This is a genomic window from Mesorhizobium tianshanense, assembly GCF_007830515.1.
Taxonomy (GTDB): Bacteria; Pseudomonadota; Alphaproteobacteria; order Rhizobiales; family Rhizobiaceae; genus Mesorhizobium; species Mesorhizobium tianshanense.
The window spans coordinates 1-55691 of sequence record NZ_VLKT01000042.1 but is presented as its reverse complement, the minus strand read 5'-3'; the positions used below and the strand labels follow the sequence as shown (position 1 = coordinate 55691).

The following is a 55691-nucleotide window of genomic DNA, read 5'->3' as shown; positions in this document are numbered from 1 at the left end:
ATCTCGTCCGGCGCGCCATTATTTCAACGACTTAGCCGGACGCCGCAGACTAAAACCACTGATTAGTCTGCGATTTAGTCTGCGGGTGCCCCAAGGCACCGCGAACGACCGGCGTGGTTGACATGAGCGTTTGACCTGGGCTGTCCCTGATCGAGGATGGCAGCGGACGGTTGCGTACGTGGAACTCAGATCTCGCCCTTTGACCAGGCTTCGCGCATCGGCGAGCTTGACACCGCACGCGTGAGTCTATACTAACGCGTTAGCCATGACTAACACGAACGATAGCTGGACAGCCCTTGGCGATACGATGAGGCGCGCGATCTTCGAACTCCTAGTCGAGGATCCGCGCTCGGTTACCGAGTTGGCGCGCGCGCTGCCGGTCACCCGGTCGGCAGTCTCGCAGCACCTGAAGGTGCTGAAGGGTGCCGGGCTGGTGGTCGATACGCCGGCCGGCAAACACCGCATCTACCGGGTAGACCCCAACGGTCTCGCACCCCTTCGGGCGGATCTGGATCGGTACTGGATGAAAGCACTCGCGGCCTACAAGGCAGCCGTCGAGCAACCACAGGAGGAGTAACGATGAATACGCAAGCAGCAGAGACGTCCGTGAGACATTCGATCGTGGTCGAGGCTTCGGTCGAGCGTGCCTTCAAGGTTTTCACCGAGGATTTCGGCAAGTTCAAACCCAGGGAGCACAATCTGCTCGCCGTGCCGATCGCCGAGACGGTGTTCGAGGCGCGGGTCGGCGGCCACATCTATGACCGCGGCGGTGACGGCAGCGAATGCCGGTGGGCCCGCGTGCTGGCATATGAACCGCCACACCGCGTTCTGCTCAGCTGGGATATCTCCCCGCAATGGCGGCTCGAGACCGATCCGAATAAGGCCAGCGAGTGGGAAGTGCGCTTCACCGCCGAGACGGCGAACCGGACCCGTGTCGAGATCGAGCACCGCAAGCTGGACCGCCACGGCGCCGGCTGGGAAAGTGTGCGCGACGGTGTCGCCGCCGATCAGGGCTGGCCGCTCTACCTGCAGCGGTATGCCGATCTGTTTGGTCGCTGAGCCTGATGGTCACGTACCCGATGAAGGAGAAGGTCCGCACATAGCGGTGCGGACCATGAGCAGATCGCTGGGACAACGGTTGCGTTTCGAGCAGTTGTATCGGTCTGGTTCTACGGCACGGCTCGGCCTTCATACATGAACACCATCGGCCGCGGCCCCTTCGCATAGCCAGTTTCGATCCGCGCGATGTTGAAACCGGCGGCCTCGATCAGTGTGCGGATCGGCCGGTTGAGATGGCAGCCGCCGCCGAGGCACCTCCAGATCGGCGTCAGGCGATCCTGCCAGCGTTGAACCGGTTCCTCCGACGAGAGACCGTGCTCGACGAACAGGAGTTGCCCGCCTGGCTTGAGTACGCGCCGCATTTCCCTCAATGCCTGACCGGCGCCGTGGATCGAGCAAAGCGTCCAGGTCGTGACGACGGTATCGACCGAATGGCTGTCCAATGGAATCGCCTCGGCAGACCCCTCGATGAGGCTTGCCTGGCAGGCACAACGCCCGACGGCATGCCGGGCCATCGTCAAGAGTTGCGGCGATGGATCAAGTCCGATCACCTCGCGCACGGCTGCGGAATAGAGCGGCAGGTTGAGGCCGGAGCCAATCCCGACCTCAAGCACGCGCCCTTCCGCGGCGGAGAGTGCGCGCAGCCTGTAAGGCAGAAGCTCGCGGTTGGTCATCGAGTGATGCACAAGGCGTGGCAGCACGACATTCCGATAGAAGCCCATGGTGCTTTCTCCTCATCAGTGTGCGGAGCGCGAGGTGCGCAGAGCGCAGCGAGTGACTGCCCGCCGGAACTCGTCGTAGTAGGTCGGATCTTCGGTCCCCATGATCTTGTCCCACCAAGTGAAATAGAGCCCGAAATTGGTGCGGGGCCGCGCGTGGTGCAGGTCGTGGTGCGTGACCGCAGCGATCCAGTCGAATAGAGGGCGACCGTCCCGATTGGCCGGGAATACCTCATAACCGCAGTGTCCGATCGCGTTGCGCGCCATCATGTGGGCCGTGAAGATGAACGCCGCGAGCACGCTGGTCGGCATGACCACCATGAAAAGCAGAAGGAAGACGGCATTCACGAAGGCTTCGCTCACGTTGAAGGCGTAGGCTGTCCACGGCGTCGGATTGTGCGACCGATGATGCAGGAGGTGGAACCGCCGGAAGAGTTTTGGGCGATGCATGATCCAGTGGGTCCAGTAGAACCACGCGTCGTGCGCGACGATTAGCGCGACGACATTGATGGCGAAATAGGTCCACCCATACTGCGCCGGGTCTTCATGGACAGGCAGCATGCCAAGATTGGCCAGAATGGCGATCGTCAGCCCGACCAGTGAGAAAATGAAGACTGTTCTCAGGGACGCAAGAATCTCACGGGCGATTTGCCCCGCGTCCGGCGTCTCATCCCGAATCTTGCGCGAGGCAAGGCGCGCCGAAAGGAGGACGTTGATCACGAGAAAAGTCCCACCGGCGCCGAGCAGGTAGCGATAAAGATCGTTCTGTAAGATCAGCGGATAGATGTCGGCCGCGAAGCGGACAAGCGGCGCGGCAACCAAGGTGTCGAGCATGTTCATGGTCTCCCGTGTTGGATGGTCGGGACTACCGAGGCGTGCTCGCGGCTGCTCCGCGCCAGGAGAAATCGATGGCCAAATTTCGATTTCGATCAGAGATTTTCGGAATCGACGAGCCTGCCGAGCACATCCTTGCGAAATTGCGACGGTGTCGTTCCGGTGCGGTCGCGAAATGCCCGGTTGAATGGCGCGAGCGATGCGTAGCCGACGCCAAACGCGATCGACACGATCTGTTCTCGCACGCGATTCGGGTCGGCAAGACGTCGCCGCGCTTCATCGACGCGATGTTCGTTGACGAAAGCGGAAAAGCTCCGAAAACCGAGGCCGACATTGATCAGCCTGCGCAGGCGGTGTTCCGGCACGCCGAGGCGGCCAGCCAGCCGGCCAAGCGAAAGATCAGGCTCGAGCAAGACGCCTTCCACAACGACGCGCTTCAGGCGCTCGAGCTCGACGCGCTCGGCGGTGGAAAGATCAGCCGCTTCGATGACGCCACGCTGAGCGGGCGCCTCGAACATGTCCACGCGTAGCGGTGCCAGCCATGCGGTGAAGACAAACGAGATCGCGAACAGCATCGCGGCCTGCGCGGGTGGCGTCCACCCGGGAAGTGGCGCAAACATCGCGTAAATCTCGCCTGCCGCGACGAGAGCGCCCGCTATTGGCAGCACGATGGCAAGTGCTATGCGGAAGCGACGCCGCGAATCGACAAGGTCGTTGCGCAGGTCCTGGATGGCCATCCAGACAACGTGCGCGAGCAGTGTCAAGAGTATCGTTTGATGCAGAACGGTCCGGGCACCCTCAAGCTTAGGGCTGCCCAAGACACCGAGTAGCAGCGCCCCGAGAAGAAACGCCGCGGGCAGCGCATGAACAGGCTTCCAGACGAAATCGTCGCGAAAGAGCGCCATCGCGAACCACCAGAGGAACACCGGATTTAGGACGGCCAGCAGCAACGGTATGATGTGGGCAGCGCCCAACGCTTCGGGCATGGCGGGCGCTGAGAGCAGCACGTAGCTGGCGACGCCCAGCGTCAGCAGGCAGCCGCTGAGCGTGCCGACGCCAATCGGCCTTGCGCGAAGAAACTGAAACGCCAAAAGCAGGTTAAGGGCGATCGCGCCGCCCCGCAACACCAAGTCAACCATGGCCATCCCAGTCATGTCGGCTAGTAAGCGCAGTTTCGGGCCGCAAGGCAACGAAGTCGGAATGGGAAAGTGCGAGGAGTCCGCGAGCCCTTTGAAGGTGGATACCGGGGCGCTCGTCAACCAATCCTTCCGACGTGACCTCCGCGCGTCATCAAAGCCACCACGGTACCAGACAGGAAAGTGAGGGCGGCGATCCGACGCGGGCCTTGTGCCGGACGCGTCACCGTCGCGACTTCCCGCGCGTGGCGCCGCGATCGGGTGTCATTGCCGCATTCGCCTTATCGTTGCCAAAAGCGCTTGGCGATTTCTGCCTCGGCCTGCCGTTTCGTCAGACCGATATCGTCGATCAAATGAGGATTGGCCTTCAACATTTGCTCAAGTTCCCAGCGAAAGCGTATCCGCTCGCGCCAGGTCGCGATAATGCTTCGCAGGGTCGTCAGGTGCCGACGCGACGCCCGCCCCACGGGCGTTCCCGGCCGCGCTGCCTGATGCGGGGCCGACGCAAGGGTATTGTTCATAGCAACCTCCATATGGTTTGAAGGTCCGTGGACCCTCGACCTGAAAGAGGTTGAATTCTGCAGGATACGAACAGCGTCGTAATTAAGCTCTCCCAAATAGTTCTCAAAACTTCCAAACGGGCTATAGATGCGCCGTATGCAGGGATCGCGCTTTGCCTTTGGTCCGTTCGTGCTTGATCCGGGTGCGGGAACACTCCTTCGGAACGATGTCCCCGTTGCCGTTAGCTACCGCGCGCTAAAGCTGCTTGCGGCGCTCGTCGGACGGCCCGGTGAAATCCTTGAGAAGGCCGAGTTGATGGACGCGGCGTGGCCGGGCACGGCCGTCGAGGAAGGCAACCTCACCGTCCAGATCGCGCAGCTGCGGAAGCTGCTCGGTCCGGTCGCCGACGGTGGTCAATGGATCGCCACGGTCCCACGCGTCGGCTACCGCTTCACGGGGGCTATCGAACAGCTCGGTGGCACGAAGCGAAAACCTTTGCCGCTGCCCGACAAACCATCGATAGCCGTGCTGCCCTTCGTCAATGTCAGCAACGATCCCGAGCAGGAATCCTTCGCGGATGGGTTGACCGAAGACCTGATCACCGACCTGTCCAGGATCTCCGGCCTGTTCGTCATCGCGCGCAACTCGGCCTTTGCCTACAAAGGAAAAGCGACGGACGTGCGCGAGATCGCGCTGGACCTTGGCGTGCGCTACCTGCTGGAGGGGAGCGCAAGGCGCGCCGCGGGGCGCGTGCGCGTCAACGCCCAGCTGGTCGACGCGGTGAGTGGCGATCATCTGTGGGCGGAACGCTTCGATCGCGGCCTGGAAGATATCTTTGCCGTTCAGGACGAGGTCACCGGCAAGATCGTGGAGGCGTTGCTCGGCCGGCTCAGCGCACCGCTGCCGCGCAATCGGCCCAAAAATCTCGAGGCTTACGATCTCTGCGTGCGGGCGCGCAAGCTGATGGATGATCAGCCGCAGACGGCGCGGGAAGCGCATCTGATGCTCACGCGCGCGGTTTCGCTCGATCCGGGGTACGCCGAGCCCTATCGCTGGCTTGCCATGAACCACTGGATGGGATGGGTGCATTCCGGCGGACCGACTGAATCTTCCCGTAGCCTTGCCTTGGAACTGGCGCGCAAGGCTGTGGCGATCGATCCCAACGATGCGGGCTGCCGCTGGGTCCTGGCTTACCTGCTTGCATATGACCGCAGCTTCGCCGAGGCGGATGCCGAATTCGCCAAGGCGATCGAGCTCGACCCGAACGAGGCTGATGCCTGGGCGGCATTATCCGACATCGCGGTCCTGGCCGGGCGGGTCGAGGAGGGCCTTGAGCACATTCGCAAGGCGTTCCGGCTGAACCCGTTCCCGGCAAGTTGGTACTATCTGACGCTCGGCCAGGCGCAATATGCGGCCGGCGAATACGAAGCCGCTGTCGAGACGCTGCGCAGGGACGAGACTTATCGGACAAGCTCACGCCGTTTCCTGGCGGCAAGCCTTGCCCAACTGGGCCGGCTCGACGAGGCGCGCGCGGAGGTCGAACTGTTCCTCGTCGGCAACCCGCATTTCACAACCCGCCACTGGGCCACGACGGAGCCATTCCGAGACGCTGGGACGCTTGAGCATTTCGTTGATGGCTTCCGCAAGGCCGGTCTTCCGGAGTGACGCGCGGGCGTGATCGAAGGCGCCGTCCTCGAGCATCTGGTTCGAGATGTCGATCAAGGCAGGCGTCGCTGTCACCTCGTAACGGCGCCTTCGCACCGTTTGTGCGACCTACTCCTCAAAGCGACCCGTAGCGTCACGATCGCGCTCGTATCGTCTCTTGAGCGGAAACGGCGGCAACCAGGATTCGCGACGGACGATCCAGCTTTCGTAGGTAGGCATCAGTTGGTCAGGGGCATCCAGGGACCCCAGGTGCACTTCGATTTCGTCTGCGTTGCGTGCGAAAACGGACGAGCCGCAGCGGGGGCAGAAAAACCGCCCGGCGTAGTCGCGTGTTTCGCCGTCGATCGTCACCGCATCCTGAGGGAACACCGCGGCAGCGTAAAACAGGGCCCCATGATGCTTGCGGCAGTCGAGGCAATGACAAAGGCCGACCCGGTATGGGAGTCCCGACGCCACAATTCGCACGTTGCCGCACAGGCAACCGCCGGTGAATCGGTCCATGCTGCGTCTCCTCCAAAACCAAGCGGTCGGAATGGCTACGACGAATGGCGCTGTCATTGCAATTGCCCGCTGCGGGCGGGGACGCGTCGTTCTTCCGTGGCGGGTAAGACCGGAGGTGGCAGATATCCCGCGCTTTATGTCATTTCAGATACGTCACCACGCCGATAGGCTGCCTTGGACAGACGAAGAAGAGAGGCGGCATCATGAAGGCGCTGATCGCCGGTGGCGGGATCGGCGGGCTGACCGCGGCCCTGTTCCTGCACAGGATCGGCATCGATGCCGAGATATTCGAGCGGGCCGGCGATATTCGCGAGCTCGGCGTGGGCATCAACATCTTGCCGCATGCCGTGAAGGAACTGGCGGCTCTCGGACTTCAGGCGGACCTGGACGCTCAGGGTATCCGCACGCACGAGCTCATCTACGCAAACCGATTCGGCCAAGCCGTTTGGCAGGAACTGCGTGGCATCGATGCAGGCCACCTTCATCCGCAATACAGCATACATCGCGGCAAGTTGCTGGGGCTGATCCACAAGGCGGTAATTGAACGGTTGGGCCGCGAAATTATCCGCACCGGCTGGCAAGTCGACGGCTTTCGCCAATCGGGAGGCGGCGTTGTGGTCGATCTCTCCAGCCGCGACGGCGAGCGCACCCACTCATCCGGCGACCTCCTGATCGGCGCGGACGGCATACACTCCACCGTACGCGCCCATCTCTTTCCCCAAGAGGGGCCACCCATCTGGAACGGCGTCATGCTGTGGCGCGGCTGCACAAGCTGGCCGACCTGGTGCGACGGCCGGGCGATGGCGATCGCCGGCGGCAACTTCGCGAAATTCGTGTTCTATCCGATCGCCGCCGATACCTCGCAGCCGGGCGTCCGCCTGACGAATTGGGCGGTGATGGCGCGGACAGGAATTCCCGGCACCGCGCCGCTCCGCAAGGAGGACTGGAGCCGGCCGGGCGTTCTGGCGGACGTTCTGCCTTTCGTGCGCGAGCGCTTCCGGTTGGATTTCGTCGATCCGGCCGAGATCATCCGGGCGACGCCGACGTTCTACGAATACCCCAATTGCGACCGCAACCCACTTGACCGATGGGCGTTCGGACGCGTGACGCTGCTGGGCGACGCCGCCCATCCCATGTACCCGGTCGGTTCCAACGGAGCGAGCCAAGCGGTTCTCGATGCGCGCAGCCTCGCCGAGAATCTGGTCGCCGAGACGTCGGTCGAGGCCGCACTTGCGGCTTATGACGCGGAACGCAGGCCGGCGACATCGGCCATCGTACTTGCCAATCGCGGGGGCGGTCCCGAGGGCGTCATCGACATGGTGGAATCTCGCGCGCCGGACGGGTTTGACGACATCGAAGCAATCGCGTCTCGTGACGAGCGGGAAGCTGTGGTACGCGGCTATGCGCGCCTTGCCGGCTTCGAGAGCCGTTCCCGCGTGTGACGGCGGCAGGAACCAGTTCTCACAGCTCGGCGTGCATGTCGCGGAAAAGCCTCGGCGCGACGCCGAAACGGCGCTCGAAGGCGTCCGCAAGGCGAGCAGGCGGGAACAGGCCGACCTGTACCGCAATCGACTTCAGCGAAAGCCCGCGCGACAACAGCATGCGCGCGGCATCGAGCCTGGCGATCTCGACGAAGCGGGCCGGCGTTTCCTCCGTCGCCGCCACAAACTTGCGATGGAAGGTGCGCTCGGTCAGGCCGGCGCGCGCAGCCAGCGAGGGCACGTCAAGCTGCGCGTCGAGGTTCGCCTGAATCCAGCCGATCAGGTCGGCGAACGGGCTGTCGCCCTTCACCTGAGCCTGCAGGAGTGGGCTGAACTGGGACTGGTAGCCGGGGCGACGAGCGTAGAGGATCAGCCGTTTCGCGACCTCGCCAGCGATCGCCGCGTCGAGGTCATGCGCGACCATCGCCAGCGCCATGTCGATGCCGGTGGTAACCCCGGCGGACGTCCAGAGACGTCCGTCGACCACGTAAAGCGCGTCCGGATCGACCGTGACCAACGGGAAGTTTTCAGTAAATGGCTTGCATGAGTCCCAGTGGGTCGCGATGCGATGACCGTCGAGCAGCCGGAACGCGGCGAGCACGAATCCTCCTGTGCAGACTGAACCGAAACGCTCGGCCTTCGCCGCTAATCCTGGAATTGCTGCCCGCAGGATCGGATCCGCCACTGCCGGCAGGAGTTGCTCCCGTTCCGCCCCCACGACCAGCACTGTGTGGGCGTCCCCCGGCCGAATCTCGGTGATCGGGCGGGTTTCCACCGCGACGCCGCTGCTGCTCTCGATAGCGCCGCCTTGTGTCGATACGAGCAGGACCTTGTAGAGGGCTGGCTTTCCCTGCTGGCTCAAGGCGCGATTGGCACCGTTGAAAACCGATGCGGGTCCCGACATGTCGAGCAACTCGAACCCGGGATAGACGATGAGGGCGACGTGGTGCATTGGCAGAAATTACCGCATCTTTGTCCTTTCTGCCAAGGGCCTCCACTGCTAGGTTAGACCGGTCGATGGAAGCGCCGGAACGCGGCCGGTCGCCTGGAGCCGCTTCCGTTCGTTCTTCTGGAGAACGCAGTGATGTCGAAATCCATCTTCGTCCGGGTTGGCTTGGCTCTCATCGTCCTTTCCTTGGCGGGTTTTGGCGGCTGGATGTTCAGCCTGCCATCGGCGACGGCGGCCAAAGAGGCGCCGCCCGTGCCGCAGGAAGAGACTGCCGCCATGCTGACCGCGCTCAAGCCTGCGGTGCGGGAGCGTCCGCTCGTCGCGATCATTGGTATCAACGACGCCACGGAGACCACCGATTATCTCATGCCGACCGGCATCCTGCGGCGAGCCGACGTCGCCGACGTGGTGATGCTGGCGACCGGACCGGGACCGGTGCAGCTTTATCCCGCGCTCAACGTCGAGCCGGACGCGACCATCGCACAGTTCGACGCCGCGCTTCCTGATGGAGCCGACTACGTCATCGTCCCCGCCATGAGCCGCGACGACGATCCGGCGGCGCTCGCCTGGCTCAAAAGCCAGGCGGAGAAGGGCGCGAGGATCATCGGTATCTGCGCCGGCGCCAAGGTCGTCGGAGCGGCCGGCCTGCTAGACGACAAGCGTGCGACGACGCATTGGTACTATCTCGTCGAGATGCTCAAGCGCAGCCCGACGATCGAATACGTGCCCGACCGGCGCATGGTATCTGACGGCAGCGTCACGACCACGACCGGCATCACGGCGTCCATGCCGATGATGCTGACGCTGATCGAGGCAATCGCCGGTCGAGCCAAGGCGGAAGCAGTCGCGAACGATCTCGGCCTTGCGAAATGGAATGCACGGCATGCAAGCGGTGCGTTCAAGCTGACGCGTCCGTTCGCGACGACGGTACTTGCCAACAGGATGGCCTTCTGGAACCGCGAAGAGTTCGGCATCCGCCTCGAGCCGGGCATGGACGAGGTGTCGCTTGCACTGGTGGCCGATGCCTGGTCGCGAACCTACCGGTCGAGCGCCGCGACCTTTGCTGTCGCGCCGGATGCCGTCGAGACCCGCAACGGCATTCGCGTCATCCCCGACCAGTCAGGCCGGAATTGGCCAGAAGACCGGCAAGTGCCGACGTTTTCCGATCGGAAGCCGGCGGAGGCGCTCGACCGGGCGCTCGAGGCGATCACAGCGCGTTACGGAAAAAGCACCACAAGCGTGGTCGCCATGCAGCTAGAATATCCGCGGCAAGAAACGGTCCGCTGACGGATCGCGGCCCCGCCAACAGCTCAAGTTGAGAAAAGTCTCCATTCGGCTGTCGTGAGAAGCGCCGGTCTTTCGTCCTTCCGGATACGCCACCGACCCACGCATAGGAATTCCAAGGAGAATCCGCCATGCAAGAACTTGAACCTGCCAGCAATGGATACGCCGAAGCTGCCGAAGGCCTGCGCCTCTACTACGAAATCTACGGCGAGGGCGAGCCGATCGTCGTTCTTGCCGGCGGGCTTATGCCGATCAGGACCACTGCGCAGATCACCGGACCCCTGGCGGAGCGGCGCCAGGTCATCGCCATCGACCTCGAAGGCCACGGCCGTACCGGTCTGCGTGATACACCCATGAGCCACGAAAGAAACGGCGACGATGTCGCTGCGGTCTTGCGCCACCTCGGCATCAGCCAAGCCGACGTCGCCGGTTATTCCCATGGCGCTGATGCTGCAATCTGGATGGCCATCCAGCACCCGGCGATGGTGCGCAACCTGATCGTGATCGCCACGGGCTTTGCGCGTGACGGCTGGTACCCGGAGGCGCAGGAAGGCATGAGCGCCGTCAACAGCTCCCTCGCCGAGCAGATGAAGGCCACACCGATCTTCGAGGGTTACGGCCACCCCGACCAGTTTCCGCTGTTCGTCGACCGGATGGGCGAGCTTATGCGACAGGACTGGAACTGGCGTGAGGAAGTGCGTGCCCTGCCCATGCCCGTGCTGCTGATCTTTGCCGATCACGATTCCGTCTCGATGCAGCACATCGCCGAGTTTTTCGCCCTGTTCGGCGGTGGCATCCGGGAACCGGGCTGGATCGATCCGCAGTTTTCGCGCGCGCGGTTGGCGATCATTCCGGGCTATTCGCACTACAATCTCGGCCAAGGACCGGAGGTGGCGCAAGTGATCGAGAGCTTCCTCACGCGACCGACGTCGCCAGCGACGCAATTCGCACCGTAGCAACCGGGCCAGTCTTATGGTTCCGGTCAAACCCGGATCAGTTCACGCCGCCATCCGCCAGGATCGTGCGGCCGGTGATCCAGCCGGCATCGTCCGAGGCAAGGAAGGCCACGATCCCTGCGATATCCTCCGGCTGACCGATGCGACCGAGCGGCGTCATGGCGCGTATCTGCTCGCCCCGTTCAGCGATGATCGTCGTCGTCATGTCCGTTTCGATCACGCCCGGAGCCACTGCGTTGACGGTGATGCCCTTTGGGCCCAACTCACGCGCGAAACCGTGGACGAGCGTGATGACAGCCGCTTTGGACGCAGAATAGACGGAACTGGTCGGGATCGGGTTGCAGGCGAGGCGCGACGCAAAATGGACGATGCGTCCGCCCGGCGAAGGCAGGAGAGGTGCGGCTGCCTGTGTAAGCAGGATCGTTCCCAGCACGTTGGTGTCGAAGATCGAACGGTAATGGGCCTCGTCGATTCTGGCCAGCGGCAGGTATGGCCCGATGCCGGCCGTGTTGACCAGGACGTCCAGCCGTCCGAAAGCCTCGTAGGCTCCGCGCACGATGGTCTCGGCCTCGCCGGGCTTCGAGGTGTCTCCGGCGAAGCTTTTCGCTTGACCGCCGCTCGCGGCGATTTCGGCGATGATCGCGTCGGCCGCACCGGCCGTGCGATGGCCGATCGCGACGGCTGCGCCCAGCCCCGCGAAGCGGCGCGACACCGCGGCGCCGATGCCGCGCGATCCGCCGACCACCAGAACGACCTTGCCTTCGAAAGCCTTGGAGTTGGTCATGCTGTCCTCCTCGCGCTGCCTCAACGCGTCTGCGCCCAGGCGTCGGCCGGTACGCTTTCGCGCAGAGCCTCGTCTGTCCTGCGGTCCACCGGTTTCGCCGCCGCTTCGACGACACGACGGGCGAACTCGTCCAGATATGCGGCGCGACCCTCGTCGCCGACCCGCGGCGCGCCATAGGCGACGAAGGGCTCCTCGACCGAATAGCCCATATATTGCAGGGTGAGGCGCTGCGTCTGCCACAGCACCTTTTCGATCTCGCCATAGACGCCATGGGGACCGAAACGGGCCGTCGTGCCGCCGGTCGTCACGGAGAGCAGAGCCCGGCGTCCCTTGAATACGCCGGTATCGAAGCGCCGGCCGTCGACATAGGCGAAGCCGTAGGCCAGCACGCGCTCGAACCACCCTTTCAGGATTGCGGGCGGGCCGCCCCACCACAGCGGGAACTGCAGAACCAGAAGATCGGCTGCGGCGACCCGCGCCTGTTCGCGCGCGATCTCCGGAACGAAGGCCTCTTGCCTTGCAGCCAAAACCTGCTCGCTCTGGTAATGGAACCGATCCGGATCTGCGATAGTCGAGAAGTCGTGCCGTCCGGCCTCCGGATCGAATCTATCGGCGTAGAGGTCCGACACCGTCACCGTGTGCCCGGCGGCCCGGAGGGCGGCTTTCGCACGCGCCACCAGCGCCGCGTTGAACGAGGTTGGTTCGGGATGCGCGTAGACGATCAGAACGTTCATGAACGCACTCCGGTCAGAAGTTCACGCGATCGGCGCCCTTGAGATCGAGGATCGCACGCGCCTCGGTCGGCGTGGCAACCTCGAGGCCGAGGCCTTCGATGATCTCACGGATATTGAGGACCTGTTCGGCGTTCGAGCGGGCGAACCTGCCCGGACCGATCCATAGCGAATCCTCCAGCCCGACACGAACGTTGCCGCCGTTCGCCGCGGCGATCGCGGCGATCGGCATCTGATTGCGGCCCGCGCCCAAGACCGACCACCGGTAATCGTTGCCGAACAGCCTGTCGGCGGTACGCTTCATATGCATGACGTCTTCCGGATGCGGGCCGATGCCGCCAAGGATGCCGAAGACGCTCTGGACGAAGAACGGCGGCTTCACCAGGCCGCGCTCGACGAAATGGGCGAGTGTGTAGAGATGACCGATATCGTAGCACTCGATCTCGAAGCGGGTGCCATTCTCCGCGCAGGTCGTCAGGATGTTCTCGATGTCGGTGAAGGTGTTCTTGAAGATGCGGTCGCGCGATCCTTCGAGATACGGCCGCTCCCAGTCGTGCGAGAATTCCCTGAAGCGCTCCAGCATCGGAAACAGGCCGAAATTCATCGAGCCCATGTTGAGGGAAGCGACTTCCGGTTTGAATGTGGCGACCGGCTTGAGCCGTTCCTCGATCGTCATCGTCGGAGCGCCGCCGGTGGTGATGTTCACCACGCAGTCGGAACGCTGCTTGATGATCTTCAGGAACGGTTCGAATCGTTGCGGAGACTGGTCGGGCAGACCTGTCTCCGGATCGCGGGCATGCAAGTGCACGATGGCCGCGCCGGCTTCCGCCGCCCCAACGGCGGCATCGGCGATCTCTTCGGCGGTGACCGGCAGGTGAGGCGACATCGACGGCGTATGGATCGACCCGGTGACCGCGCATGTGATGATGACTTTTCGTGGCGCCATGACGTGACTTTTCCTCTCGATCGTCCAGGTTCAGGCGGCGAGGTTGAGTAGCCCGGCCGCATTGGCCGAGATCATCCTGGTGATATCCTGGCGCGGCACCTGGAGGTCGAGCATCATCGAGACGATCATGCGATAGCCGTCTACCGGCTTCGGCGCCTGGGTCAGGCCGAGGTCGGATCCGAAGATGGTGCGCTCGACGCCCGCCACTTCGATCAGATGAAGCAGGTCCTGGCCGTCATGCTGTTTGGCGCGGCTGGGTACGAACATGCAGATCGAGTGCTCGATATAGGCGCCGAGCGAGACCAGGCCGCGAATGTCCTCGTCGGAGCATCCGATGATGTAGGACGGGTGGTTGACGAGCATCTTCTTCACGCCGCGCTTCTTCGCCTCCTCGAACAGCACGAAGAGTTCGCTGACGTGGAGATGGCCGCCGGCCAGGATGATGTCGCCCTCCGCGATCAGGTCGCATATCTGCTTGGCCTCGTCGATGAGCTTGCCGTTCGCATCGAGCACCGTGAGCGGGGACGGCGGCAGCATCGGCTTGGCGGTTTTCGGGAAGCTCTTCGCCGCATAGGCCGCGATGTGGTTTTTCGCCGCGAATGTAGGAAACCAGACGATCTTGCCGCCGAGCTTGATCGCATGGTCGACCGCGTGGGGGTTGACGCCGCCGGAGGCATTGTTGAGCGCTACGCCCGAGAAAAGCTCGATATTGGCGTCGGGATAGATGTCCTTCAGCACAGCGCAGTGCGGCATGCCGATGTAATAGTGGTCCTTGTAGAGCAGCGCCTTGAACCCGGCGTCGAGGGCCATCTTGAAGGCCTCGTGATGGCCCAGGATGCGCGGCATGGCGGCCGGACCGGAGTGGCAGTGCAGATCGACCGCTCCGACGAGCAGGTCGGCGACCTCGGCCGCGCGCGAAGGTTCCATCGGCGGCAGCGGCACGATGGTCGGATAGTTGGTGGTTGTGTCAGCCATCTTTCTGTTCCTCGTTCTTGAGATTTCTCCGGCTTCAGCCGTTGGCGACCGAGGCGATGTCGCCATAGGCCTTCATCGCGGCCTGGCGCATGAAGCCCTGGTCGGAGGCGACGATGAAAGCGCTTGCGCCCATGCCTCGGAACCGCGCCGCCTCTTCGGCGCTCGCGACCATGACAGCGACAGGTTTGCCGGCTCGCTTCGCCGCGGCGAAAATCCTGTCGCAGGCGTCCCGCACCTGTGGCCCGTCCATCCCGGTTGCTCCGAAGGCCACGGTCAGGTCGCCGCGACCGATGAAGACTCCATCCAGGCCCTCGGCCCCCAGAATGCCGTCGAGGTCCTCGAGCGCTTCCGGGTCCTCGATCATCGCGATGAACGTGACGGCCTCGTCGCCTGCCTGGACGTGATCCCAAATCCCGACCGCGCCGAAACTGCCGGCGCGCGTCGTATTCGAAAAGCCGCGCCTACCCCCGCGGTAGCGGCAGGCGGCGGCTATGTCTCTCGCCTTTGCGGGAGAACTGACATGCGGCACCAGAACGCCTGTCGCGCCGTCGTCCAGCACCGAGAGAATTTTTGCCGCCGTCGGTTCGGCCACGCGCACCAGTCCGGCGGTGCCCGAAGCGCGCGCGGCGAGCAGCCCGCCATCGATCGCGACGCGATCCCAGGGCGCATGTTCCTCGTCGATCACCACGAAGTCGAAGCCGACCGCGCCTAGAATTTCGATCGGATGGGTCGCGGGAGTCTTGACGAAAGTGCCGACGAGGTGCTCGCGGTCGAGGAAGCGCTGACGAAAATTGCGGCGTTCGGTGGTCATGCTGTGAATTCTCCCTGGCTATGGATCTCACCGCATCGGCAGCATGGCGTGCGGAAGGAACAGTGAAACGGCCGGTACGGCGGCGACGAGAAAAAGCACGAGCAGACAGATGCCGATCAGCGGCACGGACTCTTTCGCGACATCAGTCAAGGGTTGGCCCGACGCGGCGCAGACGATGAACAGCAGGATGCCGACCGGCGGCGTCGCCATGCCGATCACCACGTTAAGCACCACCATCATGCCGAACTGCACCGGATCCATGGCGATGATCTTGTTGAACTGCAGCAGGATCGGCATGGTCAGGATGAGGATCGAGATCGGCTCGAGGAACATCCCGAGCACGAGCAGCGCAAGGTTCAGCATGATCAGGACGACGATCGGGTTCTCGCTGACCGACAGCACCGCGGAGGCGATCGTCGTCGGCACCTGCTCCAGCGTGAAGACGAAGGCAACGATGCTCGCCATGGCGGTAATGAAGAGTATCGAGGAACTGACCAGCGTCGCCGCGACCAGCGACTCCCAGACGCGCCTCAGCGTCAGGTCGCGGTAGGCGAAGCCGACGACGAGGGCATAAGCGACCGCAACCGCCGCTGCTTCCGTCGGCGTGAACACGCCCGCCTTGATCCCGACGACGATGATCAGGGGCAGGACCAGTGCGGGCAGGGTTCGGATGGTTGCCTGGCGTCGCTCCGCCCAGCGCATCTTCGGCGTGACGGGAAAGCCGTCCCGGCGCGCGCGCCAGCCGGCATAGATCAGAAGTCCTGCGGCCAGGAGGAGTCCGGGACCGACGCCGGCGATGAAGAGCTGGCCGATCGAGGTGCCCGAAAGAACGCCGTAGATGATCATGGTGATCGAGGGCGGGATAATCGGACCCATGATCGAGCTGACGCCGACCAGCGCTGCCGCATAGGCCGGTGGCATACCCTGTTTGCGCATGGCGGGAATGAGGATCGAACCCAGCGCCGAGGCTTCGGCCGTGGCGCTTCCCGATATGCCTGCGAAGAAGCCGCTGGAGAGCACCGTCACCGAGGACATGCCGCCCTTGCGATGGCCGACCATGGCGCGCGCGAAGACCACGATGCGGTCGGTGATGCCGCCGACGTTCATGAGCATGCCGGCGAGCAGGAACAGCGGAATGGTCAGCAGAATAAACTGGTCGACGCCGGCCATCATGCGCTGCGGGAACGCCAGGACGATCGCGCCGTTGCCGCTCATATAGAGGTGGATCATGCCGCCCACCCCGAGCGCGAGCGCGATCGGCACGCCCGTGGCGAGCAGCAGGAAGAAGGCGCCGAAGAACGCTCCCATCCATCAGGCTCCCGGGATGCGGTCGAGGCCGGAATCGGCACGACCGGCCCTGAGGTCGCGGGCCTCGATGACGATCGCGGCGATCATGTGCAGCGCAAGAAGCGCCGAGCCCATCGCGACCGAGACATAGACCCAGAAGATCGACAGGCCGACGCCATGGCCGATGAGCGACATGGCGATGAAATCGACGGCCGGCACGATCTGGCCGCCGAAGCGTGTTGCGTAGTCATAGCCGTTGATCGCCATCAGACAGAGGAAGACGAGGATCGGAATCGTGACGATCGCCTTGAGCACGAGGCGTGCATGGGGCCTCAGCATGAGCGGCACCACGTCGACAGCGACGAGCTCACCGCGGTGATAGGCCATGCCGATGAAAAGGAACGTTTGCCAGATCAGCAGGTAACGGCAAATCTCCTCGGCCCAGATGAAGGAGGCGTTGAAGATGTAGCGCGCGACGACCTGCGCGATCATGATCGACACGATCGCCAGCATGGAAATCCCTGCCAGGAAGCGGATGATCTTGACGTACCAGCCCAAGAGCCCGCTCGGCCATGCCGCTCTTTCCTCGTTGACATCCATTCGGAATCCCCAGAGGCGAATAGAGGGTATCCGCGGGCAGCCGGACGCTGCCCGCGGCGTTGTCGCATCGCGGCAGCGCGCTCAGATCAGCGCGCGCGCCTGCCCGACGAAATCCTTGATGAGCGGCGACGTCGAACTCCACTGCTCAATGATCGGCTCGACCTTCGCCTGCATCCCGGCGAGATCTTCGAGTTCGAAGATCTGAACGCCCTTGGCACGCAATTCGTCACGGCCCTCATTGTCCTGCTTCTTGGTGTATTCGAGCGTCGGCGCGATGGAATCGCGGCCTGCCTGCTTGATCGCCTGCTGGATTTCCGTCGGCAGGCCGTCGAAGAAGGTCTTGTTGATCGCGATCACGTGGTGCCACGGATAGTGACCGGTGAGCGTGAAGTTCTTGCCGACCTCCCAGAGGTTCTCACCCAGCATGGAAGAGACGTTGATCTCGACGGCGTCGATGACCTTGGTCTCGAGCGCGCCGTAGACCTCGCCGTAGGGCAGGCCTATGGGCGCCGTGCCGACGCCCTCCCAGATCGCCTTGTGTAGCGGTACGGGCAGGATGCGCGTCTTCAGCCCGGCAAAATCCGGCACCGACTTCACTTCCCGGGTGGCGCACAGGAAATGGCGCTGTCCAATGTCGGTGGTCTGCAACCCGACGAGGCCGGCCGGCTCCAGATCGTCGAGCAGCTTCTGGCCGATGTCTGCCGTCGCGATCCGCGAAAAATGATCGTAATCCTTGATCAGGAAGGGAAGCTGGTACGCGTCGAGCGCGTTGCGCCCGGTCACAAGGGGAAACAGGACACCGCTGCAGCCGCACAGCTCGTTGGTGCCGGCGATAGCGGATTCGAGATTCTGCCGGTCTTCGCCGAGCTGCCGGTTGGGAAAGATCGTTAGATTGGTCGCGCCGGGAACCAGTGCTTCGAGGGCCTTCTTGAACTCGACGGTCGCGATATGACCGGGATGAATTTCATTCGCGGCGTGCGCCAGGCGCATGTTGATGGCAGCGGCACGAGAGATGTTGGGCATTGCAAGCGTCGCGGTGGCGGCGCCCGCAAGGGTTATCACCCTGCGGCGAGTCAGCATAACGTCTCCTCCTGTTTCGTTGTGCAGAACGTTGTTTCGTTTATAATTCATGCGCCCCGCATTGCTGTCAAGCATGTGTCGGAAAGAAGTTAGCTGCACTGCAACAAGCACTGCCCACTTGACACAGGGCCGATGAGAGTGCGTTCTTATGTGCATATTTTTGTTCCGTACAGCGGAACGAATAACGACCTTGTGTCACGCTGCCCTGGAGTGAATGCAGATGTATGATTCAAGCGACCCGAGATCGCGTATGGCTGCCGCTGCAAAGGCGCCCTCCATCTCCGGCCACTACACGCCGGCCGAGTATGGCCTGTACTACGAGGAAGACCCGCAGGAGACCGCGGCCGATACCAGGACCTGGATGTCGCGCGGGCAGAACTTCCTCGTGGCCTATTCGGAGGCCGAACCCGGCGCCGTGCTCGAGCGCAAGGGCCAGATCGACGAATATGTGCTGCTCCTGCCCGACAAGGGAAAAGGCGCAGTGATCGATGCGCCGGAAGGGCGGACGGTAGCCGAAGGCTTTTCACTGGTCATTCTACCCCCGGGCGATACGCGGATTGCGCTGCCGGACGGCGGGCGCATAGCCCGTATCTTTTCAACCCGGTCGCCGGACCTGGTGGCCCGCTGCTCCAACGCCGCCTCATTCGCCGCCGAGCATCCGCGCATTCCGCCCTTCGAGCCGTGGCCGGAGCCGCCGGCGGGCTACAGGGTGCGCGCCTACAGCCTCGACATCCCGAAGGAGCCAGGCCGCTTCGGCCGCATCTTCCGCTGCACCACGCTGATGGTGAACTACCTCGACCCTCAACAGGGACCGCGCGACGTCACCAAACTGTCGCCGCACCATCACGACGATTTCGAACAGGGGTCGCTGGCGCTCGACGGAGCGTTCACGCATCACCTGCGCTGGCCTTGGACCACCGACATGACCGCCTGGCGCGAGGATGAGCATGCGTATTGCAAGTCGCCCTCGCTCGCCGTCATCCCGCCGCCTGCCATCCACACCTCACGCGGTATGGAAGAGGGTCTCAATCAGCTCGTCGACATATTCTCGCCGCCGCGCGCCGACTTCTCGAAACAGCCAGGTTGGGTGCTCAACGCCGATGCGTATCCCATGCCGCCGGAGGCCTGACATGGCTTGGCTTTCACCGGACAGCGGCAACAGTGCCGGAAACCCCGGGCCGTCGAAGGCTTCTTGTCTCCCGGCCGTCCGAACTGCATATCTCGCGCCAGCCCGTAATGGACGGGCGGCGTGATTGAAGCCATCCGGTTCGGAGACGACGATGCTGGACGACAAAGACACCAGGCGCGAAGGCAGCGGGGTACAAGCCGTCGTATTTGCGCTCAACATCCTTGAATATGTCGCCCAGTGCCAGACCTCCGTCGGTGTATCCGAGCTTGCGCGCGCCTTCGATACCACGAAGAGCCGCATACACCGCCATCTCCAGACGCTGGTCACGGCCGGCTACCTGATCCGCAACGAAGAGAGCGAGCGCTACATGATCAGTGCCCGCCTCATGGCGCTGGGTCAGGCCGTCTCCGAAAGCTTCGAACTGGCTTCCGCGGCGCGGCAGACCGCGCGGGAATTGCGCGACCGGTTAGGCCACGCGGTCGCCATCAGCCAGCCCGAAAAGGAAGGCAACCGCATTCTGCTGCTCATGCCCAGCCGCTCCAACATCGATATCAGCGTGAAGCCGGGCTCGATCCTGCAATTCCATACCAGTGCGCAGGGAAAGCTTACTCTCGCCTTCGGAGACGCGATGCTTCTGCCGCAGGTGATGAGCGCCAGGCTCGATATGCATACACCCTACACGATCTCCGATCCCGAAAAGCTCAAGACGGAAATCGATGCGGTGCGAAGGCGTGGTTGGGCGGTTGCGCCCAATGAAGAGATGGTGGGACTCAATGCCCTGGCCGCCCCAATTTTCGATGCATTGGGCCACTACGTCGGCGCCGTTGCAATAACCGACTCCGTTCAGTTCATCGGTGAAGCTCCAACGACAGAGCAGGTCAGGCAGATCCTCGATGCAGCGAATCAAATCTCAAAGAATCTAGGTCATCGGCCGAAGGCCGGTGAAGCGCGACAGGTATCTCATGCAGATGAAAACCTCTCCGGGCCGTAGGCCGACAGAAAGCCGTCCAAGTGATGCTCCAAAAGCTCGGAGTGAGGCCAAGCGGCGGCTCCTTGAGACACTGTTCGCGGACTATCCCGTTTCGATCACCGCAGCACTAGGGGTCTTGATAATCTTCCTCCTGGCATTGTGCTCCTGAGATCCGGTGCCGCGAGCTCGCTGGGAAGCTGGACCTTTCAGCCAGGATCGGCACTATTCCACGCCAGACCGGCGTTGCAAGCTGCCAACGCGCTCAAAACCACGGCCACCACTCTCAGTCGTCTCACCGCACAATCGGCTCGCTATGTCCCGCCTGCTCCCGCATGCCGTTCGGCTTTGATGGAGGACAACCAAACTCGTGCAACTGCGGCGATGACCGCGAGCGTCGCTTTTGTTCCGTTCGCCTCGCCCTTCTCAAAATCCCCCTCGGTTTGCGCCATGGCATTCGTCACATGCGCAAAGCACACGACAGGGCGGTGTGTAGCCGCGGCAAACGCGTACAAAGCCGCGGCTTCCATCTCGACGGCGAGGGCGCCCAGATCCCGCGCGGACGCGATCGCGGTCTCGGTTTCGCGGTAAGGAGCGTCGGTCGTCCAGGTCGAGCCGCGGTGGACGACAATGCCGGAAAGCCCCGACAGAGCGTCTTCGATGCGAGCGATAAGGCTTGCGTCTGGCGCCTCGGCGAAGATTGCCGGCGGCAGATAATGATAGCTCGTCCCCTCGTCCCGGAGAGCGCGGTCGATCAGGACAAAGTAGGGCGTGGGTCCGTTGTCGGTGATCTGGCCGGCGGATGTGACGCTGACGAGCAGCCGGCAGCCGGCCGCAAAAAGCTGCTCGGCCACGAGCACCGCAAAGGAGGCGCCCACCGCGCAGCCGACGATGCCGATCTCTCCGACGCCATCGAGATCGAAGACAAGAAGCTCGGTATGATAACAAGCCCACCCCTGGTGTGCGCGGCCCTGTCCTGCAAGTTTGAGGTGCCGCACCACGTCGCCGTCGGGATCGAGGACGCACACCAGAGGGACCGCGACAAGCGGCAGTCCCTTCTGCCGGCGCGCCTCGCGCAACAGCGCCTCCGGCCGGAACACGGAAGGAGAAGCATGGTCCTTGTCGTTCACGATCGGCCATGCGGTCTTCTGATCCATGGGACTCGCTCCGCGTGTTCTGTTTCAGGCGGCCGTTTCGACCGGCAGGCCGGCGGCTTTCCATTCGGGATAGCCGTCCTCGAGCCGACGGACGAGATAGCCCCGCTCTCGCAAGGCGGCGACCGCTTCGAACGAGAGAACGCAATAGGGGCCGCGGCAATAGGCGATCACTTCCCGATCCGCCTGTAGCTCGCCTAAGCGACGCTCCAGCTCGGCCAGCGGGATGTTGAGGGCGCCCGGGAGATGTCCGACCGCAAACTCATCCTCTGGCCGCACGTCGAGAACCGTGACCATGCCGTCATGCAGCCTCGAGACGAGGTCGTCTCGCGACACGGGCTCCATCGCATCGCGAGCGCGGAAGTAGTCGGCCATGACGCGGTCGACTTCGGCCACGTTTCGCTCGCCGACGCGGCCGAGCGCCTTGATCAGCGCCACCACCTCGGCGTCGCCGGCGAGGCTGTAGAGCACGTGCTTGCCGCGGCGCTCCGTCTCGACGAGGCGCGCCCGCCGCAGGATCTGCAGGTGGCGCGACGTGTTGGCGAAACTCAGATGGGCTCGCGCGGAGAGGTCCTCGACGCTGCGCACCCCCTGCGCGAGGTGCTCCAGAAGCTCGAGCCGATGCGGATGGCCGAGCGCCTGAGCCACTTCGGCAAGGCTCGCGTAGATCGCCTGTTTTGGTCCGGTGCTTGACACGGCTTCTCCTCAGTGAAACATTCAGCGGAATGATTGAATGTTTTAGCCTTTCGTAGCGAGGAGCGCAAGACCATGATCCTTCGCCAATTCCTTCACACCGATCCAGTCGGCATCTCGTACCTGTTCGGTTGCGGCGGCAAGGCAGCCGCAGCCGTCGTCGATCCGGCCGGCGACATCGATTTCTACCTGCGCGCCGCCGAAGCCGCCGGCATGCGCATCCACTTCGTCGTCGACACGCATGTTCATGCCGACCATCTCTCCGCCGGCCGCGCGCTCGCCGAAGCGGCGGGCGCCGCATACGTGCTCTGGGCGGAGGCGGATGTTGCGTTCCCGTTCAAAGGCATGCGCGACGGAGAGGTCCTCTCGCTCGGCAACGTCACCGCAACCGTCCTGCACACGCCCGGTCACACGCCGGAGCACATCTGCCTTCTCGTCAGCGACCGCACGCGTGCCGACGAGCCGTGGTTCGTGCTGACCGGCCACACGCTGATGGTCGGCGATCTCGGCCGCACCGAACTCGCCGTCAGCGCCGAGCAAGGCGCAAGGGATCTCTTTCGCAGCGCCGGTCGGCTCAAGGCTCTTCCCGATCATGTCGAGGTGCTCCCCGGCGCCTATGCCGGCTCGGTCTGCGGCCGGCGCCTGAGCGGCAAGCCCTGGTCGACCATCGGTTTCGAGAAACGCCACAACGAGGCCCTCCGGATCGAGGACGAAGCCGCCTTCATCCGCTTCATGCTCGCCGAGATTCCGCCGGCTCCGCCCGAGGCCGCTGCGCTCCGGGCCGCCAATTCCGCCCTGGCTGCGGCGGCGGCCTGACCCATGGACGAAGCGGCATCAGTTCCAGGCAGGGCGGGTTCACCCGTCAGGCTCGGCCTTAGGGAGAACTGGCCGCAATTCGCGCTGCTCGTCGTGATCAACGCCTTTGTCGGCGGCATGGTCGGGATAGAACGAACGGTGGTGCCGCTGATCGGATCGGAGGAGTTCCACGTCACGTCGACGACGCTCATCGTCTCCTTCATCGTCAGCTTCGGCGTCGTCAAGGCCCTCGCCAATCTGGTCTCGGGCCAGCTTGCCGACGCGTGGGGCCGCAAGCGCGTGCTCGTTTTGGGATGGCTGGTCGGCCTGCCGGTGCCGTTCATGATCATCTGGGCGCCGACCTGGGAATGGGTGATCGCGGCCAACGCGTTGCTCGGCATCAACCAGGGGCTCGCCTGGTCGATGACCGTGATCATGAAAGTCGATCTCGTCGGACCGAAGTCGCGCGGCCTTGCCGTCGGTCTCAACGAGTTCGCCGGCTATCTCGCCGTCGGGGTGACGGCGTTCCTGACCGGCTATCTCGCCGCGCAATACGGACTTCGGCCAGTGCCGATCTATCTCGGCATCGGCTATGCGCTCCTCGGTGCCGGACTGTCGATCCTGCTCGTGCGCGACACGCGGGACCACGTTCGGCTGGAGGCTTCGTCCCACGCGCAGCAGTCCGCGCCGATCAGCTTTCGGCAAGTCTTCGCGCTCACCTCGTTCAAGGATCGCAACCTGTTCGCCGCTTCGCAAGCCGGTCTCGTCAACAATCTCAACGACGGCATGAGCTGGGGCATTTTCCCATTGTTCTTCGCTTCCTTCGGCCTCGGTGTCGAGCGCATCGGCATCCTCAAGGCGATCTATCCCGCGACATGGGGTGTCTTGCAGGTCGTCACAGGCCCCTTGAGCGATCGCTGGGGGCGCAAGGGCCTGATCGTCGCCGGCATGTGGGTTCAGGCCGCCGGTCTGTTTCTCACCGCGGCGACGCGCCAGTTCGAGGGGTGGATCGTCGGCAGCCTCCTTCTCGGCCTCGGCACGGCGATGGTCTACCCGAGCTTGATCGCGGCCGTCTCCGATGCCTCGCATCCGACCTGGCGCGCCCGCTCGCTCAGCGTCTACCGGTTCTGGCGGGATCTCGGCTACGCGATCGGTGCGCTCTCCGCCGGCCTCATCGCCGACAGTTTTGGGCTGTCATGGGCGATCACATCGATCGCCGCGCTGACGTTTCTCTCGGGTGCGGTCGTGGCTGTCGTGATGAACGAATCGGATGCCTCGCGCGCGTCCCATCCGTCCTCGAGGAGGACAACATGACAGCGGCGGCGGATCGTCTGCCCGAGCAATTGATCCGGCGCAAACTCGCCGTGCTGCCTTTGTGGCTTATATTGGAATTGGCCGCGACAGGCGGTTTGCCGGCGCACGGAAAGAGCCGAAGGCATTCCGTGTAGAAGCCGCAGAGCCGCCAGCAGCTTAGAACGGGCTCTGCCGAGCCCCATGAGACGAAGGAGGATACCATGACGTTGATTTCACTGACGCGCGTGGCCGCGCTCGCCGCCACTGTCGCCGCCGGCGCGACGGCTACAGCCGCCGCGCAAACGGCCGCAGCCGATCCGCACCATCCCGATACAGCGGTCGCACAGGCGGCGCCGTCTCCCGAGCCTGGAGATACGGCGGGACAAGACCAAGGTACACAGCCTGCTCAACCCGGCATGATGCCTCCCGGAATGATGGGCCAGGGCATGATGGGCCAGGGCATGATGGGCAAGGGCATGGGTCAGGACATGATGGGCGGGATGATGCAGCCCGGCATGATGGGCGCAATGCCGATGATGCGCATGCGCGGGCACATGATGAAGATAATGTTCGCCATTGCCGACACGGACGGCGACGGCGGGCTCTCCTTCGAAGAGATCTCGGCCATCCATAAGCGAATCTTCGACAAGGTGGACGCCGACAAGGACGGCAAGGTAACGCCCGAGGAGGTTCAGGCATTCATGCGGGAGTAGCTACGCGCAAGCCGGTCGCCGGGCGCGACGGCCTCCGCGGCACTACCGACCATGCTGACCGTGATGGAGTTCGTCAATGCAAAAGGTTCTGATTCCGATTTTCGCGGCGGCGAGCGCCGCACTCGCGCCTGGCGCGGTGTTGGCGCAGGCACCGTCAGATGCTGACCGGTACGCTTACGGGCAACATATGATGTGGGGTGGAGGCTGGTTTTTCGGACCGCTGTTCATGATCCTCTTCCTCGCCGTGCTGATCGCAGCCGTGGTTATTCTGGCCCGCTGGGCCGGCGGGCCATGGCAGATAACCGTTCCACCGCATCACGCGCCGCCGGGCCGCACACCGCTCGACATTCTCAAGGAGCGCTTTGCGCGTGGCGAAATCGACAAGGACGAGTTCGAGGAACGGCGCCGCGTGCTCGGCGAATAGGACGTCCTTGTCGAACGATCTATGCTTGCCGGAGTCGCCTTCCGACTGGAGCCCGGTCGAAGGGCCGAAGAAAGGACGCCTGTGCAGATCCTGCTCATTCTGAATGACCCGCCCTATGGTACCGAGCGGTGCTACAACGGCCTGCGCCTTGCTCTTGCTCTCCTCAAGAACGAGCCCGGAACCGCCGTCACCGTGTTCCTGATGGCCGACGCCGTCGTGGCCGCGAAGGCGGGCCAAAAGACTCCGACGGCTATTACAATGTCGAGCGCATGCTGAAGGGGGTGATTGCCGGCAAGGGACAGGTGTTCCTCTGCGGCACCTGCATGGATGCGCGCGGCCTGGCTGACACCGAGATGATGGCTGGCGCGCGACGCAGCAGCATGGCGGAACTCGCTGCCGTGACGCTCGCTGCCGACAAGGTACTGGTATTCTGACCAACCGCTGAGGAAGCTCCCGGACATGACGCCGATCTATCTCGATTACAACGCGAGCACGCCGATCGATCCTTCGGTCACGGCCGCCATGCGGCCATATTTGGATGAAGCTTTCGGCAATCCGTCGAGCGGCCATTGGGCGAGCACGCCGGCAAAGGCTGCGCTGGAGAAGGCCCGCAGCCAGGTTGCCGGACTGCTCGGCTGTGTACCCGACGAGATCGTGTTCACGAGCGGCGGCAGCGAGGCCAACAACCTGGCGATCAAGGGCACGTTCTTCGCGCTGAGGCACAAGGGCGAGCACATCGTCACCACCACGGTCGAGCATCCGGCCGTTCTCGCTCCTTGCCGTTTCCTCAAGCAGCTCGGCGCGGCAGTGACCTATCTGCCGGTCGACAGCACGGGCCGCGTCGATCCCGAGGATGTGCGTCGTGCCATCACGCCGCGCACCATCCTGATCAGTGTCATGCACGCCAACAATGAGGTTGGCACGATCCAGCCGATCGAGGAGATCGGTGCGATGGCGCGGGAGCATGGGGTTCGATTTCACACCGACGCAGCGCAGTCGGTCGGCAAGATTGCAACCAAGGTCGACACGCTTGGGGTCGATCTGCTGACCATCGCCGGCCACAAGCTCTACGCGCCGAAGGGTGTCGGTGCGCTCTATGTCCGCGGTGGCGTCACGCTTGAGCCGCTGATCCATGGCGCGGGTCACGAACAGGGCCGGCGCGCCGGCACTGAGAGCGCCTTGCTCGCGGTCGGCCTTGGCGCCGCCTGTGCGCTCGCCAGCGACCTGGAGCCGATGGCCCGCGTCCGCGCGTTGCGGGATCGCTTTTGGGACGCGCTGCAGGAAGGCTTCGGCGACCGGGTCGCGCTCAACGGGCACCCTCATCATCGCCTTCCCAACACGCTCAGTGTTTCATTCGTCGGCATGATCGGCGCCGAGCTGCTTTCACGTCTCGACGGCGTTGCGGCGTCGATCGGTTCGGCGTGTCACGCCGGCCGGGTCGAGCTCTCCCCAGTGCTGACGGCCATGGGCGTGCCCGAGAAGATCGGCATGGGTGCGGTTCGCTTCAGTCTTGGTCGGGCCACGACCGAGGCTGAAATCGACACCATCGTGGATCAGCTTCGAGCAGTCACGGTCCGATCCGTCACCGGTTAAAGCGTCGGACCCAAAAAGATGGCATCGCCCATCGTTGCATCATAAGGCCTGTCGCGCCGGCGGCTCTTTCGCCGCCGTGGTTTCCTCTGGACTGAGGGCGCCCGGCCGGAGCTTGAACAGGATCAGGAGCGGTCCGGCGACGAAGATGGAGGAATAGGTCCCGGCGAGGATGCCGAAGATCATCGCGATCGTGAAGGACTGGATGACCTCGCCGCCCCAGATCGAAAGCGCCGCCAGCGCAAACAGCGTGGTCACGCCGGTCAGGACCGTTCGCGCCAGCGTCTGGTTCATCGACAGGTCGAGCAGTTCGGCGATCGGCATCTTTTTATAGCGGCGCAGATTCTCGCGGACCCTATCATAGACAACAACCGTATCGTTGATGGAATAGCCAACGATAGTCAGGATCGCGGCTATCGAGGTCAAATTGAACTCTATGCCCGCGACGACGTAGAAGCCGACCATCAGGATCACGTCGTGGAACGTCGAAATGATGGCGCCGAGCCCGAACTGCCACTCGAACCTGATCCAGATATAGACGAGCATCGCCAGCAGCGAGGCGAGCACGCCCATTGTGCCGTTGAACGCGAGTTCGGAGGACACTGTTGGACCGACAACCTCGATGCGGCGGAACTCGTAGTCGCTTTCGAGCGCGCTTCTCACTTTCGCAACGGCGGACTGTTCGGCAATGTCGCCGCCCCCCTGGGTGCCGATGCGGATCAGCACATCCCGGGTCGACCCGAACTCCTGCACCTGCACCTCACCCAGTTCGAGACCCGTCAGCCGTTCTCGGATGTCGCCGATGTCGGCCTGCTGGCCCTTCGCCTGCACCTCGATGCTCGAGCCGCCGCGGAAGTCGATGCCGTAGTTCATGCCGACCGTAAAGAACAGCGCGGCCGAAGCGGTCGACAACAGCAAGGACAGCGTAAAGGCGTACTTTCGGAATGCCATGAACGGTACGCGCGTGTCGTCGGGCACCAGGCGCATGACACCATTGGGCATCGCTTTCGGGCGCTGCCGGCGAAGCCAGAACGCGACCAGCCAGCGCGTCAGCGTGAAGGCCGTGAACACGGTGGTGACGATGCCGATGGCGAGTGTCACGGCAAACCCCTTGATCGGCCCGGAGCCGAGGAAGAACAGGATGACGGCGGCAATCAGCGTCGTCACATTGGCGTCGACGACCGTCGCCAGCGCCTGTCTGAACCCTGAATCCATCGACTGCACGATCGAGCGCCCTTGGCGGCTCTCTTCGCGGACGCGCTCGAAGATGATGACGTTGGAATCGACCGCCATGCCCATCGTCAGCACGATGCCGGCGATGCCAGGCAGAGTCAGCGTCGCGCCGAGAACGGACAGGACGGCGATGATCAATGCGACGTTGGCGAGGAGCGCGATATTCGCGATCAGTCCCAGTCGCCCATAGGCGAACAGCATGAAGCCGACGACCAGGAACCCAGCGATGATTGACGCGAACTGGCCCGCCTCGATCGAATCGCTGCCGAGGCTCGGACCGACGGTGCGTTCCTCGACGATGGTGAGGTCGGCAGGCAGTGCGCCGGCGCGCAGCAGGACCGCGAGGTCGTTCGCGCTCTCCACCGTGAAACTGCCGGATATCTGCCCGGTGCCGCCCAGGATCGGTTCGCGGATCTGAGGCGCGGAGATCACCTCGTTGTCGAGGATGATCGCGAACAGGCGCCCGACATTGGCCTGAGTAGCCTGACCGAAGCGGGTGGCGCCGCGGCTGTCGAAGCGAAACGAGACCACCGGCTCGTTGGTGCGCTGGTCGAAGGTTGCCTGCGCGTCGACGAGGTTTTCGCCGGAGACGATGATCCGGTTCTCGATCAGATGGGGAACGAGCGGCTCGTCCGTCGAATACAACACCGTCGAGCCAGCCGGCGGGCGGCCGGAGATCGCCTCCTCGACCGGAATCGACTGGTCGACCATCTGGAAGGTCAGCTTCGCTGTCTGTCCGAGAATATCCTTCAGCCGCTGCGGATCCTGCAGGCCCGGCACCTGGACCATGATGCGGTCCGATCCCTGGCGCTGGATGATCGGCTCGGTCGTGCCGAGCTCGTTCACGCGCCGGCTTACAACCTCGATCGATTGGGTCAGCGCCGCGGCCACCCTGTAGTCGACCCCGGCTTCGGTCAGCGTAAAACGCAGCAGGCCCGGTTCCGGCTCGGCCATCTCCATCTCGGTCACGGAGCCGCTCATGAAAAGGCCGGTCGAGATCGGCTGCGTCAGCCTTTCGAGCGCGCTCTTCGCAGCTTCGATCTGACCTTGGTCGCGAATGCGGACCTGGATGAAATTGGCGGTGCCGGTAAGCCCGGTATAGCCGATCTGGGTATCGCGCAGCGATGTGCGGATCTCGTCGCGTGCCGATTCGAGGCGTTCGTTGGCGAGGTCCTGCCGATCGATCTGGAGCAGGATGTGCGAGCCGCCCTGCAGGTCGAGCCCGAGCGTCAGCTGCTGCTTTGGCAGCCAATTCGGCAGCGATGCCAGAGTGGAGGCGGGAACCAGGTTGGGAGCTGCGTACAGGATACCGGCCAGGACCGTCAGCCAGATCAGAATGGTCTTCCAGCGCGAAAAATGCAGCATGTTCTTGTCCGTTCAGCCCATATCGGGCGGAAACCGCCTCCGACAAGAGCTTTGGCGTTCCGATCGGCGAGCAACTCGACGAGAGCCCGAACGGAACGCGATGTGAAAGTTTTGGGAGTCAAGGCCGCGGTCGCGGCCAAGGTCAGGCCGTGAGAACCGGAGGCGCGCGAGCATCGAAGGCGAGGGTCGGCGGCAGTTTCGGCCTGTCTTCAGACCATATGCCAAGAGATGCGGCTGACGCGGTTTCAAGCGGCAGGCGCAAATCCGGGGTAATGCAAAAGGTCTTGCCGTTTCCCGCAATGGCAGGTGTTCCCGCCTTGAAACGGGACGTCTCAGCCCCAACGTGGCGCGCAGTGCCGCGGGCGGTGATAGTCGGGTGTGTGACTGGCTCGGTCGCGCCGAATTGCCCGTTGGCAGGGTCCTGTGCGATCTGGTCGGCTGTTGCCGCAGGAATGGTCCAGATCAAAAAGAGCAATGAAGCGAGCAGCCGCAGGCCAGCACCCGCGCTGAGCAGAACGCCGGGCCTCATGCCAGCCTGTCTTCGACCGATTCGTCGCATCTCACCGGTACGGCTCTTCATAAACTGTGATCAAACGCACCTTCGCCTTCATTGCTCGGTAAGCGGCAGGCCGCACTCCTCGTCTTTGCCTATAGCACATGCATTGCGAATTGAAGCGCACCTTTCACGTGCTCAAGGGGTAAGTGTGTTGGCCGGGGTTGATTGGCGCCTACCGCTTCTCGATCAATTGGACATAACTCGGCAGGATGCCGCTCCAGCCCCGATCGGATTCGAAGATATCAACGCGGGTTTGATGGTCGCTGTCATTTCGTTTCGGAAAGCGTCGAGCGCGTTCCCCCGCATCTGGTCGAGCCAGGCACCTGTGAAGGGTCCCCAAGCGGCCCATGGCTCTTCGCGCCCAAACCGTTGTGGCATTTTTGTTACAAGCAGAAGCCGAAAGGCATCCGCCCCTTTCTTGCCTCCCCCGCAGTTGATCCAGATCAACCGGCGTCTCTCCGCCGGGACGATTGTTGCGCCGCAACATATTCGAGTCTCAAGGAGAGAACATAATGGTGACAGACCGATTGGGCGTGGCCCGGGGGATTGCGGCGGCCGTCGCGCTTTTTCTGGCAGGACAGCAGGCCGTGGCGGCGGACCTCGAACCCGTGGACGTGGCGGCGCCGAAAAGCCCGTGGCAGATCCGCCTGCGCGCTCTGGGCGTGCTCACGGAAGATTCGGGTTATGTCAACGGGATCCCCGGCTCGGATCTTTCTTATTCGGATACGGTGACACCCGAGCTCGACATCTCCTACTACTTCACCGACAACATCGCCGCCGAACTCATTCTTGCCACCACCTATGCAAAAATCGATGGGGAAGGGACCATAGGCGGGCTGGGCGAGATCGGTAAGGTCTGGGTGCTGCCGCCGACGCTCACGCTGCAGTATCACTTCACCAATTTCGGCGCCTTCAAGCCATATGTCGGCGCCGGCGCGACCTACACGATGTTCTACAGCCAGGATGCGACCAACGCCGACGACATCGATGTCAAGGACACGTTCGGCGGGGCCCTGCAGGTCGGCTTCGACTACATGGTGAACGAACATTGGGGCGTCAATTTCGACGTGAAGAAGCTGTTTCTGGAGCCCAAATACGACGTCACGGTCGGTGGCTCTGCACTGACGGGCAAAGCCAAGCTCAACCCCTGGCTGATCGGCACCGGCGTCACCTACCGCTTCTGACGACGAGACGGCGGTCTCAGGCCGCCTGACCTGGAGGCAGAGGGGCGCCTTGTGCGTCCTTTCGTTTCTTGCGCTCGGCAGAATCAGGCCAGTCGCGCAGCGCGGGCCAGCCCGTGCGCCACCAGCCGATCGATAATTTCGGAATAGCTGACGCCGCTTGCCGCCATCGCCTTGGAATACATGCTGATATCGGTGAACCCGGGAATGGTGTTGAGCTCGTTGATAAGCAAGCGCATGTCCGGAGTGACGAAAAAATCAACGCGCGCCATGCCATCGCAGCCGACCGCCCGGAAGGCCTTTGCCGCCATCGCGCGCAGACTGCCTTCGATCTCTTCCGGCAGCTGTGTCGGCACTTTCAGAACCGCGCCGTTCTCGTCGATATATTTGGCGTCGTAGCTGTAGAAGCCGTGGCTCTGTGCCGGCACGATCTCGCCGGGGCGGGAAGCAAAAAGGCCGCCTTCCGTATCCTCCAGCACGCTGCACTCGATCTCGCGGCCTCGAATGAATTCTTCGGCCAGCAGTTTGCGGTCGTGCCTGAAGCCTTCGGTGAGCGCTGCCTCGTAATCTTTTTCAGTCGAAACCTTACTGACGCCGACCGAGGAGCCCTGCCGCGCCGGCTTGAGAAAAAGCGGAAGCCCGAGCGCGCTCTGCAGTTCCGCAAAGGCCGGTGCGACGCCGTGGTGGATCGTGACGGATCGCGCGACGGGCAGGCCCGCCTCGTTCAGCAGGCGCTTGGCGATGTCCTTGTCGAGCGCGGCCGCGGAACCGAGGATGCCGCAGCCAGCCAGCGGCACACGCGCAACCTCCGCCAGCCCCTGCACGGCGCCGTCCTCGCCATGGAGACCGTGCAGCACCGGGAAGAGGATTCCGATCTTCGGCAGTTCGTAGGGCGCGCCGTCGGTCGGGATCGCCATCATCCGTCCCTGTCCGCCCGGCACGAGGCAGACTTCCGTGCCGCTGGAAGGTTTCGCCAGCGTGCCATCCTCGAAGCTGCTCAGCAGCCATTGTCCTTCGCGTGTGATGAAGACGGGAACGGCATCGTATTTCGCGGGATCCAGCGCACGCGTGACATTGGTTGCCGAAAGCACCGAAACGTCATGCTCGGCGGAGCGTCCGCCAAAGAGCACGGCAATACGCAATCGGTTCGAGGAAGCGGCCATGAAAAGCTCCAAATGATCCGGTTTTGAGCGGCCGGGTAGCCGACTGCGATCCCGCGGCAGCGCCGATCGCCCCCGCCGGCAGCGACAGCGTCAACTCTGGCGGTTCCCATTGGCCGAAGTGCGGCACATCGATCCGCTGTATCTTGATCGACAACCGCCATTTCGTATACCCGTATACGAAATGGCGGTACGCTTTCAAGCTGTTTCGGAGCAAGAGCAGGTCGAAAGGAAGCGCAACCGTGATGAGGCCGTACGTAGCGCGTTAGCTCGTTCTCCGATGCGGGCGCCTGGGGGCAGAACGTCACGACCCTACGCGCGAAGAATGACGTTCTCGACCGGGCGGCGGAGCGATTTGGGCAGCTCGGGCCCATAGCCGAACCTCATCACGAGATCCGCCCGGCGGCCATCGATGCCGAGATAGCTGGCGAATTGCCCGCGCACGGCGGGAACCTCCACTGGCTGATTGATGAAAGCATGCCGCAGTTGAAGGGCCGTCGCCTGTAGGGCGAAGCGCTGGCAGCAACGGCCGGCTTCGGCCCAGTAGGCCGGTTCATTCTTGTCGGAGACGAACACGGCAATACCGGCCGAACTTCTGAGCTGGCTCTCATACTTGCTGTTCTCGGTGTCCTTCGTGAACACCTGGCTGAAGATCAAACGCCCGATCCAGCCCGGTAGAGCCGGATTGCCGGAGGATTTCGAAAACAGTCCGTCTCGGGTCGAAAGGGCGTCGCCATAGCTGAATCGGATCCACGATTTCAGTTCTTCCACAAACGCGGCATCGTCCATCTGCGCACTGTTGCCTGCGACGAGATAGGAGAGGATGTCCTCACGTTGCTGCCGCTCGGTGAAAAGCAGCATCCGCACGCCGCCACCGTTGCCGGCAGCGTCCAGAAGCCGGAGATGCTCGGGCGGGACAGATCGGCCATCATAGAGAGCGCGCGTCGATTGGCGATGCGGGATGGCGTCGAACAGGTCCGTCCGTTCGGGCGGCGCGGCCTCCAGATCGACCCGTATTCCGCGCGCGTCGGCGTCGTAGCTCGGAGCCGCCCGAAGCCCGAATGCGCGAGCCGCTTGAACCATATTCTCGACGGCGCAGCCGAGGCTGGCGAACACATGGTGATCGTCGGGGTCGACAGCGCGCAAGCCACGCCCGGGATCCGGCAGCACGAGGATGGAGCGGTCCGAGAGCCGGAATTGCCAAGGCTGAGTGTTATGGCTGTTTGCCGCCAAGGTGGCGTAACGCACAAGCTCTTGTCGGGCCGACGACAACGGCAGATCGGTGCTGTCGGTATGGCGCCACGTGGCGTTGATCGCGTTCTCGTACCCGGAAAGGCCTCGGGCGTTCATCACCAGCGCGGTTGTGCCGCCAATTGCGACAAGCCCTCCTCCGACGGCTAGCGCGGCCAGGAATCCACGACGGCTTTGATGGGCCTCGGACATAGGGGGTGCGTATCACGGCTGGGATCAGCCCGGCTTTGATCTGAATCATGCGTCCTTGCGGCCTCGACGCATGGCAGCGAACCGAACGCCGTTGGCGCTGTCGGTTGCGCCAGATCAAGGCGCGGCCGAAACAGTCCTGATCTCTTGTGCTGGAAGCTGGGAACCGTGGCTGATGTTGCCATTCACGCGCGAGCAATTCCTTGGCGTCTTCGTCACCTACAACGAGGCGATCTGGCCGCTGCAGATCGCAGCCTGCCTGCTCGGCATCGTCGCCGTCGCCCTGTTGTTTCGACCCAGCCGTTCCTCTGGCCGGGTCATCGCGGGCATTCTCGCGGCGATGTGGGTTTGGACCGGGATTGTCTATCACGGGCTGTTCTTCGCGCCGATCAACACGGCGGCTCATTTCTTCGGCGCCATGTTCCTGTTTCAGGGAGGGTTCCTGGCCTATGCCGGAATCCAGCACGACCGGCTCCGCTTCGGCGTTCGGTCAGGACCGGCCGCGTGGGTGGCCGCCGCTTTGCTGTTTTACGCGGCCGTCCTCTATCCTGTGATCGGCATGGTGACGGGACACACCTATCCCGAGATGCCGATGTTCGGGGTGACGCCGTGTCCGGTGACGATATTCACCTTCGGCATGTTCCTGCTGACGACGCAGCGCCTTTCCCGCTGGCTGCTGGTCATCCCCTTCGTCTGGTCGCTGATCGGCGGAAGCGCCGCCATCATGCTTGGCATAACACAGGATTGGCTGCTGCTCGTAAGCGGCTTTGCTGCTGTCCCCCTGATTGTCCTTTGCGATTGGGGCACGGCGCATTTGCGCAGGACGGCATAGGCGGCATCCCAGCAAGCTTATGCTTCACCTTTCCGCCATGACCACAAGGCCTTGCGCCATGCCCGCGAAACCGGTTTTTCCTGACATTTTATGCATTGGCACTTCCTGTCCGCGCAGGAAGACGCGTTCCAGGGAGAAGGACGTGCTCAGCCCCTCGAAGGGCGTGTAGCCGGCCTTGCTCAATTGATCGGACCCTCGGATGACCGTCGGCCGGTCCGGATCGAGAACAAGGACGTCGGCGTCGAACCCGACCTGCAGGCGGCCCTTGTGAGAGCCGAGTCCGAAGCGCTCCGCCGGGCGCGACGCGGCTAGCCTGACGAGGTCGGACAGGCCGATGAGACCGTCGTCGACCAGCATGAGCAGCGTCGCCAGCAAGGTCTGCACGCCGGGGAAACCGCCGGGCACGGCGGCAAAATCCTCCGCCTGCGCCAGCTTTTCGGCCATGAGATGCGGTGCATGGTCGGTGACGATAATGTCGATGACGCCGTCGGCAACCGCGGCTCGCACGGCCTCCCGGTCGGCTGCGTCGCGCCAGGGCGGTGACGCCTTGGCGGCTGGTCCGAGCCGCTCGTAGTCAGAAGCCGTGAACATCAGGCATTGCGGACTGGTTTCTATGGAGACGTCGGCAAGGTCGCGCAGGCGGCGATACGCCGCCATTCCCTGGCGCGAATTGCTTTGGCGGATATGGACCGGAGCGCCGGCCGTAGCGGCGGCCAGAATAGCGCGGGCGATGCCTTGCGCCTCGGCATGTCCCGGCCGGCTGCGGACGAAATCCGCCGCCGTGCTGCGTCCCGCCGTCAGCCGGGCGAGTTCGGCATCGAGCACGGATTGGTCGCCCGGCGATATGGCGACCATTCCGCCCGCCGCCCGGACGGCCTCGACGGCTGCCTGCAGGTCGGCCGTCGAGGCATGCAGGAAATCGGGAGGGACGTCCGACGTGAATATCTCGAAGGAGGTCGCGCCAAGGTTCGCGAGTTCAGCCAGTTCCGAGCGATCGCGGCCAACCGCGACCTGCAGCCCGACATCGCAAAATATCCGGCCTTCGGCGAGCGCGCGCTTGGCCTTGAAGTCGGCTGCCGAGACGGTCCATGGCTCGTCGGTCGGCATCACCAGGACGGTGGTGACGCCACCAGCGATCGCGGCTTGCGTCCCGCTGGCAAAATCCTCCTTCCAGGTCATGCCGGGCTCGCGCAGATGCACATGCGCATCGACCAGGCCTGGCAGAAGGAATCTCCCGCCCACCCGAACGATGTGTGCCGCCTCCGCCGGCTCGTTCGGCGTAAGGCGCGCCGTTATCTTGCCGTTCCTCAAAGCGAGATCCAGGTGACGAATGCCATCGGTGTCGACCACCTGGCCGCCGCGCAGCAAGACGTCGAAGGTGGTCATGACGGGATACGGCGCTCCTCGCGGGTCAGGCATTCGACCAGCGCCGGCTTGCCTTCCCAGGTTGCGGCACTGGCGCGCTGCAGGCTCATCATGCCTTCCTAGCCTTTGACGGAACGAAGCGGCCGCGCCCCGCGACGCCGAGCACGCGGCCGTCGTCGACGATGACCTCGCCGCGGGCGATGGTGGTTACCGGCCAGCCTCGGATCCGCATGCCCTCATAGGGCGTGTGGTCGGTATTGTCATGCAGCAGATCCCGGGTGACGGTCGTCTCCCGTTCCTGGTCCCAGATCACCAGATCGCCATCGCCGCCGATGGCGATCGAGCCTTTCTGCGGGGCGATGCCATGCCGTTCGGCGGCATTCGTGGAACTCAGCGCGATGAACTGGGCGAGGCTTATGCGGCCCTTCAGATAACCTTCGCTGAACAAAAGTGGCTGCCGCAGCTCCAGTCCGGGCATGCCGTTGGCAATCTGGTCGAAACGCGATTGCGGGCCGTACCGCAGCTTCCCGTCCGGTCCCGCCAGACGATAGGGCGAATGGTCGGAGGAATAGATCGCGACGCTGCCCTCGACCAAGCCGGTCCACAGTGCCTCCTGGTCGTCGGTTGTCCGCAGCGGCGGGCTGCACATGAATTTCGCGCCTTCGAGGCCGTCGCGATCGAGGTCGGCTTCGGTCAGAAGCAGATATTGAGGGCACGTCTCGGCGTGGATACTGACGCCTCTGGCGCGAGCGCGCGTTACCTCTTCGAGGCCGACACGGCTGGAGACGTGGACGATCAGAACCTCGGCGCCGGTCAGTTCGGCAAAGCTGGCGATGCGGTGGATCGCCTCGCTTTCGGCGATCGGTGGTCTTGCCTTCGCGTGGAAGCGGGGTGCGACAAGGCCCCGGCTCACGAGGTCCTGCTTCAGCATCGCAATGATCGCGTCGTTCTCCGCATGCACCATGACAAGCGCGCCATGCGCCGCCGCCACCTTGAGGATAGCCAGGATCTCGGAATCACCGAGCCGGAAATCGTCATAGGTCGTGAAGATCTTGAGCGAGGCATAGCCGCCGCGGATCAGATCGGGCAGGTCTCGTTCGAGGGTCTGGGCGCTCGCCGCCTGTATGGTCGGATGGATCGCGTAGTCGATCAGGGCCTGGCCTTCAGCCTTGAGACGGTAGGCGGCAACCGTCTTGGCCAGTGGATCCGAAGCATAGGCCATCGCGAACGGAACGATCGTCGTCGTGCCGCCACAGGCGGCCGACAGCGTGCCGCTCCGGAAACCGTCCGCGCAGGCAGCCCCATAGTTGGGCTGGTCCAGGTGGCAATGCGCATCGACGCCGCCGGGCAGCACAAGGCGTCCTTTTGCATCGACGATCTGCGTGGCGTCCTCGATGCGCTCCGCGATGGCCTGGATGCGCCCGTCACGGATGCCGAGGTCGACCCGCATCGTGGCGTCGCCGATCGCCACCAGGCCTTCACGCACGACGAGGTCGAACCGAGGGCGCTGGGCGATCATGCCTCGGCCTCATCGGCGAACCAGAAGCCTTCCTGAGTTGGGCGCTGGCTCATCGCGCTTCGCTTCCGGCCGGAAACAACGACAGCCAGTACCGGGCGATGTCGTTGCGGCGCATGAAGGCGGCCTCCGGCCTGGATAGGACCGTCTCGATCACGCCTTCCAGGGCCGCCGCTCTGTTGGGCTGGCCGGTCCATCGCGCATGGACGGCTATCGTCATCATTCGCCCACCTTCTTCCCTGGCTTCCCTGATCAGGAAGTCCAGATAGGTCTCGACATTGTCGACGAAGTCCTTGGGCGTCACATAGCCGGGGCTGACCAGATAGCGGCTGTCGTTCAAGGTCTTGGAATAAGGGACGATCAGCAGGCGCCCGTCCTTTGCCGGCACGAAATAGGGCAGGTCGTCGTTGCACGGATCCGAATCGTACAGGAAGCCGCCTTCCTCGATCAGGAGATCGCGCGTGTTGACGCTGGGAAAGGAACGGCTGTTCCAGCCGATCGGGCGCTCGCCGAGCAGCTCGATGAACAGCGCGACGGCGCGCTGCAGATGGTCGCGCTCCTCGTCACGGCTCAATGTCCATTGTTCGGTCCAGCGCAAGCCATGACCGAGCAGATCGTGACCCGATTGGCGCAGCCATGCCGTCACCTCCGGGTTGCGCCGCAGTGCCTCGGCGCAGCTTGAGACCGTTGCCTGAACGCCGTGCCGGTCGAGCAGCCTGGCGATGCGCCAGATGCCGACGCGGCTGCCATACTCGAAATGCGTTTCGGTGCCGAGGTCGCGGACGCCGGCCGGCGCCGACAACGGATATTCGCCCCAGCCGTCGCTGTGGTCGTCGCCCTCGAACAGCGAATATTCCGACCCTTCCTCGTAGCAGACCACGAGATTGACGGCGACCAGACGTCCGTCCGGCCAGGTGATCCGCGGCGGCCGCCGGCCATAACCGACGAAATCGCGCGGCGGGCCATGGCGATGCTGGGGCTTCATGGCAAGACAACTCCTGGCGGGTTACCGATCCGCATGTCGGCTAGGAAGTCGGGCTCGAAGGCCGGCGCAGAACGGCGAGCGAGATCCGATTTGTTGTACCCTTGGATCCAAGATTTCACCACAGCCAGACGGCAGCAAACCGTACGGTGTTTGCACCGCCGGGGGTCTGAGGTCCTCAGCCGGCTGTCGGACCGCGTGAGCGCGCACCCGCCACAACACTGACCGACTCCCGCTCCACCAGCGGGCATTCGAGCTTGGTGATGGGGTAGCGACCGCGGCCCGGCGGTGCGGGAATCTCAAGCTGCTCGATCGCCCATTGGCCCATCGCCATATGCGGCAGGATCGACGTCGTCAAAGGCGGGAACAGGTGGCGGGCGATCTCCTCGTCGTCATAGCCGACGACCGAAATATCCCCAGGGATGTGCAGGCCGGCTTCCTTGAGCGCCTCGTAGCAGCCGATCGCGGTGCGGTCATTCTGGCAGAAGATGGCGGTCGGGCGGTCCCTGAGCGCCAGAAGCTTGACGGTCGCGGCATAGCCGGCGCTCGCCGACCAGTCGCCCTCGACCACCAGCTCTGCATCGAACGGGATGTCGGCCGTCGCCAGCGCCCGGCGGTAGCCCTTGAGCCGGTCCTGCGCTGCCTGCATCCAGGGCTCGCCAGTGATCGTGGCTATGCGGCGGTGACCATGGCTGATCAGGTGGCGGGTGGAACTCTGCCCGCCGGCGATTTCGCTCGGCACCACGGCAGGGAAGGCGTAGTCGGCGGTATAGCAATTGAGCAGGATGACCGGGATATCGAGGCCGTAGAGATAATCGGGCGCGACGATCTCGCGTGTGAAGATCGTCATGTAGATCAGCGCCGAAATGCCTCGCTTGGTCAATGCCGCAATGGCGCGCGGCTCCATGATGGAATCCCCCAAAGTCTGCGCGACGAGCACGACATTGCCGGCATTCCACGAGGCCTGCCGCGCCCCTTCAATGGCGACGACCGCTTCGGGGCTGGTCGCCAGTTGATCGACCGCGAAGCCGATCACCCCGTCCAATCCCTCGAACGAGGCGACAGGGCTGCGAAGAGCAGAGAAGGCTGGTGGCGCATAGCCGAGACCCCGCGCGGCCTCGATCACCCGTTCGCGGGTCTGCTGCGAAAGCCTGATGCCCGGCGTGTTGTTGAGCACGAACGAAACCGTGGCCTGCGAACAGCCGGCGGCCCTGGCGATATCGGTCATGGTGACGCGACCCTTGGGGTTCTTGCCCGGTTGCTTTCGGCGCCTGGAGGCTTCAAGGGCAGGACCGCGCAGGTCCGTCGGTTCGCTCATGGCATTGTGTTCCAAATTCCCGGCTTGTCTAATCAGAGGTTGTCCCAGAGGTCACTAAAGACGACAAGACGGTCCGGCGCCTCGCGTTTATAAAACAAACACTCAATTAATCATTATTATCATTCTGCCAGCCGCATGGCTATCAACGCAAAGAGAGCGACGTGGTCCTGAAACGCCGATTTCTCGGGGCACAACTCAAATTTCGAAGCTTTTAGACGGTCTCGTCGATGACAGAACCCTCTCTTTCTCGCATCACACCACAGGCAACCATTCCACCTCCGGCATCAGCTTCCAACGGAAACTAATACTATTTACTAATATCCGTAAGCGTTCTAATGTCAATTTGTCGTGCCGGCCTGGCATCGAGCGAGCCGTGACGGAAGCAAACGTGTGGCGCGGTATTGGTGGCTCCTGGGCCGGCAGAGCAGCGCCGCACAACTACGGAAATGTCAGACAAATCGGACTATTTACGAACAGCCAATGAGTCTCTAGAGTTCAGATCGCGGCTGGAATGGCACCGTTCTTTCGCTGCCAGCACCCCTTGAGGAGGAGGGCGTCCAAGCCGCTTCGACAAAATTCAGATCAGCGAAAATGACTGAATCAAACGGGAGGTTGAACATGAAATCTGTTGTACGAAATGCGTCCGTCGCCGTCGCGACCTTGGTTCTCGGCCTGACGATCACGGCAATTGCCCGTGCCCAGGAAAAACCGACGCTGGCCTTCGTCGTCAACGGCGCTTCCGATTTCTGGAAGGCGGCCGAAGCCGGCGTCAAGAAGGCGCAGGCCGAATTGCCCGACTACGATCTGCAGCTCAAATATCCGGAGCAATCGTCGGTCGCCATCCAGCAGCGGCTGATGGACGATCTGGTGACGGCCGGCGTCAAGGCCATCATGGTTTCGGCCGTCGACCCCAAGACCTCGACCGACGGGCTGAACAAGATCGCCTCGGAGACGGCGCTGTTCACCACCGACAGCGACGCACCGCAGACCAAGCGTGTCGCCTATATCGGCTCGTCCAACATCGATGCCGGCAAGCAGGCGGCCGAGATCGCCAAGAAGGCGATGCCCGACGGCGGCAAATGCCTCGGCTTTGTCGGGCTGCTCGGCGCCGACAATGCCAAGGAGCGCATCGAGGGCATGAAGGAAGGGCTCGCCGGCACCAAGATCGAGCTGATCGACGTGCGTGGCGACGATATCGACCAGGCCCGCGCCAAGAAGAACGTCGAGGACGCGCTCGTCGCCAGCCCCGACGTGACCTGCATGGTCGGCTTCTATTCCTACAACACGCCGCGCATCTATGAAGCCCTGCGCGACGCCGGCAAACTCGGCCAAATCACCGTCGTGGGCTTCGACGACGATCCGATCACGCTGGGTGGCGTCAAGGAAGGCACCGTCGCCGCCACCGTCGTGCAGCAGCCCTTCGAATGGGCCTATCAGGGCATGAAACTGATGGCCGCCTATCTCAAGGGCGACAAGTCGGGCGTTCCCGCCGACGGGCTGATCATCGTGCCGACCAAGATCATCGGCAAGGACGACGTCGATGCCTATGCCGCCAATCTGAAGGCGATGTCCGGCAATTGAGACGAAGGCAGTTGCGCCGGCTCGAGGTTCGCTTCGGGCCGGCGGCTCGCATTGACGAACCCGCCAAGGGTCGTCAGTCTGCAGATGTGGCACGAGCATGATCCCGAACCGAAGGTCCGCATCAGCGAAAAGTGGGAACCGGTTTTCGCTGGAGATCATGCTCAAACAAGGGCCCACCGGCTGCTGTCAGGCATGATGAATTATTCCGACGCATCCATCGGCGCTTCCACGATTGCCCCGTTCCTCAGTCTCGAGGGTGTGCGCAAGACTTACCCTGGCGTGGTCGCGCTGGATGGGTTTTCGATGGAGGTCAGGCCCGGCGAGGTCATCGGCCTCGTCGGCGAAAACGGCGCCGGCAAGTCGACGCTGATGAAGATCCTCGGTGGCGTGACCACGCCCGACACCGGCACGATCACCGTCGACGGCGTCGCCCATGACGGGCTGACCGTCGAGGCCAGCATCGGTTCCGGCATCGCCTTCGTCCACCAGGAACTCAACCTGTTCGAAAATCTCGACGTCGCCGCCAACATCTTTTTCGGGCGCGAGCCATTGCGTGCCGGTCCGCTCAAGCTGGTCGATCGCGCCAGGCTGCGCGCGCTGGCGGCGCCGCTGCTCAAACGCGTGGGCGCCAATTTCTCGACCGATACGCCAGTATCGGCCCTGTCGCTTGCCCAGCAGCAGATGGTCGAAATCGCCAAGGCGCTGTCGATCGAGGCGCGGCTGGTGATCCTCGACGAACCGACGTCGAGCCTGCCCCTTGCCGAAACCGACAAGCTGCTCGACGTCATCAAGGCGCTGAAGGCGGAGGGCATCAGCGTCATCTTCATCTCGCACCGTCTCCACGAGGTCGAGCGTGTCGCCGACCGCGTCGTCGTGCTGCGGGACGGCATGCTTGCCGGCACGCTGCCGAAGAGCGCCATCAACCACGACCAGATGGTCAAGCTGATGATCGGCCGCATGCTGAAAGAGAGGGAGAAGGCCGCGGAATCGGCGCGCCCGCCCGGCACCGTCGCCCTGTCGGCCAAGGCCATTCGCACCAACGCCTATCCAGACCGGCCGGTCGATCTCGGCGTCAGGCATGGTGAAATCCTGGGGCTTGCGGGTCTTGTCGGCTCGGGACGCACCGAACTGGCGCGTGTGCTTTTCGGCATTGAGAAGAGCCTTGGCGGTGCGCTGCAGCTTGATGGAAAGGACCTGGTTCTCGGCTCGGCCGCCGACGCTGTGGCCAACGGGATCTTCCTCGTCCCGGAGGACCGCAAGCTGACCGGCATCCTGCTAGACTTGTCGATTGCCCAGAATATTTCGCTCCCCAATCTGCCGGCGCATGCCCGGCGATCGCTGGTCTCTGTCCGTGCCGAAGCCGCCACCGCCGAAAAGCAGAAAAGCAATCTCGGCATCAAGGCGCCGTCGGTGGCGACGCGCACCGGTACGCTGTCTGGCGGCAACCAGCAAAAGGTGGTGTTGGCCAAATGGCTTGCCATGAACCCCAAGGTGATGATCCTCGATGAACCGACACGCGGCATCGACATCGGCGCCAAGGCCGAAATCTACGGACTGATGCGGGCGCTGGCCGACGCCGGCGTCGGCGTGCTGATGATCTCCAGCGACATGGAGGAGGTGATCGGGGTTTCCGACCGCATCGCCGTCATGCATGAGGGCCAGATCTCAGGCATTCTCGACAAGGAACAGTTCAGCCAGGAAAACGTGCTGCTGCTGGCGGTTGGCAAACAGCCGAAATAATTCGCTGGCATTGGGGAGAAGACGATGAGCAAGAAAGATCTCGGCCTGCTGATCCTGATCCTTGTGGTGGGAGCGGTGGTGGCGATCATCAATCCGCGCTTCCTGCTGCCGATCAACCTCGCCAACACATCGAACCTGATCGGGCTGTTCGGCATCCTGGCGATCGGCCAGGCCTTCGTCATCATCACCGGCGGCATCGAATTGTCCGTAGGCTCGGTGGTTGCGTTGCTCGGCGTCCTGTTCATCGATTTCATCGCCACGCGCGGCATGGCATGGCCGGTCGCGCTGCCGCTGATCCTCATCCTCGGCGGCATGATCGGGCTGGCGCATGGCTGGCTGATCACCCGGCTCAAATTGCAGCCTTTCGTGGTGACGCTGTGCGGCCTGCTGATCTACCGCGGCGTGGCGCGGTTCTATACTGCCGACGGCACCGCGGGCTTCGCCTTCGGGCAGAATTTTCCGGAGCTCGAGTTCCTGACCGCGGGGCGATCCTGGGGCGTGCCGAACAGCTTCATCGCACTGATCGTCATCGCCATCGTGATGTGGGTGGTGCTGCACCGTTCGGTGTTCGGGCGCTATCTCTACGCCATCGGCAAGAACGAGGAGGCGGCGAAATATTCGGGCATCCGCACCGGCCGCGTCGTAATGGCGGCCTATGTCATCTGCGGTGTGCTGACGGCGTTGTCGGCGATCTATTTCGCCATGTACACGCGCTCGATCTCGCCGGCGAGCCACGGCCAGTTCTACGAGCTCTATGCCATTGCGGCAGCGGTGCTCGGCGGCTTCTCCCTGCGCGGCGGCGAAGGTTCGCTGATCGGCGTCATCCTCGGAACGGTCCTGCTGCAGGAGCTGCAGAACCTCGTCAACCTGCTCGGCATCCCCTCCTCGCTCAATTTCGCGGTGATGGGCGGGGTGATCCTGATCGGCGTGCTGGTCGACCAGCAATGGGGTGTGTTCCGCGAGCGGCGGCTGATGCTGGAAGCCACCCGCAAGGGCGCGGCCGGCGCGGCTGCGGAGTAGCGCTTCACGAACCTTTGAGTCGGCGGGACAGAGGGGGCGCGAAGGATCGCTACAGATTGGTTTCTGCCCCGCTGCACGGTCGGTCCGAAAAAGCCATGGCCTTGCGAAGCACATCGGCGAAGCGCTCGCCGGCTGCCTCGCGTGGGCCGCTATTGTCGATCGAGGTGACGCCTGGCCCGGACAACGCCACATTGGCGCTGCGCGCCAGCCGCGCCAGCACTTCGCCGCGCGACTCGCGGCCGCGCATGGCCAGCCGCTCGGCCAGGATTTCCGGCGAGGCGGTGATCTCGACGACCGCGAGATTGGCGTAACGCTCGCGTAAAACCGGGATGATCGCGCGGGAGACATTGGCGATGGCGACGCGGCCATTGGCGACCGACCGGTCGACTTCGGTGGGGATGCCGTAGCGCAAGCCATGCGCCTCCCAGGCTATGGCGAAGGCGCCGTCCGCTTCGGCCTCGACAAAGGCGGCATCGGCCAGCGTGTCGTGATCCTCGCTCGCCGTGTCGCTCGGTCGGGTGATGACCCGGCGCACGAACTCCAGCTGGCTTTCGTCGGCAAACAGGGTGCGGGCATAGCCGATCACGGTGTCCTTGCCGGCGCCGCTCGGCCCGACGACGGCGACGAACACGCCGTCGCGGATCGGAAACGCCGCGGCCGACAATTCACACTCGATCGAAGCCGACACCATCATGCGACCCGGCGTCCCTGCCGCCAGACCGTGCGGACCACCGGGACATGGTCGTCAAGACGCACGCGAACCAGATCGGCGCGCCGGCCCTGCTCGATGACGCCGCGATCCGTGAGGCCGACCGCTTCGGCAGGGTTCTTCGAGACCATGGCCACCGCCTGAGGCAGGGAAATGCCGTCGACCACGTCGCCGAGGAAAAAGGCCGACTGGATCAGGCTGAAGGGAATGTAATCGGACGACAATATGTCGAGCAGGCCGTCGCCGGCGAGCGTGCGGGCCGAGACGTTTCCAGAATGCGAAGCGCCGCGCATGACGTTTGGCGCGCCCATCAGCACGCCGAGCCCTGCCTCCTTGGAGGCCCTGGCGGCCTCTTGTGTGGTCGGGAATTCCGCGACGCGGACGCCCTGTTCGATCGCCTCGTCGACATGGCCCGTCGTCGCGTCGTCATGGCTGGCCAGCACGATGCCGCGCTGATGGCAGGCAGCAGCGATGAAGGTGCGGTTCGGCCCCGAATTCCTCGCCGACTCCGTCATCCGCTTCTCGCAAAATTTCTGGAAATCGGGATCCGACAGCTTCAGCTTGCGCTGGTAGTAGTAGGCATAGGTTTCGAGATCGACGAACTGGCGCTGTCCCGGCGCATGGTCCATCAGCGACGCCAGCTTAATCCTTTCGTCGCCGTCGAAATGGGCGAAGGCGGCGAGGCAATCCGGCGCCGAAACCTCGCAGCGCAAATGGATGAAATGGTCGGCCCGCAGCCGGTCCTGCTGGACGCTGTCCTCGATCGCGTCGGCCAGCTTGCGCATGTCGGCCGACCCCATGTCCGCATCGTCATCCATGCCGACGCGCAAGGCATCGAGCACGGTGGTGATGCCGGCGGTCGCCACCTGCGCGTCGTGAGCGAGCACCGCGGCGATAGGGTTCCAGCGCACCTTCGGCCGCGGCGCGTAGTGGCCTTCGAGGTGGTCGGTATGGAGCTCGACCAGTCCGGGAATGATGAAATCGCCGCCCATGTCCTCACCGGTCCGGCCGGCGCCGGCATCGATCCCGGCGATCAGGCCGTCGCGCAGCACGATTGACCCTTCGATGATCTCGTCGGCAAGCACGATGCGGGCATTGTTGAGAACGGTCTCGGTGGTCATTTCAGGCAGTCCTTGGAGCATTTTGGAGCCAGTCGGAATCAATTGGCGTCGCACAAATGCGGTTAAAACAAAAAAACACTTCAGGCAGTTTTTCTGGCCGGGCGACGCCCGAGCGCATGGTGGGAAAGCACCATGAACGGGGCGCCAGGTTCGGTTTCGACAAACAGCGTCAGCGCGTCCACCGGCACCGGCCGTTGCAGGACCTCCGCAAACAGGCTGTCGATTGCTAGGCGAAGACGAGGGCTTTCCTGTGGCGAGGCCCGGCCGGACAGCGTCATATGGAACCGGAAGGTCTCGAAGACATAGGGATAGCCCCATTGGCAGAGATTGCGGAATTCAGCCGGCTTCAGCGAATCGGGGCTGCGCCGCTCGATTTCCGCCTCGCTCAGCGGCGCGCGGAAGCGGTCGAAGCCGCGCACGACGTCGTCGGCGAAGCGGTTGAGTGCCGGCAGCGGCGCTTGCGGCACCAGCGCGAAGAAGCCGTCGATCTGGCTGACGACAAGACGCGGGATCGTCACCACCGGTGTCGCCTCGGCAAAATCGTCCAGCGCCGCGCGAAGCGAGGCTTCCGTCTCGTTCGAAGCCAGCCGGAAGGGTGCCTTCAGCGTCGCATGAAAGCCGTAGCGGCGCGCCGAAGCGGTGTGGAAGGCGACCTCCGCCGCCGACAGTTCGCCCACGGCCTCGACCGGCCTTGTGGCGGCGCTAAACGGGTCCCGGCCAAGCCAATTGGCGGCAATCCGCGCCAGCGGTTCGTCCTGCCGGGGGGTGAAATAGATCGCGTAGCGCATCGAAGTTCCTCGTCAACTCCGCTGCCATAGGCGATTTGCATGACGAAATGACGAAGCTGATGGTCGCTCCTGATAACAAAGTTGTTCGGGCGGGTCATTAGCCGACGATTTTTTCGCCTTGGGCCAGTTCGCCGACCCGGAACAGCCGCGCGATCAGCTCTTCATCAGCCATTCGTGCTCGGGCGCGTTGTGGAATTTCCACGTCCGCTTCGGCCCGGCCATGACATTGAGATAGTAGAGGTCATAGCCATGGCAGGCGGCGCAAGGATGATAGCCCTTGGGCACCAGCACGACATCGCCGTCCTCGATCGCCATCGCCTCGTCCAGCGCGCGGGCGCCATTCCTGTCGGCATCGGTGTAGACGCGCTGGAAGGCAAAGCCCTGCGGCGGATTGAGGCGGTGGTAGTAGGTCTCCTCGAGATAGGATTCAGCCGGCAGATTGTCCTGGTCATGCTTGTGCGGCGGATAGCTCGATGTGTGGCCGCCAGGCGTGATGACCTCGACCACCAGCAATGAGTCTGCCGGCTTGCCCTCCGGCAGGATGTTGGTGACATAGCGCGTGTTGGTGCCCTTACCGCGAACTTCCTGGCCGAGATCGTCCGGCCGAATGACGCGGACCGGCAGGCCGCCGCCAAGTCCAGGCGCCGAGCAGACGGCGAGTTCGAGATCGGTGTCGGCGATCACCGACCAGTCAGAGCCTTGCGGCACATAGACAGACCACGGCTTGCCTTCGAAGGGCGACATGCGTTCGCCGAGCAGGCCGAGATCCTTGCCGCCGGCCTTCGCCTTGCCCTTGCCTGTGACGAACACCAGGCAGACTTCACGGTTCGCGGTTTGCCCGGAGGCTGTTTCGCCTGGCCGCAATCGATGCAGATCGAAACCGACATAGGTCCAGCCGGCGTTTTGCGGCGTCACATGGGCGACGCGGCCATGGCCCTTATCGGCTTTGACGAGCAGTTTCGACATCTGGGTCATTCCTTTGGTTCGGTGTCGGCCGAAGCCTCCGGCTCGGCTTCAGCCGATGCCTTGCCCTCGTCGGCCGGCTTGTAGAGATAGAAGAACTGCCAGACGGCATAGCCGGCGAAGCCGAGCGCGATCGTGCCCCAGAACGGCGCGCCGGTGGCAAACTCGACCACGGCCCAGCCCAGGCAGACCGCGACGATGGCAACGCGCCGCCACAGAGGCCGGAAGAACGGATGCTCGGAATCCTTCATCGAATCGGCCCGTCGTCGCATCGCTCAAGCATTGGGGAAGCCCTGTGTCTCAACCGTATAGCCGGCAGCCGTCATCACCCGCATCAACTCCTTGTAGCCGACTTGCGCCATCTTGAGCGGCGGATTCTTCTTCGGATCCTGCTCGGCCTCGACGACGAACCAGCCTTCATAGCCATAGTTCGCCAGCCTTTCCACAATGGCGCCAAAATCCAACGAGCCATCTCCCGGCACCGTGAAGGCGCCGAGCGCCACGGCATCGAGGAAGGATTGTTTCTGGCGGTCGAGTTTCTCGATCACCGCCATGCGCACGTCCTTCACATGCACATGGTTGATGCGCTTGTGATGATTGTCGATGGCGCGCAGCACGTCGCCGCCGGCAAAAGCCATGTGGCCGGCGTCGAGCAGCAAGGGAATGCCCTCGCCGGAATGGCGCATGAAGGCGTCGAGCTCCGGCTCGGTCTCGACCACCGCCGCCATGTGATGGTGGTAGGACAGCGGCATGCCCTGCTCGGCGCACCATTCGCCGAACTGCGTGAGGCGCCTTGCATAGGCTTTCATCTCGTCGTCCGAAAGCCTAGGCTTGGTGGCGAGGGGCTTCGAGCGATCGCCCTGGATGGAGCGGCCGACCTCGCCATAGACGATGCAAGGCGCGTTCACCGCCTTGAACAGATCGATCATCGGCTGGATGCGATCCTTGTTGTCAGCCATGTCCTCGTCGACCAGCGTACCGGAAAACCAGCCGCCGCAAAGCGTCACGTCGGCCTGTTTCAGGATCGGCAGCATGATCTCCGGATCGCTGGGAAAACGGCGGCCCATTTCCATGCCGGTGAAGCCCGCCGAGCGCGATTGCGCCAAGCATTCCTCCAGCGACACGTCATCGCTGAGTTCCGCAAGATCGTCGTTCCACCATGCAATAGGGGACATGCCCAGTTTGGCTCTCAAGTCGTCACTCCAATTTCAGTTCGTGTCCACCCCTCCACCTTGTGGGGAGGGTCGCTACTAAGCAGCGGGGTGCGGCGCCGACCCCACCCGGGACCTTCGGTCCGACCTCCTCACAAGGGGAGGGTGGGGCCTGGCAGCGCCGACATCAATCTCCAATCTTTTGCATCTGCCGCTTTTCATCATAGGCTTTGCGCGCTGCGTTGACCTGCGGCCGCACCGAGACTTCGGGCACGGCGACATCCCACCAGCTTCCACCGGCTTCGGTCGAAACCAGCGGATCGGTGTCGATGACCAGCACGGTCGTCCGTGCATTCTTCTTCGCTTGCGCCAGCGCCGTTTCCAGCCCGGCGATCGACGAAACTTTCTCGGCGATGGCGCCGAGGCTCGCGGCATGCGCGGCGAAGTCGATATCGGGCATAACCTCGTGGTGTGCGTCCTTCAGCAGATTGTTGAAATTGGCGCCGCCGGTCGCCATCTGCAGCCGGTTGATGCAGCCATAGCCGCTGTTGTCGAGCAGCACGATCGTCAGCTTGAGGCCGAGCATGACCGATGTCGCGATCTCGGAATTGAGCATCAGATAGGAGCCGTCGCCGATCATGACGACGACTTCCTCGTCGGGCTTGGCCATCTTGACGCCAAGTCCGCCGGCGATCTCGTAGCCCATGGTCGAAAAACCGTATTCGGCGTGGTAGGAGCCGGGTGCGCCCGCCTGCCACAGCTTGTGCAACTCGCCGGGCAGCCCGCCGGCGGCATGAAGCAGAATGACGCCGGAACCCATGGCGCGCTGCACGGCGCCGATCACCTGCGCATCCGATGGATAGGCGGCATTGGTCGAGGCCGTCACCTTGCCGGCCTCGGCCTGCCAGTCCTTCTTGCCTCTGGCTGCATTGTCGGTCCAGGCGGTCGGCGCTTTCCAGCCTTCCAGTGCCGCACCGAGCTCGGCGAGTCCTTCCGCCGCATCAGCGACCAGCGGCAGCGCCTGGTGCTTTCCCGCGTCGAAAGGCTGGACGTTCAGCCCGATGATGGTCTTGCCGGAATTCTTGAACAGCGCCCAGGAGCCGGTGGTGAAATCCTGCAGCCTGGTGCCGACGGCAAGCACGACGTCGGCTTCTTCAGCCAGCCGGTTGGCCGCCGAAGTGCCGGTGACGCCGACCGCCGCCATGTTGAGCGGATGATCGTCCGGCAGTGAGGATTTGCCGCCCTGCGTCTCGCAGACCGGAATGCCGGCGCCTTGCACCAGCTTCGCCAGTTCGCCGGAGGCTTGCGAATAGAGCATGCCGCCGCCGGCAATCACCAACGGCTTCCTCGCCCCCTTCAGCGCCGCCACGGCGGCCGCCAATTCCTTACGGTCCGGACGCGGCCGGCGCTGATGCCAGACCCGTTCGGCAAAGAAGCTCTCGGGATAGTCATAGGCCTCGGCCTGCACGTCCTGGCAGAGCGCCAGCGTCACTGGTCCGCATTCGGCCGGATCGGTCAGCACCTGCATGGCGCGGTTCAGCGCCGGGATGATCTGCTCCGGCCGGGTGATGCGGTCGAAATAGCGCGACACCGGGCGAAAGCAGTCGTTGACCGTCGCGGTGCCGTCGGAAAAATCCTCGGCCTGCTGCAAAACGGGATCGGGGATGCGGTTGGCGAAGACGTCGCCGGGGAGAAACAGGGCAGGCAACCTGTTTACATGCGCAAGTGCTGCCGCCGTCACCATATTGAGCGCGCCCGGGCCGATCGAACTGGTCGCCGCCATGAAGCGGCGGCGGAAATTGGCCTTGGCATAGGCGATCGCCGCATGCGCCATCGCCTGCTCGTTATGGGCGCGGAAGGTCGGCAATTCGTCGCGCACCTGATAGAGCGCCTCGCCGATGCCGGCGACGTTGCCATGGCCGAAGATCGCCCAGACGCCGCCGAAGATCGGCACTTTCCTGCCGTCGATCTCGGTCATCTGCCGGGCGAGAAAGCGGGTCAGCGCCTGTGCCATCGTCAGGCGGATTGTCTTGGTCATGGTGTTTTCCTCCGCAGTCCTTATGCCGCGCCTTCTTATGCTGCTTTGCGGCCACGCGCGGCAAGCCATGCCTCGGTCAGCTTCTCGAAGCGAGACGCCATGTCGGCCACCGCCTCCTCGTCCGACATCTTGCCCGCAAGCCATTGTTCGGCCGCGTTGATGAAGATGGTGCGGCCGACGGCGAAGCCCTTGACGATGGGCGCCTTGGCGGTGGCGGCAAAGGCTGCTTCCAATTCGTCCTGCGGCGCTTCCAGGCCGAGCAGCACAATGCCGCGGCACCATGGATCGTTCTTCAGAATCACCGCCTCGATCTTTGCCCAAGCGCCGGCTGAAGCCTGCGGTTCGAGCTTCCACCAGTCGGGCTTGATTCCCAGCGCATAGAGTTCCTCCAGCGCCCGTGGGATCGTCGTATCGTCGAGCTCGCCGTGCTTGCCGGCGATGATCTCGATGAGAAGTTCTCTGCCCACTTTCCGCGCGGCCTCGAACAGGCCCTTGAGCTTCTGCTGCTGCTCGGTCTTCAGCGCCTCCGGATCGTCGGGGTGATAGAAGCACAGGCATTTGATGCAATGGTCGACCGGCCACTCGATCAATTGCGAGCCGATGTCCTGCGAAAACTCAAACCGAAGCGGCCGCGAGCCCGGCAGTTCGACAGGCCGGCCAAGCCATGCGAAGGAATGGCGGGCAAATTCGAACATGGCTTCACGGCCGTATTTCTCGTCGAGCAGCATGCCGTAGCCGGCGCGGCCGGCGGCGACCCGTGCCGCCGCCTTGACCGTCAGCACCTTAAAATCATGGATGCGCGACGGGTCGGCGCCGGCTTTCGCGGCGACATCGTCAAGCTGGATACGGTGGTCGCAGGCGAGCGCCATGAGTGAAGGAATGTCGCGCCGGCGCGTCGTTGCCCAATGGATGTGATTGATCGCCTCGTCCTTGCGCAAGGCCAGGTGCTGGCTGCCGTTCTTCAGGAAGAACTGCAATTCCTCGAAGGTCGGGTATTCCGGCGCACAGAGCAGCCGCGACACGGCGAAGGCGCCGCAGGCATTGGCCCAGGTCGCCGCCGTCTCGAGGCTTTCGCCGCCGAGCCAGCCGCGCAGGAAGCCCGACATGAAGGCGTCGCCAGCGCCGAGCACATTGTAGACCTCGATCGGAAATCCCTTGCCGACGATGCCGTCCTCGAGATCGTCGCTGATCGGCCCGTCATAGACGATGCAGCCCATGGCGCCGCGCTTCAAGACGATGGTGGCCGCCGACAGCGAGCGGATCGTCTTGAGCGCGCTCGGGCAATCGTCAGTGCCGGAGGCGATCATGATCTCTTCCTCGGTGCCGACGATCAGGTCGCAGTCCGGCAGCACCGATTTCAGCTGCGCTGAGACCCGGTCGGATTTCACATAGCGCTCAAACCCTTCGGCATGGCCGGCAAGGCCCCAGAGGTTGGGGCGATAGTCGATGTCGAACACCACCTTGCCGCCCTTCGCCTTGATGGCGCGGATCGCCTTGCGCTGCGCGGCATCGCTGTTGGGACGCGAAAAATGCGTGCCGGTGACGACGATGGCGCGTGCCGAGGCGATGAACGCCTCGTCGATATCGTCTTCCGAAAGCGCCATGTCGGCGCAATCGGTGCGATAGAAGATCATCGGCGAGACGCCTTCGTCCTCGACCGACAACAGCACCAGCGCCGTCAGCCGGTCCGGATCGGTCTTGAGGCCGGCGACGGAGACGCCCTCGCGTGTCAGCTGCTCGCGGATGAAGCGGCCCATCTGCTCGTCGCCGACGCGGGTGAGCAGCGCCGAGCGCAGGCCGAGCCTGGCCGTGCCGACCGAAATGTTGGCCGGACAGCCGCCGACCGACTTGGCAAAGGAGGTGATGTCCTCCAGGCGCGAGCCGATCTGCTGGCCATAGAGGTCGACGGAGGCGCGGCCAATGGTGATGACGTCGAGCGGCGCATGTTTCGCGTCCACAGCTTCGCCCATTCGAACCTCCCATCGGCCTTGTTGTCTTGGAGTACACGCGCGAGCGGCAGCGTGGCGCCGGGTAATATGAAATAATAATTCCAATCCATAGTCAATATGGAACACGCATTCCTTTGCTGAAAAGTGGCCCTCTATGCCTTGCGCTTGCGGCTGCTGTCGCTCCGCTTTTCGCCAACCGCGACGGTCAGCGCCATGGCCAGCGCCATCGTCGCCGACAGCGAGCGGAAGCCGGCGAAATCGGCCTCGGCGACCTCGAACCAGACCTTGGCGAACTGGGCGAGCGGCGAAAACGAGCTGTCGGTGATCGCCACGATCGGCACGCCCTGTTCCGAGATGACGCGCGCCTCCTCGATGGCTGCCGGCGCATAGGGCGAGAAGCTGATGGCGATGACGGCATCCCTGGGCGAGGCAAAGCCGATCATCTCGGCGTTGAGGCCGGCGGCCGATTCGATCAGCTGGTTGCGGATCTTGAGCTTGCCCAGCGCATAGGCGATGTAGGAGGCGACCGGATAGGAGCGGCGCTTGGCCAGCACATAGATGGTCTCCGCCTTTGCCAGCAAGGCGATCGCATCTTCGAAATGGTCTTCGTTCAACCTGCCTGAAATATCGTTGAGCGAGGTGCTGGCCGCGGCGACGAAGCCGTCGAAGATCGCCCGGTGACCGGCGCCTTCCTCGGCCTTGGCGCGCAATGCCGCCAGTCTTTCGTCATAGGACGAATTTCGCTCGCGCAGGCGCTCGCGAAACACCAGCTGCAGGCTGGTAAAGCCGTCGAAGCCGAGCTGCTGGGCGAAGCGGATCAGGGTCGAAGGCTGAACGCCGGCGGAGGCGGCGATGCTTGCGGCGGTGCCGAAGGCAATATCGTCGGGATTGTCGAGCGCATAGGCGGCGATCTGCGCGATACGCTTGGGCAGGCTCTGCCGTCGCTCCAGGATCGTCGCACGCAGCGTCTCGAAATCGCGGGGCACCCGTTCGTCCATCGTCGCTCCGCCTAGGCCCATCAGTAGATGCTGTGTGCCCCATCATAACGAGCCTGTGCAAGAAGGCCATAAAAAATGAGGCATGCGTTCCATTTCTGGATAAAATGGACTAATTCATCCACACAAATCTTCCTGACAGCGGAGACAAGGGAAATGGTCGGAGTCGGTCTTATCGGCACGGGCTTCATGGGCAAGTGTCACGCCATCGCCTGGAATGCGGTCGGCACCGTCTTCCCCGACGTGGCCAAGCCAAGGCTGGTCCATCTCGGCGAGGTCAATGAGGACCTTGCCAAACGCCGTGCCACCGAATTCGGCTTTGCCAAGGCTTCCGGCGACTGGCGCGCGGTTGTCGATGATCCGGACGTCGATATCGTCTCGCTGACCACGCCGAACCAGTTCCACCCGGAAATGGCCATCGCCATCCTTGAAGCCGGCAAGCATCTGTGGTGCGAAAAGCCGATGGCGCCGAATTTCGCCGAGGCGCAAGCCATGGCGGCGGCCGCCCAGAAGTCCGGCAAGGTGGCCGCTCTCGGCTACAACTACGTCCAGAATCCGGCGATCCGCCATATCGGCGCGCTGCTCGACGAGAAGGTCATCGGCGAGGTCAACCATCTGCGCATCGAGATGGACGAGGATTTCATGGCCGATCCGGAAGCGCTGTTCTTCTGGAAGCACGAGACGGCGTCCGGTTACGGCGCACTCGACGATTTCGCCGTGCATCCGCTGTCGCTGGTCGCGGTGCTGTTCGGCCGCGTCGCCCGCGTCATGTGCGACATGGCAAAACCCTATGCCGACCGCCGCGTCGCGTCGGGTGGGCGCCGCGCGGTCGAGACCTACGACATCGCCAGCGTGCTGATGCATCTAGAAAACGGCATTGCCGGCACCTTGCTGGTCAACCGCTCGGCCTGGGGCCGCAAGGGCCGGATCGCCATCCAGATTTTCGGCTCGAAGGGCTCGATCCTGTACGACCAGGAGCGGATGAACGAGTTCCAGCTTTACCTGACATCCGACCGCCCGACCGAGCAGGGCTACCGCACCATCCTGGTAGCGCCGCACCACAAGCCCTACGATGCCTTCCTGCCGGCGCCCGGCCACGGCCTCGGCTTCAACGATCTCAAGATCATCGAATGCCGCGAGCTTTTGACGCGGCTGGCCGGCAAGCCGGCACGGATCATCGATTTCGACGAGGGCCTCGAGATCGAGCGCACCGTGCATGCCATGGCGCGTTCGTTCGAGGAACGGCGCTGGATGGATGTGCGGTAGCGCCGGCGTTGGCTTCCCCTCCCACAAGGGGACTGTTGCGAAATTCGGTGGTTGTGATTCTGTGAGACGGCAGCTCGGAGGGAATCACGATGGCGGTGAAGCGGACGGGTCAGTTGAGCTTGGCAGAGGCTTTTCTGGGCGACAAGCTGTCGGGCGGCTCTTCGCCGCTCGACCGGTTGTCGGGTCTGGTGAAGTGGTATCGTTTCGAGAAGCTGCTCACCCCGCTGCGCGATGGCGGACCCGGGCGGGCGGCGTGGCCGCCGCTGGTGCTGTTCAAGGCGCTTTTGCTGCAATCGCTCTATGGTCTGTCGGATCGCGAACTGGAGGAGGCGCTTGGCGACCGGCTGTCGTTCCGGCGCTTCGCC

53 protein-coding genes and 1 pseudogene are annotated in these 55691 nt (G+C 63.6%); 21 read left to right on the top strand and 33 right to left on the bottom strand.

Annotated features, from left to right (window positions below):
- Positions 1-265: 265 nt before the first annotated feature.
- Complete coding sequence (locus IQ26_RS27795) at positions 266-577, top strand: ArsR/SmtB family transcription factor (protein ID WP_145721566.1); 312 nt, start codon at positions 266-268, stop codon at positions 575-577.
- A gap of 2 nt (positions 578-579) precedes the next feature.
- The gene (locus IQ26_RS27790; protein ID WP_145721565.1) at positions 580-1059 is read left to right on the top strand and encodes an SRPBCC family protein; all 480 of its coding nucleotides are present in this window, start codon (positions 580-582) and stop codon (positions 1057-1059) included.
- Positions 1060-1169: 110 nt separating this feature from the next.
- Here IQ26_RS27790 and IQ26_RS27785 read toward each other — a convergent pair whose 3' ends face one another.
- The 4 genes from IQ26_RS27785 to IQ26_RS27770 all read right to left on the bottom strand — a co-directional run bounded on the left by IQ26_RS27785 (position 1170) and on the right by IQ26_RS27770 (position 4269).
- Positions 1170-1781: a class I SAM-dependent methyltransferase gene (locus tag IQ26_RS27785; protein WP_145721564.1), complete on the bottom strand. Its 612-nt coding sequence runs from the start codon at positions 1779-1781 to the stop codon at positions 1170-1172.
- A gap of 15 nt (positions 1782-1796) precedes the next feature.
- Positions 1797-2612, bottom strand: a complete 816-nt coding sequence (locus IQ26_RS27780) for a sterol desaturase family protein (RefSeq protein ID WP_145721563.1) — start codon at positions 2610-2612, stop codon at positions 1797-1799.
- A gap of 95 nt (positions 2613-2707) precedes the next feature.
- Positions 2708-3751: a helix-turn-helix domain-containing protein gene (locus IQ26_RS27775; protein WP_162458093.1), complete on the bottom strand. Its 1044-nt coding sequence runs from the start codon at positions 3749-3751 to the stop codon at positions 2708-2710.
- A 278-nt stretch (positions 3752-4029) separates the two neighbouring features.
- Positions 4030-4269, bottom strand: coding sequence for a DUF1127 domain-containing protein (locus tag IQ26_RS27770; RefSeq protein WP_162458092.1), 240 nt, complete (start codon positions 4267-4269; stop codon positions 4030-4032).
- A gap of 136 nt (positions 4270-4405) precedes the next feature.
- Between IQ26_RS27770 and IQ26_RS27765 the strand changes: the two genes are divergently transcribed.
- Positions 4406-5914, top strand: a complete 1509-nt coding sequence (locus IQ26_RS27765) for a winged helix-turn-helix domain-containing tetratricopeptide repeat protein (RefSeq protein WP_145721578.1) — start codon at positions 4406-4408, stop codon at positions 5912-5914.
- Positions 5915-6022: 108 nt separating this feature from the next.
- Here the strand turns inward: IQ26_RS27765 and IQ26_RS27760 are convergent, their stop codons facing one another.
- Complete coding sequence (locus IQ26_RS27760; protein ID WP_145721560.1) at positions 6023-6415, bottom strand: GFA family protein; 393 nt, start codon at positions 6413-6415, stop codon at positions 6023-6025.
- 203 nt (positions 6416-6618) lie between these two features.
- Here IQ26_RS27760 and IQ26_RS27755 point away from each other — a divergent pair, with 203 nt between their 5' ends.
- Complete coding sequence (locus IQ26_RS27755; RefSeq protein ID WP_145721559.1) at positions 6619-7857, top strand: flavin-dependent oxidoreductase; 1239 nt, start codon at positions 6619-6621, stop codon at positions 7855-7857.
- A gap of 19 nt (positions 7858-7876) precedes the next feature.
- Here the strand turns inward: IQ26_RS27755 and IQ26_RS27750 are convergent, their stop codons facing one another.
- The gene (locus IQ26_RS27750; protein ID WP_145721558.1) at positions 7877-8848 is read right to left on the bottom strand and encodes a GlxA family transcriptional regulator; all 972 of its coding nucleotides are present in this window, start codon (positions 8846-8848) and stop codon (positions 7877-7879) included.
- Positions 8849-8980: 132 nt separating this feature from the next.
- Between IQ26_RS27750 and IQ26_RS27745 the strand changes: the two genes are divergently transcribed.
- A complete protein-coding gene (locus IQ26_RS27745; RefSeq protein WP_145721557.1) occupies positions 8981-10132 on the top strand; it encodes a DJ-1/PfpI family protein in 1152 nt (383 codons plus the stop codon).
- A gap of 128 nt (positions 10133-10260) precedes the next feature.
- Positions 10261-11085, top strand: coding sequence for an alpha/beta fold hydrolase (locus IQ26_RS27740; protein ID WP_145721556.1), 825 nt, complete (start codon positions 10261-10263; stop codon positions 11083-11085).
- Positions 11086-11122: 37 nt separating this feature from the next.
- Here the strand turns inward: IQ26_RS27740 and IQ26_RS27735 are convergent, their stop codons facing one another.
- From IQ26_RS27735 to IQ26_RS27700, 8 genes are all read right to left on the bottom strand, one after another.
- On the bottom strand, positions 11123-11869 hold the full coding sequence (locus IQ26_RS27735; protein ID WP_145721555.1) for an SDR family NAD(P)-dependent oxidoreductase: 747 nt from the start codon (positions 11867-11869) through the stop codon (positions 11123-11125).
- 20 nt (positions 11870-11889) lie between these two features.
- Positions 11890-12603, bottom strand: a complete 714-nt coding sequence (locus tag IQ26_RS27730; protein ID WP_145721554.1) for an NAD(P)H-dependent oxidoreductase — start codon at positions 12601-12603, stop codon at positions 11890-11892.
- Positions 12604-12616: 13 nt separating this feature from the next.
- On the bottom strand, positions 12617-13546 hold the full coding sequence (kce, locus tag IQ26_RS27725) for a 3,5-dioxohexanoate:acetyl-CoA acetone transferase (RefSeq protein ID WP_145721553.1): 930 nt from the start codon (positions 13544-13546) through the stop codon (positions 12617-12619).
- Between the two features lie 30 nt (positions 13547-13576).
- On the bottom strand, positions 13577-14521 hold the full coding sequence (locus IQ26_RS27720) for a DUF6282 family protein (RefSeq protein WP_240547265.1): 945 nt from the start codon (positions 14519-14521) through the stop codon (positions 13577-13579).
- A 34-nt stretch (positions 14522-14555) separates the two neighbouring features.
- Positions 14556-15332 carry an HpcH/HpaI aldolase family protein gene (locus IQ26_RS27715; RefSeq protein WP_145721552.1) on the bottom strand — a complete coding sequence of 259 codons (777 nt, stop codon included), beginning with the start codon at positions 15330-15332 and terminating at the stop codon, positions 14556-14558.
- 27 nt (positions 15333-15359) lie between these two features.
- The gene (locus IQ26_RS27710; protein WP_145721551.1) at positions 15360-16640 is read right to left on the bottom strand and encodes a TRAP transporter large permease; all 1281 of its coding nucleotides are present in this window, start codon (positions 16638-16640) and stop codon (positions 15360-15362) included.
- 3 nt (positions 16641-16643) lie between these two features.
- A complete protein-coding gene (locus IQ26_RS27705) occupies positions 16644-17219 on the bottom strand; it encodes a TRAP transporter small permease (RefSeq protein WP_145721550.1) in 576 nt (191 codons plus the stop codon).
- Between the two features lie 81 nt (positions 17220-17300).
- Positions 17301-18299 carry a TRAP transporter substrate-binding protein gene (locus tag IQ26_RS27700; RefSeq protein ID WP_162458091.1) on the bottom strand — a complete coding sequence of 333 codons (999 nt, stop codon included), beginning with the start codon at positions 18297-18299 and terminating at the stop codon, positions 17301-17303.
- A 250-nt stretch (positions 18300-18549) separates the two neighbouring features.
- Here IQ26_RS27700 and IQ26_RS27695 point away from each other — a divergent pair, with 250 nt between their 5' ends.
- Both IQ26_RS27695 and IQ26_RS27690 read left to right on the top strand, forming a co-directional pair.
- Positions 18550-19428, top strand: coding sequence for a cupin domain-containing protein (locus tag IQ26_RS27695; RefSeq protein ID WP_240547264.1), 879 nt, complete (start codon positions 18550-18552; stop codon positions 19426-19428).
- A 151-nt stretch (positions 19429-19579) separates the two neighbouring features.
- Positions 19580-20419 carry an IclR family transcriptional regulator gene (locus tag IQ26_RS27690; protein WP_145721547.1) on the top strand — a complete coding sequence of 280 codons (840 nt, stop codon included), beginning with the start codon at positions 19580-19582 and terminating at the stop codon, positions 20417-20419.
- A gap of 290 nt (positions 20420-20709) precedes the next feature.
- On the opposite strand, the gene IQ26_RS27685 is transcribed toward IQ26_RS27690, so the two are convergent.
- Together IQ26_RS27685 and IQ26_RS27680 are read right to left on the bottom strand one after the other, a co-directional pair.
- The gene (locus IQ26_RS27685; RefSeq protein WP_145721546.1) at positions 20710-21552 is read right to left on the bottom strand and encodes a nucleoside phosphorylase; all 843 of its coding nucleotides are present in this window, start codon (positions 21550-21552) and stop codon (positions 20710-20712) included.
- Between the two features lie 24 nt (positions 21553-21576).
- Complete coding sequence (locus IQ26_RS27680) at positions 21577-22245, bottom strand: ArsR/SmtB family transcription factor (RefSeq protein WP_145721545.1); 669 nt, start codon at positions 22243-22245, stop codon at positions 21577-21579.
- A 72-nt stretch (positions 22246-22317) separates the two neighbouring features.
- Here IQ26_RS27680 and IQ26_RS27675 point away from each other — a divergent pair, with 72 nt between their 5' ends.
- From IQ26_RS27675 to IQ26_RS27650, 6 genes and pseudogenes are all read left to right on the top strand, one after another.
- Positions 22318-23058, top strand: coding sequence for an MBL fold metallo-hydrolase (locus tag IQ26_RS27675; protein WP_145721544.1), 741 nt, complete (start codon positions 22318-22320; stop codon positions 23056-23058).
- 3 nt (positions 23059-23061) lie between these two features.
- Positions 23062-24351 carry an MFS transporter gene (locus IQ26_RS27670; RefSeq protein WP_145721543.1) on the top strand — a complete coding sequence of 430 codons (1290 nt, stop codon included), beginning with the start codon at positions 23062-23064 and terminating at the stop codon, positions 24349-24351.
- A 200-nt stretch (positions 24352-24551) separates the two neighbouring features.
- The gene (locus tag IQ26_RS27665; RefSeq protein ID WP_145721542.1) at positions 24552-25043 is read left to right on the top strand and encodes an EF-hand domain-containing protein; all 492 of its coding nucleotides are present in this window, start codon (positions 24552-24554) and stop codon (positions 25041-25043) included.
- 76 nt (positions 25044-25119) lie between these two features.
- Entirely contained in the window at positions 25120-25467 is a 348-nt protein-coding gene (locus IQ26_RS27660) for an SHOCT domain-containing protein (RefSeq protein WP_145721541.1), read from the top strand.
- Between the two features lie 21 nt (positions 25468-25488).
- Positions 25489-25901 (top strand): annotated as a pseudogene (locus IQ26_RS41625) (DsrE/DsrF/TusD sulfur relay family protein).
- A gap of 25 nt (positions 25902-25926) precedes the next feature.
- Positions 25927-27060 (top strand): cysteine desulfurase family protein, encoded by a 1134-nt coding sequence (locus IQ26_RS27650; protein ID WP_145721540.1) that lies wholly within the window; start codon positions 25927-25929, stop codon positions 27058-27060.
- 39 nt (positions 27061-27099) lie between these two features.
- Here the strand turns inward: IQ26_RS27650 and secDF are convergent, their stop codons facing one another.
- Both secDF and IQ26_RS27640 read right to left on the bottom strand, forming a co-directional pair.
- Positions 27100-29655, bottom strand: a complete 2556-nt coding sequence (gene secDF, locus IQ26_RS27645; protein ID WP_145721539.1) for a protein translocase subunit SecDF — start codon at positions 29653-29655, stop codon at positions 27100-27102.
- A gap of 142 nt (positions 29656-29797) precedes the next feature.
- Positions 29798-30235: a hypothetical protein gene (locus tag IQ26_RS27640; protein WP_145721538.1), complete on the bottom strand. Its 438-nt coding sequence runs from the start codon at positions 30233-30235 to the stop codon at positions 29798-29800.
- 488 nt (positions 30236-30723) lie between these two features.
- Here IQ26_RS27640 and IQ26_RS27635 point away from each other — a divergent pair, with 488 nt between their 5' ends.
- Positions 30724-31395 carry an OmpW/AlkL family protein gene (locus tag IQ26_RS27635; protein WP_145721537.1) on the top strand — a complete coding sequence of 224 codons (672 nt, stop codon included), beginning with the start codon at positions 30724-30726 and terminating at the stop codon, positions 31393-31395.
- A gap of 83 nt (positions 31396-31478) precedes the next feature.
- Here the strand turns inward: IQ26_RS27635 and IQ26_RS27630 are convergent, their stop codons facing one another.
- Complete coding sequence (locus IQ26_RS27630) at positions 31479-32555, bottom strand: D-alanine--D-alanine ligase family protein (RefSeq protein ID WP_145721536.1); 1077 nt, start codon at positions 32553-32555, stop codon at positions 31479-31481.
- A 309-nt stretch (positions 32556-32864) separates the two neighbouring features.
- Positions 32865-33995, bottom strand: coding sequence for an Acg family FMN-binding oxidoreductase (locus IQ26_RS27625; protein ID WP_145721535.1), 1131 nt, complete (start codon positions 33993-33995; stop codon positions 32865-32867).
- Positions 33996-34167: 172 nt separating this feature from the next.
- On the opposite strand from IQ26_RS27625, the gene IQ26_RS27620 reads away from it, so the two are divergent.
- Entirely contained in the window at positions 34168-34824 is a 657-nt protein-coding gene (locus IQ26_RS27620; protein ID WP_145721534.1) for a DUF6064 family protein, read from the top strand.
- 24 nt (positions 34825-34848) lie between these two features.
- On the opposite strand, the gene IQ26_RS27615 is transcribed toward IQ26_RS27620, so the two are convergent.
- From IQ26_RS27615 to IQ26_RS27600, 4 genes are all read right to left on the bottom strand, one after another.
- Positions 34849-36210, bottom strand: coding sequence for a dihydroorotase (locus tag IQ26_RS27615; RefSeq protein ID WP_145721533.1), 1362 nt, complete (start codon positions 36208-36210; stop codon positions 34849-34851).
- Positions 36211-36298: 88 nt separating this feature from the next.
- Positions 36299-37708 carry a dihydropyrimidinase gene (hydA, locus tag IQ26_RS27610; RefSeq protein ID WP_145721532.1) on the bottom strand — a complete coding sequence of 470 codons (1410 nt, stop codon included), beginning with the start codon at positions 37706-37708 and terminating at the stop codon, positions 36299-36301.
- Between the two features lie 49 nt (positions 37709-37757).
- Positions 37758-38690, bottom strand: coding sequence for a polysaccharide deacetylase family protein (locus IQ26_RS27605; RefSeq protein WP_145721531.1), 933 nt, complete (start codon positions 38688-38690; stop codon positions 37758-37760).
- 175 nt (positions 38691-38865) lie between these two features.
- Entirely contained in the window at positions 38866-40005 is a 1140-nt protein-coding gene (locus tag IQ26_RS27600) for a LacI family DNA-binding transcriptional regulator (RefSeq protein ID WP_162458090.1), read from the bottom strand.
- 618 nt (positions 40006-40623) lie between these two features.
- On the opposite strand from IQ26_RS27600, the gene IQ26_RS27595 reads away from it, so the two are divergent.
- From IQ26_RS27595 to IQ26_RS27585, 3 genes are all read left to right on the top strand, one after another.
- The gene (locus IQ26_RS27595) at positions 40624-41586 is read left to right on the top strand and encodes a sugar-binding protein (RefSeq protein ID WP_145721530.1); all 963 of its coding nucleotides are present in this window, start codon (positions 40624-40626) and stop codon (positions 41584-41586) included.
- A 195-nt stretch (positions 41587-41781) separates the two neighbouring features.
- Positions 41782-43326 carry a sugar ABC transporter ATP-binding protein gene (locus IQ26_RS27590; RefSeq protein ID WP_145721575.1) on the top strand — a complete coding sequence of 515 codons (1545 nt, stop codon included), beginning with the start codon at positions 41782-41784 and terminating at the stop codon, positions 43324-43326.
- 24 nt (positions 43327-43350) lie between these two features.
- The gene (locus IQ26_RS27585) at positions 43351-44346 is read left to right on the top strand and encodes an ABC transporter permease (protein WP_145721529.1); all 996 of its coding nucleotides are present in this window, start codon (positions 43351-43353) and stop codon (positions 44344-44346) included.
- Positions 44347-44395: 49 nt separating this feature from the next.
- Here IQ26_RS27585 and phnN read toward each other — a convergent pair whose 3' ends face one another.
- The 9 genes from phnN to IQ26_RS27540 all read right to left on the bottom strand — a co-directional run bounded on the left by phnN (position 44396) and on the right by IQ26_RS27540 (position 54063).
- Positions 44396-45040 carry a phosphonate metabolism protein/1,5-bisphosphokinase (PRPP-forming) PhnN gene (gene phnN / locus IQ26_RS27580; RefSeq protein WP_162458089.1) on the bottom strand — a complete coding sequence of 215 codons (645 nt, stop codon included), beginning with the start codon at positions 45038-45040 and terminating at the stop codon, positions 44396-44398.
- Positions 45037-46176, bottom strand: a complete 1140-nt coding sequence (locus IQ26_RS27575; protein ID WP_145721528.1) for an alpha-D-ribose 1-methylphosphonate 5-triphosphate diphosphatase — start codon at positions 46174-46176, stop codon at positions 45037-45039. Before IQ26_RS27575 ends, phnN begins: the two co-directional genes overlap by 4 nt.
- A gap of 80 nt (positions 46177-46256) precedes the next feature.
- Positions 46257-46964: a DUF1045 domain-containing protein gene (locus tag IQ26_RS27570; RefSeq protein WP_145721527.1), complete on the bottom strand. Its 708-nt coding sequence runs from the start codon at positions 46962-46964 to the stop codon at positions 46257-46259.
- Between the two features lie 153 nt (positions 46965-47117).
- Positions 47118-47930: a 5-deoxy-glucuronate isomerase gene (iolB, locus tag IQ26_RS27565; protein WP_145721526.1), complete on the bottom strand. Its 813-nt coding sequence runs from the start codon at positions 47928-47930 to the stop codon at positions 47118-47120.
- Between the two features lie 5 nt (positions 47931-47935).
- Positions 47936-48178 (bottom strand): DUF3329 domain-containing protein, encoded by a 243-nt coding sequence (locus IQ26_RS27560; protein ID WP_145721525.1) that lies wholly within the window; start codon positions 48176-48178, stop codon positions 47936-47938.
- Positions 48179-48202: 24 nt separating this feature from the next.
- Positions 48203-49120, bottom strand: a complete 918-nt coding sequence (iolE, locus tag IQ26_RS27555) for a myo-inosose-2 dehydratase (protein ID WP_145721524.1) — start codon at positions 49118-49120, stop codon at positions 48203-48205.
- A 145-nt stretch (positions 49121-49265) separates the two neighbouring features.
- A complete protein-coding gene (gene iolD / locus IQ26_RS27550; RefSeq protein WP_145721523.1) occupies positions 49266-51116 on the bottom strand; it encodes a 3D-(3,5/4)-trihydroxycyclohexane-1,2-dione acylhydrolase (decyclizing) in 1851 nt (616 codons plus the stop codon).
- Between the two features lie 35 nt (positions 51117-51151).
- Positions 51152-53086, bottom strand: coding sequence for a bifunctional 5-dehydro-2-deoxygluconokinase/5-dehydro-2-deoxyphosphogluconate aldolase (locus IQ26_RS27545; RefSeq protein WP_145721522.1), 1935 nt, complete (start codon positions 53084-53086; stop codon positions 51152-51154).
- A 131-nt stretch (positions 53087-53217) separates the two neighbouring features.
- Positions 53218-54063: a MurR/RpiR family transcriptional regulator gene (locus tag IQ26_RS27540; RefSeq protein WP_162458088.1), complete on the bottom strand. Its 846-nt coding sequence runs from the start codon at positions 54061-54063 to the stop codon at positions 53218-53220.
- 153 nt (positions 54064-54216) lie between these two features.
- On the opposite strand from IQ26_RS27540, the gene IQ26_RS27535 reads away from it, so the two are divergent.
- Both IQ26_RS27535 and IQ26_RS27530 read left to right on the top strand, forming a co-directional pair.
- Entirely contained in the window at positions 54217-55326 is a 1110-nt protein-coding gene (locus IQ26_RS27535; protein WP_145721520.1) for a Gfo/Idh/MocA family protein, read from the top strand.
- 89 nt (positions 55327-55415) lie between these two features.
- A partial coding sequence (locus IQ26_RS27530) for a transposase (RefSeq protein ID WP_145721519.1) occupies positions 55416-55691 on the top strand: 276 nt, incomplete at its 3' end.

Bases quoted from the DNA above. Each gene is read 5' to 3' on its own strand.
- IQ26_RS27665 (WP_145721542.1), top strand. From the start codon at position 24,552: ATGACGTTGATTTCACTGACGCGCGTGGCCGCGCTCGCCGCCACTGTC.
- IQ26_RS27600 (WP_162458090.1), bottom strand. From the start codon at position 40,005: ATGAGCGAACCGACGGACCTGCGCGGTCCTGCCCTTGAAGCCTCCAGG.
- IQ26_RS27745 (WP_145721557.1), top strand. From the start codon at position 8,981: ATGTCGAAATCCATCTTCGTCCGGGTTGGCTTGGCTCTCATCGTCCTT.
- IQ26_RS27775 (WP_162458093.1), bottom strand. From the start codon at position 3,751: ATGGTTGACTTGGTGTTGCGGGGCGGCGCGATCGCCCTTAACCTGCTT.
- IQ26_RS27765 (WP_145721578.1), top strand. From the start codon at position 4,406: ATGCAGGGATCGCGCTTTGCCTTTGGTCCGTTCGTGCTTGATCCGGGT.
- secDF (WP_145721539.1), bottom strand. From the start codon at position 29,655: ATGCTGCATTTTTCGCGCTGGAAGACCATTCTGATCTGGCTGACGGTC.
- IQ26_RS27570 (WP_145721527.1), bottom strand. From the start codon at position 46,964: ATGCGCTACGCGATCTATTTCACCCCCCGGCAGGACGAACCGCTGGCG.
- IQ26_RS27715 (WP_145721552.1), bottom strand. From the start codon at position 15,332: ATGACCACCGAACGCCGCAATTTTCGTCAGCGCTTCCTCGACCGCGAG.
- IQ26_RS27640 (WP_145721538.1), bottom strand. From the start codon at position 30,235: ATGAAGAGCCGTACCGGTGAGATGCGACGAATCGGTCGAAGACAGGCT.
- IQ26_RS27740 (WP_145721556.1), top strand. From the start codon at position 10,261: ATGCAAGAACTTGAACCTGCCAGCAATGGATACGCCGAAGCTGCCGAA.
- IQ26_RS27675 (WP_145721544.1), top strand. From the start codon at position 22,318: ATGATCCTTCGCCAATTCCTTCACACCGATCCAGTCGGCATCTCGTAC.
- phnN (WP_162458089.1), bottom strand. From the start codon at position 45,040: ATGATGGTGTCGGCTTCGATCGAGTGTGAATTGTCGGCCGCGGCGTTT.
- IQ26_RS27620 (WP_145721534.1), top strand. From the start codon at position 34,168: ATGTTGCCATTCACGCGCGAGCAATTCCTTGGCGTCTTCGTCACCTAC.
- IQ26_RS27760 (WP_145721560.1), bottom strand. From the start codon at position 6,415: ATGGACCGATTCACCGGCGGTTGCCTGTGCGGCAACGTGCGAATTGTG.
- IQ26_RS27755 (WP_145721559.1), top strand. From the start codon at position 6,619: ATGAAGGCGCTGATCGCCGGTGGCGGGATCGGCGGGCTGACCGCGGCC.
- kce (WP_145721553.1), bottom strand. From the start codon at position 13,546: ATGGCGCCACGAAAAGTCATCATCACATGCGCGGTCACCGGGTCGATC.
- IQ26_RS27720 (WP_240547265.1), bottom strand. From the start codon at position 14,521: ATGGCTGACACAACCACCAACTATCCGACCATCGTGCCGCTGCCGCCG.
- IQ26_RS27735 (WP_145721555.1), bottom strand. From the start codon at position 11,869: ATGACCAACTCCAAGGCTTTCGAAGGCAAGGTCGTTCTGGTGGTCGGC.
- IQ26_RS27605 (WP_145721531.1), bottom strand. From the start codon at position 38,690: ATGAAGCCCCAGCATCGCCATGGCCCGCCGCGCGATTTCGTCGGTTAT.
- IQ26_RS27795 (WP_145721566.1), top strand. From the start codon at position 266: ATGACTAACACGAACGATAGCTGGACAGCCCTTGGCGATACGATGAGG.
- IQ26_RS27695 (WP_240547264.1), top strand. From the start codon at position 18,550: ATGGCTGCCGCTGCAAAGGCGCCCTCCATCTCCGGCCACTACACGCCG.
- IQ26_RS27630 (WP_145721536.1), bottom strand. From the start codon at position 32,555: ATGGCCGCTTCCTCGAACCGATTGCGTATTGCCGTGCTCTTTGGCGGA.
- IQ26_RS27535 (WP_145721520.1), top strand. From the start codon at position 54,217: ATGGTCGGAGTCGGTCTTATCGGCACGGGCTTCATGGGCAAGTGTCAC.
- IQ26_RS27575 (WP_145721528.1), bottom strand. From the start codon at position 46,176: ATGACCACCGAGACCGTTCTCAACAATGCCCGCATCGTGCTTGCCGAC.
- IQ26_RS27730 (WP_145721554.1), bottom strand. From the start codon at position 12,603: ATGAACGTTCTGATCGTCTACGCGCATCCCGAACCAACCTCGTTCAAC.
- IQ26_RS27625 (WP_145721535.1), bottom strand. From the start codon at position 33,995: ATGTCCGAGGCCCATCAAAGCCGTCGTGGATTCCTGGCCGCGCTAGCC.
- IQ26_RS27615 (WP_145721533.1), bottom strand. From the start codon at position 36,210: ATGACCACCTTCGACGTCTTGCTGCGCGGCGGCCAGGTGGTCGACACC.
- IQ26_RS27540 (WP_162458088.1), bottom strand. From the start codon at position 54,063: ATGGACGAACGGGTGCCCCGCGATTTCGAGACGCTGCGTGCGACGATC.
- IQ26_RS27585 (WP_145721529.1), top strand. From the start codon at position 43,351: ATGAGCAAGAAAGATCTCGGCCTGCTGATCCTGATCCTTGTGGTGGGA.
- IQ26_RS27650 (WP_145721540.1), top strand. From the start codon at position 25,927: ATGACGCCGATCTATCTCGATTACAACGCGAGCACGCCGATCGATCCT.
- IQ26_RS27670 (WP_145721543.1), top strand. From the start codon at position 23,062: ATGGACGAAGCGGCATCAGTTCCAGGCAGGGCGGGTTCACCCGTCAGG.
- IQ26_RS27785 (WP_145721564.1), bottom strand. From the start codon at position 1,781: ATGGGCTTCTATCGGAATGTCGTGCTGCCACGCCTTGTGCATCACTCG.
- IQ26_RS27705 (WP_145721550.1), bottom strand. From the start codon at position 17,219: ATGGATGTCAACGAGGAAAGAGCGGCATGGCCGAGCGGGCTCTTGGGC.
- IQ26_RS27790 (WP_145721565.1), top strand. From the start codon at position 580: ATGAATACGCAAGCAGCAGAGACGTCCGTGAGACATTCGATCGTGGTC.
- IQ26_RS27750 (WP_145721558.1), bottom strand. From the start codon at position 8,848: ATGCACCACGTCGCCCTCATCGTCTATCCCGGGTTCGAGTTGCTCGAC.
- IQ26_RS27690 (WP_145721547.1), top strand. From the start codon at position 19,580: ATGCTGGACGACAAAGACACCAGGCGCGAAGGCAGCGGGGTACAAGCC.
- hydA (WP_145721532.1), bottom strand. From the start codon at position 37,708: ATGATCGCCCAGCGCCCTCGGTTCGACCTCGTCGTGCGTGAAGGCCTG.
- IQ26_RS27635 (WP_145721537.1), top strand. From the start codon at position 30,724: ATGGTGACAGACCGATTGGGCGTGGCCCGGGGGATTGCGGCGGCCGTC.
- IQ26_RS27700 (WP_162458091.1), bottom strand. From the start codon at position 18,299: ATGCTGACTCGCCGCAGGGTGATAACCCTTGCGGGCGCCGCCACCGCG.
- iolD (WP_145721523.1), bottom strand. From the start codon at position 51,116: ATGACCAAGACAATCCGCCTGACGATGGCACAGGCGCTGACCCGCTTT.
- IQ26_RS27685 (WP_145721546.1), bottom strand. From the start codon at position 21,552: ATGGATCAGAAGACCGCATGGCCGATCGTGAACGACAAGGACCATGCT.
- IQ26_RS27595 (WP_145721530.1), top strand. From the start codon at position 40,624: ATGAAATCTGTTGTACGAAATGCGTCCGTCGCCGTCGCGACCTTGGTT.
- IQ26_RS27590 (WP_145721575.1), top strand. From the start codon at position 41,782: ATGAATTATTCCGACGCATCCATCGGCGCTTCCACGATTGCCCCGTTC.
- IQ26_RS27780 (WP_145721563.1), bottom strand. From the start codon at position 2,612: ATGCTCGACACCTTGGTTGCCGCGCCGCTTGTCCGCTTCGCGGCCGAC.
- IQ26_RS27545 (WP_145721522.1), bottom strand. From the start codon at position 53,086: ATGGGCGAAGCTGTGGACGCGAAACATGCGCCGCTCGACGTCATCACC.
- IQ26_RS27770 (WP_162458092.1), bottom strand. From the start codon at position 4,269: ATGAACAATACCCTTGCGTCGGCCCCGCATCAGGCAGCGCGGCCGGGA.
- IQ26_RS27660 (WP_145721541.1), top strand. From the start codon at position 25,120: ATGCAAAAGGTTCTGATTCCGATTTTCGCGGCGGCGAGCGCCGCACTC.
- IQ26_RS27560 (WP_145721525.1), bottom strand. From the start codon at position 48,178: ATGAAGGATTCCGAGCATCCGTTCTTCCGGCCTCTGTGGCGGCGCGTT.
- iolB (WP_145721526.1), bottom strand. From the start codon at position 47,930: ATGTCGAAACTGCTCGTCAAAGCCGATAAGGGCCATGGCCGCGTCGCC.
- IQ26_RS27710 (WP_145721551.1), bottom strand. From the start codon at position 16,640: ATGGGAGCGTTCTTCGGCGCCTTCTTCCTGCTGCTCGCCACGGGCGTG.